This window comes from Sphingopyxis sp. Geo48, assembly GCF_949769155.1.
Taxonomy (GTDB): domain Bacteria; phylum Pseudomonadota; class Alphaproteobacteria; order Sphingomonadales; family Sphingomonadaceae; genus Sphingopyxis.
In genome coordinates this window covers 53,566-109,655 of the sequence record NZ_CATKPA010000003.1, presented here as the reverse complement: position 1 = coordinate 109,655, position 56,090 = coordinate 53,566, and the positions used below count along the sequence as shown (strand labels likewise).

52 protein-coding genes and 1 tRNA gene (2 of these 53 only partly in view) are annotated in these 56,090 nt (G+C 67.6%); 27 read left to right on the top strand and 26 right to left on the bottom strand.

The annotated features are described in order from the left end of the window. Both QOL79_RS12050 and QOL79_RS12045 read right to left on the bottom strand, forming a co-directional pair. A protein-coding gene (locus QOL79_RS12050) for a response regulator (protein ID WP_058454220.1) crosses the window boundary here: on the bottom strand, nt 1-567 show its 5' portion. The gene continues 51 nt to the left of window position 1, outside the view; the window shows 567 of its 618 coding nt (coding positions 1-567); the start codon lies at nt 565-567; the stop codon falls past the left edge of the window. Between the two features lie 183 nt (nt 568-750). Then, nucleotides 751-1,314 carry a TetR/AcrR family transcriptional regulator gene (locus QOL79_RS12045; RefSeq protein ID WP_374395301.1) on the bottom strand — a complete coding sequence of 188 codons (564 nt, stop codon included), beginning with the start codon at nt 1,312-1,314 and terminating at the stop codon, nt 751-753. 344 nt (nt 1,315-1,658) lie between these two features. Here QOL79_RS12045 and QOL79_RS12040 point away from each other — a divergent pair, with 344 nt between their 5' ends. From QOL79_RS12040 to QOL79_RS12020, 5 genes are all read left to right on the top strand, one after another. Then, entirely contained in the window at nt 1,659-3,086 is a 1,428-nt protein-coding gene (locus QOL79_RS12040) for an efflux transporter outer membrane subunit (protein ID WP_283419742.1), read from the top strand. A 40-nt stretch (nt 3,087-3,126) separates the two neighbouring features. Beyond that, nucleotides 3,127-3,267 (top strand): hypothetical protein, encoded by a 141-nt coding sequence (locus QOL79_RS12035; RefSeq protein ID WP_282950435.1) that lies wholly within the window; start codon nt 3,127-3,129, stop codon nt 3,265-3,267. Between the two features lie 35 nt (nt 3,268-3,302). Beyond that, on the top strand, nt 3,303-4,493 hold the full coding sequence (locus QOL79_RS12030) for an HlyD family secretion protein (RefSeq protein ID WP_283419741.1): 1,191 nt from the start codon (nt 3,303-3,305) through the stop codon (nt 4,491-4,493). Nucleotides 4,494-4,555: 62 nt separating this feature from the next. Then, on the top strand, nt 4,556-6,049 hold the full coding sequence (locus QOL79_RS12025) for a DHA2 family efflux MFS transporter permease subunit (protein ID WP_058454398.1): 1,494 nt from the start codon (nt 4,556-4,558) through the stop codon (nt 6,047-6,049). Between the two features lie 199 nt (nt 6,050-6,248). Next, a complete protein-coding gene (locus tag QOL79_RS12020; RefSeq protein ID WP_058454223.1) occupies nt 6,249-8,312 on the top strand; it encodes a hypothetical protein in 2,064 nt (687 codons plus the stop codon). A gap of 57 nt (nt 8,313-8,369) precedes the next feature. On the opposite strand, the gene QOL79_RS12015 is transcribed toward QOL79_RS12020, so the two are convergent. Next, nucleotides 8,370-9,032 carry a TetR/AcrR family transcriptional regulator gene (locus QOL79_RS12015; RefSeq protein ID WP_283419740.1) on the bottom strand — a complete coding sequence of 221 codons (663 nt, stop codon included), beginning with the start codon at nt 9,030-9,032 and terminating at the stop codon, nt 8,370-8,372. A gap of 70 nt (nt 9,033-9,102) precedes the next feature. On the opposite strand from QOL79_RS12015, the gene QOL79_RS12010 reads away from it, so the two are divergent. From QOL79_RS12010 to QOL79_RS11995, 4 genes are all read left to right on the top strand, one after another. After that, a complete protein-coding gene (locus QOL79_RS12010) occupies nt 9,103-10,122 on the top strand; it encodes a VOC family protein (protein WP_283419739.1) in 1,020 nt (339 codons plus the stop codon). Next, nucleotides 10,119-10,952 (top strand): fumarylacetoacetate hydrolase family protein, encoded by an 834-nt coding sequence (locus tag QOL79_RS12005; RefSeq protein ID WP_283419738.1) that lies wholly within the window; start codon nt 10,119-10,121, stop codon nt 10,950-10,952. Before QOL79_RS12010 ends, QOL79_RS12005 begins: the two co-directional genes overlap by 4 nt. Further along, the gene (locus tag QOL79_RS12000) at nt 10,949-12,463 is read left to right on the top strand and encodes a bifunctional 3-(3-hydroxy-phenyl)propionate/3-hydroxycinnamic acid hydroxylase (protein WP_283419737.1); all 1,515 of its coding nucleotides are present in this window, start codon (nt 10,949-10,951) and stop codon (nt 12,461-12,463) included. Before QOL79_RS12005 ends, QOL79_RS12000 begins: the two co-directional genes overlap by 4 nt. Before the next feature lie 224 nt (nt 12,464-12,687). Further along, nucleotides 12,688-13,050 (top strand): hypothetical protein, encoded by a 363-nt coding sequence (locus QOL79_RS11995; RefSeq protein WP_283419736.1) that lies wholly within the window; start codon nt 12,688-12,690, stop codon nt 13,048-13,050. A 5-nt stretch (nt 13,051-13,055) separates the two neighbouring features. Here QOL79_RS11995 and QOL79_RS11990 read toward each other — a convergent pair. Then, a tRNA-Arg gene (locus tag QOL79_RS11990) sits at nt 13,056-13,132 on the bottom strand. 101 nt (nt 13,133-13,233) lie between these two features. Between QOL79_RS11990 and QOL79_RS11985 the strand changes: the two genes are divergently transcribed. Next, nucleotides 13,234-14,295, top strand: a complete 1,062-nt coding sequence (locus QOL79_RS11985) for a YeiH family protein (protein WP_283419735.1) — start codon at nt 13,234-13,236, stop codon at nt 14,293-14,295. Between the two features lie 31 nt (nt 14,296-14,326). Here the strand turns inward: QOL79_RS11985 and QOL79_RS11980 are convergent, their stop codons facing one another. Beyond that, entirely contained in the window at nt 14,327-15,139 is an 813-nt protein-coding gene (locus QOL79_RS11980) for a zinc-ribbon domain-containing protein (RefSeq protein WP_283419734.1), read from the bottom strand. Between the two features lie 261 nt (nt 15,140-15,400). Here QOL79_RS11980 and ftsE point away from each other — a divergent pair, with 261 nt between their 5' ends. From ftsE to QOL79_RS11960, 4 genes are read left to right on the top strand one after another with little or no spacing between them, the layout of a single operon-like run. Further along, nucleotides 15,401-16,123 (top strand): cell division ATP-binding protein FtsE, encoded by a 723-nt coding sequence (gene ftsE, locus QOL79_RS11975; RefSeq protein ID WP_282950403.1) that lies wholly within the window; start codon nt 15,401-15,403, stop codon nt 16,121-16,123. A 7-nt stretch (nt 16,124-16,130) separates the two neighbouring features. Further along, nucleotides 16,131-17,036, top strand: coding sequence for a cell division protein FtsX (locus QOL79_RS11970; RefSeq protein WP_204993564.1), 906 nt, complete (start codon nt 16,131-16,133; stop codon nt 17,034-17,036). Continuing rightward, nucleotides 17,033-17,563, top strand: a complete 531-nt coding sequence (locus QOL79_RS11965; protein WP_282950404.1) for a YdcF family protein — start codon at nt 17,033-17,035, stop codon at nt 17,561-17,563. Before QOL79_RS11970 ends, QOL79_RS11965 begins: the two co-directional genes overlap by 4 nt. A gap of 11 nt (nt 17,564-17,574) precedes the next feature. Then, on the top strand, nt 17,575-18,297 hold the full coding sequence (locus tag QOL79_RS11960; protein WP_283419733.1) for a lysophospholipid acyltransferase family protein: 723 nt from the start codon (nt 17,575-17,577) through the stop codon (nt 18,295-18,297). A 39-nt stretch (nt 18,298-18,336) separates the two neighbouring features. Here QOL79_RS11960 and QOL79_RS11955 read toward each other — a convergent pair whose 3' ends face one another. Continuing rightward, nucleotides 18,337-19,242 (bottom strand): prephenate/arogenate dehydrogenase family protein, encoded by a 906-nt coding sequence (locus QOL79_RS11955; protein WP_058454405.1) that lies wholly within the window; start codon nt 19,240-19,242, stop codon nt 18,337-18,339. Further along, nucleotides 19,239-20,354 (bottom strand): histidinol-phosphate transaminase, encoded by a 1,116-nt coding sequence (gene hisC, locus QOL79_RS11950; protein WP_283419732.1) that lies wholly within the window; start codon nt 20,352-20,354, stop codon nt 19,239-19,241. The genes QOL79_RS11955 and hisC overlap by 4 nt, the downstream gene beginning before the upstream one ends. A gap of 79 nt (nt 20,355-20,433) precedes the next feature. On the opposite strand from hisC, the gene metX reads away from it, so the two are divergent. Together metX and metW are read left to right on the top strand one after the other, a co-directional pair. Continuing rightward, a complete protein-coding gene (metX, locus tag QOL79_RS11945) occupies nt 20,434-21,555 on the top strand; it encodes a homoserine O-acetyltransferase MetX (protein ID WP_283419731.1) in 1,122 nt (373 codons plus the stop codon). Beyond that, nucleotides 21,549-22,145, top strand: coding sequence for a methionine biosynthesis protein MetW (gene metW, locus QOL79_RS11940; protein WP_204993615.1), 597 nt, complete (start codon nt 21,549-21,551; stop codon nt 22,143-22,145). Before metX ends, metW begins: the two co-directional genes overlap by 7 nt. Nucleotides 22,146-22,275: 130 nt before the next feature. Here the strand turns inward: metW and QOL79_RS11935 are convergent, their stop codons facing one another. After that, on the bottom strand, nt 22,276-22,917 hold the full coding sequence (locus tag QOL79_RS11935) for a TetR/AcrR family transcriptional regulator (RefSeq protein ID WP_058454298.1): 642 nt from the start codon (nt 22,915-22,917) through the stop codon (nt 22,276-22,278). 214 nt (nt 22,918-23,131) lie between these two features. Here QOL79_RS11935 and QOL79_RS11930 point away from each other — a divergent pair, with 214 nt between their 5' ends. Continuing rightward, nucleotides 23,132-25,480: a TonB-dependent receptor gene (locus tag QOL79_RS11930; protein ID WP_283419730.1), complete on the top strand. Its 2,349-nt coding sequence runs from the start codon at nt 23,132-23,134 to the stop codon at nt 25,478-25,480. A 49-nt stretch (nt 25,481-25,529) separates the two neighbouring features. On the opposite strand, the gene QOL79_RS11925 is transcribed toward QOL79_RS11930, so the two are convergent. From QOL79_RS11925 to hemC, 5 genes are read right to left on the bottom strand one after another with little or no spacing between them, the layout of a single operon-like run. Then, nucleotides 25,530-26,648, bottom strand: coding sequence for a CaiB/BaiF CoA transferase family protein (locus QOL79_RS11925; protein ID WP_283419729.1), 1,119 nt, complete (start codon nt 26,646-26,648; stop codon nt 25,530-25,532). Beyond that, nucleotides 26,648-27,850 (bottom strand): acyl-CoA dehydrogenase, encoded by a 1,203-nt coding sequence (locus tag QOL79_RS11920; RefSeq protein ID WP_283419728.1) that lies wholly within the window; start codon nt 27,848-27,850, stop codon nt 26,648-26,650. The genes QOL79_RS11925 and QOL79_RS11920 overlap by 1 nt, the downstream gene beginning before the upstream one ends. Nucleotides 27,851-27,888: 38 nt before the next feature. Continuing rightward, complete coding sequence (locus QOL79_RS11915) at nt 27,889-28,788, bottom strand: mitofilin family membrane protein (protein ID WP_283419727.1); 900 nt, start codon at nt 28,786-28,788, stop codon at nt 27,889-27,891. Nucleotides 28,789-28,807: 19 nt separating this feature from the next. Beyond that, a complete protein-coding gene (locus tag QOL79_RS11910; RefSeq protein WP_283419726.1) occupies nt 28,808-29,494 on the bottom strand; it encodes a uroporphyrinogen-III synthase in 687 nt (228 codons plus the stop codon). Continuing rightward, nucleotides 29,491-30,444 (bottom strand): hydroxymethylbilane synthase, encoded by a 954-nt coding sequence (hemC, locus tag QOL79_RS11905; protein ID WP_283419725.1) that lies wholly within the window; start codon nt 30,442-30,444, stop codon nt 29,491-29,493. Before hemC ends, QOL79_RS11910 begins: the two co-directional genes overlap by 4 nt. Before the next feature lie 131 nt (nt 30,445-30,575). Between hemC and tsaD the strand changes: the two genes are divergently transcribed. The 3 genes from tsaD to QOL79_RS11890 all read left to right on the top strand — a co-directional run bounded on the left by tsaD (nt 30,576) and on the right by QOL79_RS11890 (nt 34,223). Continuing rightward, nucleotides 30,576-31,610 (top strand): tRNA (adenosine(37)-N6)-threonylcarbamoyltransferase complex transferase subunit TsaD, encoded by a 1,035-nt coding sequence (gene tsaD / locus QOL79_RS11900; protein ID WP_283419724.1) that lies wholly within the window; start codon nt 30,576-30,578, stop codon nt 31,608-31,610. Further along, entirely contained in the window at nt 31,607-32,614 is a 1,008-nt protein-coding gene (locus tag QOL79_RS11895; protein ID WP_283419723.1) for an NAD(P)H-dependent glycerol-3-phosphate dehydrogenase, read from the top strand. Before tsaD ends, QOL79_RS11895 begins: the two co-directional genes overlap by 4 nt. A 73-nt stretch (nt 32,615-32,687) precedes the next feature. Further along, on the top strand, nt 32,688-34,223 hold the full coding sequence (locus tag QOL79_RS11890; RefSeq protein WP_283419722.1) for a lipopolysaccharide biosynthesis protein: 1,536 nt from the start codon (nt 32,688-32,690) through the stop codon (nt 34,221-34,223). Between the two features lies 1 nt (nt 34,224). On the opposite strand, the gene QOL79_RS11885 is transcribed toward QOL79_RS11890, so the two are convergent. Continuing rightward, nucleotides 34,225-34,482 (bottom strand): hypothetical protein, encoded by a 258-nt coding sequence (locus QOL79_RS11885; protein ID WP_058454306.1) that lies wholly within the window; start codon nt 34,480-34,482, stop codon nt 34,225-34,227. A 72-nt stretch (nt 34,483-34,554) separates the two neighbouring features. Further along, nucleotides 34,555-35,553 (bottom strand): adenosine kinase, encoded by a 999-nt coding sequence (locus QOL79_RS11880; protein WP_058454307.1) that lies wholly within the window; start codon nt 35,551-35,553, stop codon nt 34,555-34,557. 107 nt (nt 35,554-35,660) lie between these two features. On the opposite strand from QOL79_RS11880, the gene QOL79_RS11875 reads away from it, so the two are divergent. Next, nucleotides 35,661-36,344, top strand: a complete 684-nt coding sequence (locus QOL79_RS11875) for an EI24 domain-containing protein (protein WP_331458799.1) — start codon at nt 35,661-35,663, stop codon at nt 36,342-36,344. Then, entirely contained in the window at nt 36,341-36,709 is a 369-nt protein-coding gene (locus QOL79_RS11870) for a hypothetical protein (RefSeq protein ID WP_058454308.1), read from the top strand. Before QOL79_RS11875 ends, QOL79_RS11870 begins: the two co-directional genes overlap by 4 nt. Nucleotides 36,710-36,711: 2 nt before the next feature. On the opposite strand, the gene queG is transcribed toward QOL79_RS11870, so the two are convergent. Next, entirely contained in the window at nt 36,712-37,773 is a 1,062-nt protein-coding gene (queG, locus tag QOL79_RS11865) for a tRNA epoxyqueuosine(34) reductase QueG (protein WP_283419721.1), read from the bottom strand. Between the two features lie 67 nt (nt 37,774-37,840). Here queG and QOL79_RS11860 point away from each other — a divergent pair, with 67 nt between their 5' ends. The 5 genes from QOL79_RS11860 to msrB all read left to right on the top strand — a co-directional run bounded on the left by QOL79_RS11860 (nt 37,841) and on the right by msrB (nt 43,427). Beyond that, nucleotides 37,841-38,791: an ABC transporter ATP-binding protein gene (locus tag QOL79_RS11860; protein ID WP_283419720.1), complete on the top strand. Its 951-nt coding sequence runs from the start codon at nt 37,841-37,843 to the stop codon at nt 38,789-38,791. Next, the gene (locus QOL79_RS11855) at nt 38,788-40,032 is read left to right on the top strand and encodes an ABC transporter permease (protein ID WP_283419719.1); all 1,245 of its coding nucleotides are present in this window, start codon (nt 38,788-38,790) and stop codon (nt 40,030-40,032) included. Before QOL79_RS11860 ends, QOL79_RS11855 begins: the two co-directional genes overlap by 4 nt. A gap of 82 nt (nt 40,033-40,114) precedes the next feature. Then, entirely contained in the window at nt 40,115-41,482 is a 1,368-nt protein-coding gene (locus QOL79_RS11850; RefSeq protein WP_349306419.1) for a DUF6438 domain-containing protein, read from the top strand. Between the two features lie 141 nt (nt 41,483-41,623). Further along, entirely contained in the window at nt 41,624-42,880 is a 1,257-nt protein-coding gene (locus tag QOL79_RS11845) for a cytochrome P450 (RefSeq protein WP_058454313.1), read from the top strand. Nucleotides 42,881-42,938: 58 nt separating this feature from the next. After that, complete coding sequence (msrB, locus tag QOL79_RS11840) at nt 42,939-43,427, top strand: peptide-methionine (R)-S-oxide reductase MsrB (protein WP_283419718.1); 489 nt, start codon at nt 42,939-42,941, stop codon at nt 43,425-43,427. Nucleotides 43,428-43,431: 4 nt separating this feature from the next. On the opposite strand, the gene QOL79_RS11835 is transcribed toward msrB, so the two are convergent. From QOL79_RS11835 to mnmG, 10 genes are all read right to left on the bottom strand, one after another. Further along, nucleotides 43,432-45,294, bottom strand: coding sequence for a hypothetical protein (locus QOL79_RS11835; RefSeq protein ID WP_283419717.1), 1,863 nt, complete (start codon nt 45,292-45,294; stop codon nt 43,432-43,434). Next, a complete protein-coding gene (locus QOL79_RS11830; protein ID WP_349252337.1) occupies nt 45,291-45,725 on the bottom strand; it encodes a GtrA family protein in 435 nt (144 codons plus the stop codon). Before QOL79_RS11830 ends, QOL79_RS11835 begins: the two co-directional genes overlap by 4 nt. Nucleotides 45,726-45,748: 23 nt before the next feature. Next, nucleotides 45,749-47,284, bottom strand: coding sequence for an NAD(P)/FAD-dependent oxidoreductase (locus tag QOL79_RS11825; protein ID WP_283419716.1), 1,536 nt, complete (start codon nt 47,282-47,284; stop codon nt 45,749-45,751). A gap of 639 nt (nt 47,285-47,923) precedes the next feature. Next, entirely contained in the window at nt 47,924-50,704 is a 2,781-nt protein-coding gene (locus QOL79_RS11820; RefSeq protein ID WP_283419715.1) for an MSCRAMM family protein, read from the bottom strand. 33 nt (nt 50,705-50,737) lie between these two features. Beyond that, nucleotides 50,738-51,574: a fimbrial biogenesis chaperone gene (locus QOL79_RS11815; protein ID WP_215351736.1), complete on the bottom strand. Its 837-nt coding sequence runs from the start codon at nt 51,572-51,574 to the stop codon at nt 50,738-50,740. A 235-nt stretch (nt 51,575-51,809) separates the two neighbouring features. Then, a complete protein-coding gene (locus QOL79_RS11810; protein ID WP_058454318.1) occupies nt 51,810-52,304 on the bottom strand; it encodes a DUF4402 domain-containing protein in 495 nt (164 codons plus the stop codon). A gap of 295 nt (nt 52,305-52,599) precedes the next feature. Further along, nucleotides 52,600-53,553 carry a ParB/RepB/Spo0J family partition protein gene (locus QOL79_RS11805; protein WP_283419714.1) on the bottom strand — a complete coding sequence of 318 codons (954 nt, stop codon included), beginning with the start codon at nt 53,551-53,553 and terminating at the stop codon, nt 52,600-52,602. Continuing rightward, nucleotides 53,554-54,336: a ParA family protein gene (locus QOL79_RS11800; RefSeq protein ID WP_058454320.1), complete on the bottom strand. Its 783-nt coding sequence runs from the start codon at nt 54,334-54,336 to the stop codon at nt 53,554-53,556. After that, nucleotides 54,333-54,992, bottom strand: a complete 660-nt coding sequence (rsmG, locus tag QOL79_RS11795; RefSeq protein WP_283419713.1) for a 16S rRNA (guanine(527)-N(7))-methyltransferase RsmG — start codon at nt 54,990-54,992, stop codon at nt 54,333-54,335. The genes QOL79_RS11800 and rsmG overlap by 4 nt, the downstream gene beginning before the upstream one ends. A gap of 786 nt (nt 54,993-55,778) precedes the next feature. Beyond that, nucleotides 55,779-56,090, bottom strand: the 3' portion of a protein-coding gene (mnmG, locus tag QOL79_RS11790; RefSeq protein WP_283419712.1) for a tRNA uridine-5-carboxymethylaminomethyl(34) synthesis enzyme MnmG. It continues 1,560 nt past the right edge of the window; 312 of the gene's 1,872 nt are visible here — the last part of the coding sequence; its start codon lies beyond the right edge, outside the window; the stop codon is at nt 55,779-55,781.

The window sequence follows — 56,090 nt, the reverse complement described above, 5'->3', positions numbered from 1 at the left end:
CACATCGAGCTTGCGGCGCAGTTCGGCGATGTGGAACGACACCGTCGGCTGCGCGATCGACAGGCGGTACGAAATTTCCTTGTTGCTCTCGCCCTGCGCCAGATAGTGGAGGATGGCCATCTGGCGCGACGACAGGGTGACGGGCGAGCCGCTGTACTTGCCGAGCGCCTCCTCCATATGCGGCGACAGATAGACGTCGCCCGCCAGCGCGGCGTCGCAGGCGGCGATGATTTCCTCGGCCGGGTCGGCCTTGCTCACCGCGGCGCGCGCGCCGAGTTTCAGGGCATAATCGACCTCGCCATAGCCCGATTCGCCGGTCAGGATGATCACCGTCATGTCGCGCGACCCGACGATTTCGGCGAGAATGTTGATCCCGCGCACGTCGGGCATGTTGAGGTCGAGGATGACGAGGTCGACCGGCTGCGACTGGACGAAGGCGGCGACCGTCGCCCCGCGATCGAGCGCACCGACAACCGAAAAGCGCGGATGCGCGGAAAAAAGCAGCCGGAGCCCGCTCTGCGTGAGCGGGTGATCGTCGACGATCAAGATCCTGTGCGTGTCGCTCATCGCCCTCCCGCCCCGATAGGACCGCACAGCGATGCCCCAGACGGACAAGCGCCCGCAACCCCAATAAATTTGAGGCAGGGCGCGCGGCAATATTGGGAAAAATCGCGCACCCGAAGGGACCCGAAGCCCTGACCTTCGCCTTCAGGCGGGTACCAACAGGCTACGCCATCCACGCAGCCCCGGTCATACCGTTTCCTTGGCGCCATCCACTTTATCGATCGGCGCCCACAGCTCGGGGTGGCGGCCATAGGCGCGGAGGAACAGAATCGCGGCACGCCGCGCGCGAGCGTCCTTCTGTTTCGGCGTCGGCGGATTGCTGAGGCCCCAAAGGCTCTCGAAATGGAAATTCGATGCGGCCAGTGCGACGAGATCATCGCCCGCCTGCCAATAATCGTCGGTCCAGAGGAGGTCGCCGAAATTCGCGCGCAGATATTCGGCGATACTCTTCTGCGTCCGGCGCGGGCCGCGTTCGAAGAAGATGCGCACCAGTTCGGGATTGCGTTCGGACATCGGACTGATCAGCCGGAACATCTGCACCGCGATCGGGGCGGTCATGCGTTCGATGATCGTCCGCGACAGATGCGTCAGCTGATCGAGCGGCGAATCGCCGACCGCCGAAAAATCGATGCCGCCGCGAATCCCGGCCGCCGTATCCTCGACGACCGCCGCGAATAACTCCTCCTTCGACGGGAAATAGGACCAGAGGGTGCGCTTGGACCCGCCGAGCTGCGCCGCGATCGCCGACATTGACGCGCCCTCGAAGCCTTTCTCGAAAAAATGTTCGCGCGCGATTGCAATGATCTGGGCGCGTTTCAGGAGCCGTTGGCTCTCTCTCTTACCAATCTTCATCCCGCCAATATGATACCACTCCCCACCTTTTGCAAGATACGAAGATTCGAAGAAGGGCAATATCCGGCCGCGTATTTTTTGCAGAACGGTACCATTTTGTGGCCAGAAATCCCTTCATATTGCATTTATGATGTTGATCTATATGAAATTAAATTCAGGTACCACGCAGTACCATTTTTGGATTGACATTTGCGGCGCGAATCGCGATTTAAACGGTACTGCATAGTACCTCAAAGGAATCGATGATGATCGCAACCCGCTTCGGCGGGCTGGCCATGCTCATGGCCAGCGCCGCCACTTTGACCGCCTGCGCCTCGGTCCCCGACCTTGGCGCGCGCCCCGAAATCCGTGCGCCGGAAACCATCGCCAGCGCCGCAAGCCTGGGCGGCGACGCCGGTGTCTGGCCCGCCGACGGCTGGTGGAAAGGCTATGGCGATGCCCAGCTCGACGCGCTGATGCAGGAAGCGATCGCCGGATCGCCCGACCTTCGCATGGCTTCGGCGCGACTCCGCAGGGCGCAGGCCTATGCCCGTCAGGCGGGCGCAGCGCTGCTGCCGCAGATCGACGCGACAAACAGCGCGGGCTTCGTCCAGCAGAGCGAGAATAACGGCGTCCCCGCGCAATTCGTCCCCGACGGCTGGGAAGACACCGCAAAGACCGGGCTCTCCTTCTCGCTCGACCTCGATCTGTGGGGCAAGAACCGCGCGACGCTCGCTGCCGCGAAAGCCGACGCGCTGGCGGCGGCCTATGAGGTGCAGGAAGCGCGGAGCGCGCTGACCGCCGCGCTTGCCACCAGCTATGCCGAACTCGCACGGCTTTGTGCGCAGCGCGAGGTGCTCGACCGCACGGTGCAGAACCGGCTCGAGACGCTGAAGCTCGTCGGCGACCGCGTCTATGCCGGGCTCGACAATCAGGCCGCGCTCAAGCAGGCGCGCTCGCGTGTTCCGGCCGCCAAGGCCGAGCTCGCGGCAACCGACGAAGCGATCGCGCTGACGAAGAACAGCATCGCCGAACTCACCGGTGCCGGTCCCGACCGCGCGCTGACGATCGGCCGCCCCGCGGTCGCGCTTGCCGCCGTCCGCGGCGTCCCCGCCAATGCGTCAATCGACCTGATCGGCCGCCGGCCCGACATCGCAGCGGCGCTCGCCGGGGTCGATGCGCAGACGAGCCGGATCAAGGCGGCGCGCGCCGCCTTCTATCCGAACATCAGCCTCACCGGGCTGATCGGCTTGCAGGCGCTCGGCATCGGCAATCTCGCCGACAGCGGTTCGCTCTATGGCAATGCCGGCCCGGCGGTGAGCCTGCCGATCTTCCACGGCGGTGCGATCAGCGCGCAATATCGCGGCACGCGGGCGCAATATGACGAAGCCGTCGCGCGCTACGACGCTACCGTGATCGGCGCGCTCCACGATGTCGCCGACACGCTGGTCAGCCGCCGCGCTCTGGCTGAACGGCTCAGCCTGGCGCTGGCCTCGCTGAAGGATGCCGAGGCCGCGCACGAGCTTTCGCGCCAGCGCTACGAGCGCGGGCTCGCCTCCTATCTCGATGTCCTCAGCAACGAGGAAAATGTCCTGCAGGCGCGGCGGTCGGTCGCCGACCTTCAGGCGCGCGTCTTCACGCTCGACGTCCAGATGGTCCGCTCGCTCGGCGGCGGATTCACCAAAGCCTGATCCTCTCCCCTCCGAACCACCAAAGGAAAGACCCATCCCCATGAATACCGATGTCAAAAATCCGAAGCGCCAGCGCGCGCTGCGCTGGCTGGGCTACGGCCTGCTGTTCAAGCTCGCGCTCATTGGCGGCGCCTGGCTGTTCGCAGTTGCCGCCCAGCAGATCATGACCACCCCCCTCTGATCGTTTCCGCACGATGATTTCCAAAGGACAGACCGATGACTCAAATAGCTCTTCTCGACCATACCGATGATTTCCGCGACGACGGCGCGCGGGCCACCGAACCGACGATCGACTCCAACGAGGCCGCGACATCGGCCAAGCGCAGGAAGCTGTTTGCCGCGCTCGGCGGCGCGGTGCTGCTCGCCGGCGCCGGTTACTGGCTGCTCGCCGACGGCGATCTGGTCGCGACCGACAACGCCTATGTCGCCGCGGACTCGGCGCAGGTAACCCCGCTCGTCTCGGGCGCGGTGACCAAGGTTTTCGTCGCCAATACGCAGAATGTGAAGCGCGGCGATATCCTGATCCAGCTCGACGACACCGACGCCAAACTTGCGCTGGCGCGCGCCGAGGCCGATTATGCCCGTGCCCGCCGCCAGTTCGGACAGGCGGTCGCGACCAGCAGCTCGCTTGCCGGGCAGGTCAACGCCGGTGCGGCGTCGATCGGTCAGGCAGAGGCGCAGGTCCAGGTCGCGAATGCGGCGCTCGCCAAGGCGCGCATCGACCTCGACCGCCGTGCCGGCATCGCTGACGGCGGCGCCGTGTCGGGCGAGGAACTGACCGTCGTCCGCAACGCCTATGCGACCGCGCAAGCCAATCTGGCGCAAGCGAAGGCCGGGCTCGCGCAGGCCGTCGCCTCGCGCAATTCGGCGTCGGGCTCGCTCGCCGCGAACAATGCGATGATCGCGGGCGTCTCGGTCGACAACCACCCCGATGTGCTCGCCGCCAAGGCGAAGCTCGATCAGGCGCGCGTCGACCTGGAACGCACGGTGATCCGCGCGCCCGTCGATGGTGTCGTCACCAATCGTCAGGTGCAGGTCGGCCAGCGCGTTTCGGCGGGCAGCGTGGCGATGACGATCGTTCCGATCGGCGCCGTCTATGTCGACGCCAACTTCAAGGAAGGCCAGCTCGAACGCGTTCGCGTCGGCCAGCCGGTCGAGCTCGTCTCCGACCTCTATGGGTCGGACGTCGTCTTCCATGGCCGCGTCGAAGGCTTCTCGGGTGGTACCGGTTCGGCGTTCGCGCTGATCCCGGCGCAGAATGCCACGGGCAACTGGATCAAGGTGGTCCAGCGTCTGCCGGTGCGCGTCTCGCTCGACCCGAAGGAACTCAAGAAGCATCCATTGCGCGTCGGCCTGTCGATGGAAGCCGAGATCGACGTGGCGCCCCGCCGGAAGGACGTCCGGTGAGCGCGGCGGGGGCCCAGCACTCCGGCGCCGAGGGCCACAGCTCGACGATCCTGACGGGCAGCATGTTGCTGCTCGCCGGGGCGGTGCTCGCGGTCAGCAACTTCATGGTCGTGCTCGACACCACGATCGCGAACGTGTCGGTCGCGCATATCGCCGGCGGCCTCGGCATCTCCTCCTCGGAGGGAACATGGGTGATCACATCCTATGCCGTGGCCGAGGCGATCTGCGTGCCGCTCACCGGATGGCTCTCGCGGCGCCTCGGCACCGTGCGGCTGTTCGCGGGCGGGATGCTCGGCTTCGGCATCTTCTCCTTCCTCTGCGGCACCGCGACGAGCCTCACCATGCTCGTTGCCTTCCGGATCGGGCAGGGGATTTGCGGCGGGCCGCTGATGGCTTTGAGCCAGACCTTGCTGCTGCGGGTGTTCCCGAAGGACAAGCATGCGATGACGATGGGGATCTGGGCGATGACGACGCTGACCGCGCCGATCTTCGGCCCGATCCTCGGCGGTACCATCTCCGACAGCTGGGGCTGGCACTGGATCTTCTTCATCAACGTGCCCGTTGCGGCCATCTGTGCCTTCACGGCGTGGACGGTGCTGCGCAAGGCGGAGACCGAGAAGGTGAACGAGCCCGTCGACGGTTTCGGCCTCGTGTTGCTCGTCCTCTGGGTCGGTGCGTTGCAGCTCATGCTCGATCTCGGGCGCGAACATGACTGGTTCAGCGCGGACATCATCGTCCAGCTCGCCATCATCGCGATCGTCGGTTTCGCGAGCTTCCTCATCTGGGAGCTGACGCACGACAGACCCGTCGTCGACCTTCGCCCTTTCCGCCACCGCGGTTTCACCGTCGCGGTCATCGCGCTGGTGTTCGCTTACGGCACCTTCTTCGCGAGCCTGGTGGTGATCCCGCAGTGGCTGCAGGGCGCGATGGGCTACACCGCGACCTGGGCCGGCTATGCCACCGCGTTCAACGGCGTGGCGGCGGTGCTGATGGCGCCGATCGTCGCGAAGCGGATGACCGAAGTCGACCCGCGCCGGCTCGTCTTCATCGGCGTGCTCTGGCTCGGCGGTACCTCGCTGCTTCGTGTCTTCTGGTGGAACAGCGGCGCCGACTTCTGGACGCTGGCGCTCCCCCAGCTGATCCAGGGTGCGGGCATGCCCTTCTTCTTCGTGCCTTTGACGACCATCGCCCTCGGCGCGGTCGACGAAGAGGAAACGGCCTCGGCGGCAGGGGTGATGAACTTCCTGCGGACGATGGCCGGGGCGGTCGCCGTCGCGATCTCGACGACGCTCTGGTACGACGGCGCGCAGGAAAAGCGCGACGGCCTCTCGGGCGTCCTCCACGGCACGCAGGCGGCGATCGATGGGCTGATGGCCAAGGGCTACAGCCTCGAGCAGGCCCGCCAGATCATCAGCCAGATGGTGGACAAGGAAAGCGTCGCGCTGGCGACCGGACAGACCTTCGTCTGGGCCGCGTTCGTCTTCGCCGCCGCCGCCTCGATCATCTGGCTCGCCCCGCGGCCGACGCGCGCCGTGGATACCAGTTCGGTGCACTGACCTGCATCGTGCGGAAGTTCCGGGCGGGCACCTCCCCCTGCCCCCCGCCCGCCCGGAACGTCCATCGTCGGCGCGAGCCGGTCGAGCCCTCCCTGGTGTCGGCCGGCTCGCGTTCGATCCTTCGCCCCAGAATGAAGCCGAAACGCGATTCTGCGTCACAAGATTTTTGTACCCGAAATCAAGCAACAAGGATTATATCATGACCAATATTCCCAACCGAAATCGCCGCGCCGGTTACGGCAAAGCCGCCGCGCTGTGGCTGCTTTTTGCCGGCGCATCGCTCGTCGCCATGGAATATCCCGCCGACGCCGCGACCACCGCGACGACCGCTACGATTGCGGTCGACAACACGCCGCCCGCGATCGTCTTCGCCTTCGAGCCGACGGTCATGGTGCATATCGACGGCAAGCCCGTGCTTCGCGACATGAAGTCGGCAGGCGTCCGGCGCGTCGTCAACACGCGCGCGCTGCTGGTCCGGGCAGGCAATCTTTACTATCTGCGCATCGGCGGCCGCTGGCTGACCGCAACGGCGCTGAACGCCCGCTGGACGCTGGCCCGCGACGTGCCCGCCAATGTGACCTGGGCGCTGAACGAAGCCACATCGTACAAGCTCGCCGACCCGATGGACAAGACGGCGGACGATGTCGCCGCGCTGCTGCGCGCTGGCCGAGCGCCGGTAATCGTCGTGCGCAGCGACGCTGCCGAGCTGATCGCCATATCGGGCGAGCCGCAATTCGCCCCGATCGCGGGCACGACGCTCGCCTATGTCGCAAACACGCGCGCCGACGTCTTTGTCACGGCGAACACCAACTGGTATGTGCTGTTGTCGGGGCGCTGGTTCGTCGCGCCGTCGGCGACGGGTCCATGGACTTATGTTGCGCCCGACAAGCTGCCCGCCGACTTCGCACGCATCCCTGCCGACAGCCCCAAGGGCGTGGTCCTCGCATCGGTTGCCGGGACGCCGCAGGCGAAGGCAGCGATCGCCAGCAACAGCATCCCGCAGACCGCGACGGTCAATCGCAGGCAGGCAAGCTTTACCGCAACTTATGACGGCACTCCCGAATTCCGTGTCGTGACCGGGACCAGCCTCAGCTACGCGCGCAATGCTGCGGTGCCGGTGATCCGCGTCGATGCCAGCCATTATTACGCCGTTTCAAATGGCGTCTGGTTCGCGGCTTCGTCGCCGCACGGTCCGTGGGTGGTCGCGACCAGCGTCGCACCCGCAATCTATACGATCCCGGTTAGCTCGCCGCTCCATTATGTGACCTATGTCCGCGTCTATGGGGTCAGCGGCGATAGCGTTCAGGTCGGCTATACGCCCGGCTATTACGGGATCGTGTCGACCGGAACCGTCTTGGTCTATGGCACCGGCTATCGCTGCACCGCGTGGGTCGGTTCGGTCTGGTATGGCTGTCCCGCCGCTTATGCGCCTGCCGCTTATTGGTATGGCGGCGCCTATCCCGTCGCGGGGGCGTGGAACGTCTATGGCCAATGGAGCAACGCCGTCGTCTCGGGCACCGCAGCGGCCTGGGCCAATCCGTGGACCGGCAACTACGGCCGTGCGGTGGAAGGCGGCTATTACAACCAGGCGACCGGGGGACGCGGGGTCGGACAGGCGGCGGTCAACACCAACGCCTATACCGGCACGACCACCGCGGCGGCGCGCGGTGTGCGCTACAATCCCGAAACCGGCCGCGTCGTCGCGAACGAAGGCGTCGCCGCCTATAACCCCTATACGGGACAGGCAGGGGCCGCGAACCACCGCGAGGTCTATAATAGCAACACCGGCCGCCAGACGAGCATGGCAGGCGCGGCGGGCACCGGCCCGGAAGGCGCGGGGGCGGTCGGCGGATTCTCGACGACCGGCTCTGGCGGCAATGCCGCGGGCGTCGGCGGCGTCACTTACGACCGCGACAGCGGCACGGTGAACGCCGGCGGCGCGGTCAAGGTCGGCGATGATGTCTACGCCGGGAAAAATGGCGACGTCTATCAAAAGACCGACGGCGGCTGGGAACAGGTCGAGCGCAGCACTGCGCAGCGGCAGAATGGGCAGCGGCCGTCCGGCACGACGACCGGCCCGGTCGACCGCGAACAGGTCGCGCACGACCGCGGCACCGGCAGCAACGCCGCCTCGACCAGCCGCCAGCGACGCGAGCGCGGCAGCATCGGAAACGGCGGCTTCACCGGCGCCAAGAGCGGTAGCCGCCCAGCGATCGGCAGCGGCGGGCACCCCGCGAAGGGCGGCCGTCCCCGCAAGCGGTGACGGTTCGGGCGAGGGCGCACCCCTGCGCGCCCTCGCCTGCTGCGGCCTTTCGCCGCCCTATCGATTTCCGTTCAAAAGCCCGATCGCGCGGTCGAGCTCTTGCCCGACACGCACCGCGTCGCTCAGCCGCGCGCGGTTCGCCGCATCGACGCCGAGCCCGCCGAGCCCCAGCGCGATCATGTCCGACAGCATTGCGGTGACCTCGGCGCGGGCAGCCTCCTTCTCGATCAGCCCGCCCATCAGTGCCTGGCAGCAGCCGAGCCAGAAGAGCACGCCCGTGCGCCCGGCCGCGGGCACCAACCGATGCGCCGCGCCGACGGCGCCGAGATCGGCGATCACGCCGCGGTTGAGCACATGCTGTTCGAGCGTCATGCCGCGCGCGCTGCGTATCAGCACCGCCGCGCGCTTGCGCTCGCTGAGGGCGAACGCCGCTGCACCGATCATTCCGCCGCACAGCCGGGCCAGCGGATCATCCTCATCGGCGTTGAGCGCCCCGATCAGCGCCTCGATATCGCTGCGGATCGCCTCGCCGATCGCATTCGCAAAGCCATATTTGTCGCCGAAATGATTGAAGAAGGATCCCTTGGCGACCCCGGCGGCGGCGACCAGTTCATCAATCGCGATGGCATCGATCGGCCGGTCGGCGAGCAGGTCGAGCCCCGCCTCGAGCAGGGCGGTCCGGGTGCGTGCGGCGCGGGGGGAGAGGGCTTCGCTCGTCATCGTCTCTCACAGTTGACTAAATGGTCATATCGGCTAAGTTGACCAAATAGTCAACAGCGAGTCTCGAACGATGAGCATTACACGGGCAGAGGATATCGCGCATGTGCGCTTCGCCGCGCCGGACCTCGGCGCGATGCGGAAATTTCTCGAGGATTTCGGGCTCGCCTGTTTAGAGGAGCAGGGCGTGCTCTACGGCCGCGGGTCCGACGGTGCGCCCTTTGCCCACGCGACGGTCGCGGGTAATGCAGGCTTCGCCGGGCTCGCCTTTCGCGTCGGCAGCCTCGCCGACCTTGAGGCATTGGCGGCCGCCGATGGCGTCGCGGTCGAGGCATCGACCGCGCCGGGCGGCGGCCATGTCGTCCGCCTCACCGACCCCGATGGCAACCGCGTCGAAGCCGTCGCCGGACAGGCATGGCGAGAGCCGGTCGCACCTGACCGCGAAACCCCCTTCAATTCGGTCGCGGCGCGCCGCCGCTTGCGCGCGCCTGTACGTATCGCCCAGCGACCCTCGCGCGTCCGGCGTCTCGGTCATGTGGTGCTGAACGTCGCCGACTTTCGCCGGTCGGAGGCGTGGTACAAGGCGCGTTTCGGCTTCATCACCTCCGACGAGATCGAGGCGGCGCCGGGGCTCGCGATCGGTGCCTTCATGCGCTGCGACCGCGGCGACACGCCGACCGATCACCACACACTGTTCCTCGCCCAGCTGCCGCCCGGCCCCGGCTTCAACCACGCCGCGTTCGAGGTCGAGGGTCTCGACGATTTGATGGCCGGCCACGAGCATCTGAAGCGCGCGGGGCGCACCGCCGCGTGGGGCGTCGGGCGCCATGTGCTCGGCAGCCAGATCTTCGACTATTGGAAGGATCCCTGGGGGCACGAACTCGAGCATTGGACCGACGGCGACCTGTTCGCCGCCGCCGACGGTTCGCGCCTGTCGACGATGCGCGAACTGCTCGACGTGCAATGGGGTGCGCCCTTCCCCGCGCTCGCCGGCAAGCGCGCGCCGAAACCCGAGACCATCGGCAGGCTGCTTGCCCTCCGGCTTCGTTTCAAGGCGCTTTTCCGCCGCAAACCCAAGGATATCGCAGCATGAAGATAGCAACCTACGAACAGAATGGCGTCGCGCACATCGGCATCGTTCGCGGCGAGACGATCGTCGACACCGGCTTCGCCGGCAGCATGATCGACCTGATCGCGCGCTGGGACGAGCTGCGCCCCGCCTTCGACGCCCTCGACGACCGCGGCGCGGCACCGCTTGCCGCGGTAACACTGACCGCCCCCATCGCGCGCCCCGGCAAGATATTCGCGATCGGCCTCAACTATGCCGACCATATCGCCGAATCGAAGATGGAGACGCCGCAGCGGCAGGTCTGGTTCACCAAGGCGCAGACCTCGATCAATGGCCCCTTCGCGCCGATCCTGATCGCGAAAAACACCTTCACCGCCGACTATGAGGTCGAACTGGTCGCGGTGATCGGCAAGCGCGGCAAGCATATTCCCGCGGCGCAGGCGCACGAGCATATCTTCGGCTATTGCGTCGGCAACGATGTGACCGAACGCATGTGGCAGCACGCGGGGCCACAATGGTCGCTCGGCAAGTCGTTCGACACGCACGCCCCGATCGGGCCCTGGATCACGACGGCAGACGAAGTCGACCCGCATTCCCTGGACCTTCGTTGCCTCGTGAACGGCGAGCTGCGCCAATCTTCGAACACCCGTCATCTGGTCTTCGACCTGTGGCAGCAGATCGAGCATCTTTCGGCGGCGATGACGCTCGAACCCGGCGATCTCATCTTCACCGGCACGCCGGGCGGCATCGGCGCCGCAATGGACCCGCGCCAATTCCTGAAGCCCGGCGACGTCGTGCGCTGCGAAATCGACGGCCTCGGCGCGATCGAGGGGGTGATGGAGGCGGAGGCGTGAGCGGCAGCCCCAAAGCCGAACATTGCGACGTCCTGATCGTCGGCGCTGGGCCAACCGGGCTCACGCTTGCGCTGCTGCTTGCGCGGCGCGGCGTGACGGTCATCGTCGCCGAGCGCGCCACCGAGCCTTACGCCCTGCCGCGCGCCGCGCATATCGATCACCAGATCCTCCGCGTCTTTCAGGAACTCGGCATCGCCGAAGCCATCGTCGCGACGTGCCGCCACAGCCCGCGCTATGATTTCTTGACCGCCGACGGGCAGGTGCTGCTTCGCCTCGACGGGGCGGACCGGATCGCAGCTGGCGGCTGGCATAGCGCGAACATGATCCATCAGCCTTCGATCGAGCGACTGTTGCGCGAGGCCGTTGCGGCACAGCCGAATATAGGGCTGCGCGCGGGATGGCGACTGACCGGCCTCGGCGGCAGTTGCGACGCTCCGGCGGCGGAGTTCGAGACGGAGCAAGGCGCGCAGCTCGTTCGGCCCCGCTTTCTTGTCGGTGCCGACGGTGCGCGCAGCACCGTGCGCGACCTTGCCGGCATCGGCATCGACGACCTCGATTTCGACGAAAGCTGGTTGATCGTCGACACGACCGTAAGCGACGTATCGCGGCTTCCCGAGGTCAATCTGCAGATTTGCGATCCCGCGCGGCCGACGACTTGCGTGCTGATGGGCGAAGGGCGTCACCGCTGGGAATTCATGGTGAAGCCGGGTGAAAGGCCCGACGACCTCCTCGACGACGCCATGATCGGGCGACTGCTGGACCCTTGGGATGTCGCGGGCGCGGTCGAAATCGAACGCAAGGCGGTCTATCGTTTTTCGGCGCGCATCGCCGAACAGTGGCAGCGGGGCGCCATCTTCCTCGCGGGTGATGCCGCGCACCAGATGCCGCCGTTTGCCGGTCAGGGCTTGTGTTCGGGCATTCGCGACGCCGCCAATCTCGCGTGGAAACTCGCCGCTGTCGTAAGGGGCGAGGCGGCAGTGCCCATCCTCGAAACCTACCAGCCCGAGCGCGAGCCCAACGTCCGCGCGATCATCGGTCTTGCGATGATGATGGGTCGGACGGTGTGCATCACCGATCCCGACGCGGCGGCCGCCCGCGACGCGCAGATGCTCGCGGCGCGCGCTGCCAATCCAGAGCCGGCCGGGGCAACGGCTTATCCCGATATTCTGACGGGCCTCATCGACGCGGGCACTCCGGGCGCAGGAAGCTATTTCCCGCAGCCCAAAGCGGGGCCGAGCCGGCTCGACGACCTGCTGGGCCCGGGGCCTTGGATCGTCGCGCGGGAAACCTCGCCGTCCAGCGGCGCGGTGCCCTGCTTTTCGCTCGACGACATCGAACCTTTTGGCGCCGAAGTCCGGCACTGGCTCGATAAGCATGGCGCCGACGCGGTACTCGTCCGAGCCGACCGTTATGTGTTCGGCAGCGGGCCGGTGGGCGAACTGACGGCTCGTTATCTTGCCGATCTCCGCGGGCATCCGGCGACACGCAACGGCCGGGGCGGGGTCCATTGATTTCAGATGATGGCCGTGCTTCAGGCTCGCGGTGACGAGCCTGAAGGAAGAGTCATTTCGTCCGGCCGCCCTCGCCGTGGATCGGAAAGGCTTCGAGCGCGCCGGTGCAGGCCTTGAAGCCGGTCGCCAGCACGATGATGTCGAATTCATATGCGTTCAGCGTCGTCCGCACTCGCGTCTCGGTTATCTCGACCGGCGGTTCGCGTTTTTTTGATGTCGACGGGATGCACGTTATCGCGGTTGAAGGCTTCGAAATAGCCATGATCGAGCGGCGGCGGCTTGGCGAACAAGGGATAATCGTCAAAGCCGGGGTCCGCAGATCGGCCAGCGCGGGGTCGTTGACCGCCGCGCGATACCGACACGATCTGGAAGACCCCGACCGGATTATATATGTCAACGCCACCATCGCTGCACACGACGGCCTGCGTATGGAAGCGGGCGGCTATCGACCGGATCAGCTGCGCGCCTTCGCTCAGCGCGTCGAGGTCGCAGACGACGAAGTTCGCATCATGGGATCGAGATCGGAACTGCGTCCGAGCTTGGTAACCGCCTCCAGGGTGGATATGGCGGCGTCCGCAGTTCTGTAGTGAAGTGGCGCACCCGACAGGATTCGAACCTGTGACCTCTGCCTTCGGAGGGCAGCGCTCTATCCAGCTGAGCTACGGGTGCCGGTAGAGCGCGGCCTCTAGCAAGCAAGGACGCCGCCAGCAATGGCCTATCGACCGCCGCGCGCAGATGTGCGAAGCGGGCGGCGATTTGGGGGAAAGCGTATGCGCGCATCCGAGCAGAGCTGGCCGATGGCGGCCGACCTGTATGGCGAAATGCAGCTCGAGGCGGCGCCCCCGGCCAAGCGACGGCTGCGCGACTATCTACCCGGCGCCTTCGTCACTGCCATCGCCGCGCTCGCCGCTGCGTGGCTCGCCGACCATTATGCCGCACCGCTGGTGCTGATGGGGCTGCTGATCGGGCTCGCGATGAGCTTCCTGTCGCAGGACAAGCGGACGCACGCGGGGCTCGACCTGATGTCGCAGACCGCGCTGCGGATCGGGATCGTCCTCGTCGGCGCGCGGATCACCGCCACACAACTCGTCGAGCTGGGGCCGCTGCCCTTTGCGCTGCTCGTGCTCATCATGCTCACGGTGATCGTCGCGACCGTCGCAAGCGCGCGTCTGTTCCGGCAGGACAGGCATTCGGCGCTGCTCGCGGGCGGGGCGACCGCGATCTGCGGCGCGTCGGCGGCGCTCGCGCTTTATTCGCTGATCGGCGACAAGCGCGTCGACCAGGCGCGCTTCACGCTGACGCTCGTCGGCATCACGGTCGCGAGCGCACTCGCGATGACGCTTTACCCGATACTCGCGACCGAACTCGGCCTGTCGGACCAGCAGGCAGGCTTTTTGATCGGCGCATCGATTCATGACGTCGCGCAGGCGATCGGCGGCGGCTTCTCCTTTTCCGCTCGAGCGGGCGAGGTCGCGACGATCGTCAAGCTGGCGAGGGTCGCGCTGCTCGCGCCGATGCTGATGCTCGTCGGGCTGTGGCTGGCGCGGAGCGGCGAGGCCAATACCAACACGCGCATTCCGCTGCGTCTGCCGTGGTTCATCCTCGGCTTTCTTGCCGTCGCCGCGGTCAATTCGCTGGTCGCGATCCCGAAGCCCGTGCAGGGCGCCGCGAATACCGCCGCGCAGGCGCTGTTGCTGCTCGCGATCGTCGCGACCGCGATGAAGGCGCGGCTGCACCTGCTGCTCGATCAGGGGTGGCGCAGCTTCGCCCCGATCGTCGTCGCGACGCTGACCAGCTTCCTGTTTTCGCTGGCCGCCGCGATCAGCCTGTGACGCCGTGACGTCACCGTAACACTCTGGGATATCAGCTCTTCGGTAGCGCCCAGCTCACCGTCAGCTGCGTGGCGCGGCGCGGAATATCGAGCTTGGCCTCGCTGAAATTGACCTTCTCGTTCGGCGGCAGCATCCGCACCGGCGGCTTGATCGTCCAGCTATAGACGATCGTCCCCTGCGCATCGCGCAGTTCGGCGAGGATCGGCGGCACGCGCTGTTCGCGATCGGTCGGGTTGATGATCACCCCCGACGCGGCGAAATAGATGGTGCCGTCGGCCAGTTCGCGATGGTCCTGGTTCGGCGGCAGCTCGATCACCAGATCGGGCTCGTCGGTCATCCCGGGAATCCCGAGGCCCTGCGCCCAGCCGGGCAGCCCGAACCAGTAGAGCGCGCCGGTCGCGGCGAGCATCAACAGCGCTGCGCTCGCCGCGATCAGCGTCCAGCGCCGCGCCGGGTTGCGGCGCGGGCGGCGGAAGGGCAGCGGAGCGTCTTCCGCCGGCGGCTGGATCACCGGCGTTTCGGGCGCGGCAAAGGCTTCGGGCGGCGGCGGCGGGGCAGCCGCGACGGGCTCTTCGACGAAAACCGGTCGTTCGGGCACCGCTTCGGGCGGCGGCGCGGCAGGCGACGGATCGGGCTCGCGCACGACCGGCGCGGGCCCGGCCGCGGCCGGTTCGGCCACCGGCGGCGGGGTCGGCGGGGTCGGTGGAGCCGCGGCGGCGGGCGCCGCGGGCTCCTGGAACCAGCTGTGCCGGCAATTGGCGCAGCGCACTGTCCGTCCGGTGGGTCCGATCGCCGTGTCGGGGACGACATAGCGCGTATGGCAGGACGGGCAGGCGAGGATCATGGCTCCCCTCTAAACATGCCGATTCGCGCGTGGCAAGCTCTGCGTTACGCGCAGCTTGTCACGGCGCCGGCCCACTCCCCCGCCCAGCCTCCCAGAGCAGATCGTATCGCGAGGTTGGGCGGGGGAACGGGCCGGCGCCGCCTCCTGCGAAACAGAGCACTTTACCTCTGTGGACAGGCATGTAACAGCCGGGCGCATGAGCGTCGGGGCTGCCATCATCCACGGTTCGTCGCGCGCGCCCGCGCGCGTCATGGGGGCGTCATGACGTCGACGCCCCGGTCTGGCGGCGCGATGGTCGAATTCAGCGGCGTCGGGCTCCGCTACGGCCCCGATGCCGAAATCCTGTCCGACATCAGCTTCAACCTCCAGCCGGGCAGCTTCTATTTCCTCACCGGCGCATCGGGCGCGGGCAAGACCTCGCTGCTCAAGCTGCTCTATCTCGCGCAGCGGCCGAGCCGCGGGATCGTCCGGCTGTTCGGCGAGGACCTGGTGTCGATGCCGCGCCACCGCCTGCCGGGCTTCCGCCGCCGGATCGGCGTCGTCTTCCAGGATTTCCGGCTGATCCCGCACCTCAGTGCGCGCGACAACATCGCCTTGCCGCTACGCATCGCGGGGGTGAGCGAGGAGGATCTGTCGGGCCCGGTCGGCGAGATGCTGAGCTGGATCGGTCTCGCCGAGCGCGCCGAAGCCTATCCCCCGACGCTTTCGGGCGGCGAGCAACAGCGCGTCGCGATCGCCCGCGCGGTGATCGCGCGGCCGCAGCTTCTCGTCGCCGACGAACCGACGGGCAACGTCGATCCCGAGATGGCGACGCGCCTTCTGGGGCTGTTCGAGGCGCTCAATCGCCTCGGCACCACTGTCGTGGTTGCGACGCACGATATCCACCTGATCAGCCGCATCGAGAATGCGCAGATGATGCGCCTTGAAAAAGGGCGCCTGTCCGACCCGACCGGCGCGCTGCGCTATCCGCCGAACCGATCGTGACGCGCCGATGATCATCCCCCGCGTTCCCGTCCAGCACCGCCGCCTGCTCCCCGACCGCCGCCTGTCGGGGCCGACGCCGTGGGTCATCGCGATCCTGATGCTGCTCACCCTGCTCGCAGCGGCAGCGGGTGTCGGTCTCGCGCGCTCGGCGAATGCGATCGGCGACGCGATCGCGGGGCGCGTGACGGTGCAGATCGTTACCGCCAACCCCGTCACCCGCGCCGAACAGGCCGTCGCCTTGCGCCGCGCGGCCGCCGCGCAGCCCTTCGTCCGCTCGGCGCGCGCGGTCGAACAGGAGGAATTGAAGGCGACGCTCGGCCAATGGTTCGGCGGTGCGGAAGGCGACGACCCGGTGCTGCAGTCGCTGCCGCTCCCCGCGCTGATCGACATCGATTTCGTCGGCGAGGACCGTGCGCGCCACATGGGCCAGCTCCGCGCGCTGGTGGCGCGCGAGGCACCCGGCGCGCGGATCATCCCGCACGCCGAATGGCTCGGCCCCGTCGCGCGGCTGATCCGTTCGCTCGCCTGGGTCGCGGGGGGCCTCGTCGTCCTGATGACGCTCGCGAGCGCCGCGGTCGTGATCATGACGGCGCGCGCCGCGCTTGGCACCCATTATGCGACAATCGAGATGCTCCACATGATCGGCGCGACCGACCAGCAGATCACGCGGCTGTTCCAGCGGCGGATCGCGATCGACACGGCTTATGGCATCGCGCTCGGCACGGTCGTCGCGGCGCTGATCCTGCTGCTGATCGGCTGGCAATGGTCGGGGGTCACCTCGGGGCTCGCCGCGACCGCGTCGCTCGGCCCCGCCGGCTGGACGCTCTTGCTGGCGCTGCCGCTATTGGCTATCGCGCTCGCAGCTTTGACCGCGCGGCTGACCCTGCTTGCCGCCCTCCAGAAGATACTATGATCAAGCGCCTGATTTCGCTCATCTTCCTGGCCTGGGTGCTCGGCTTCGCCTGGTTTGCGCTGCTGTTGCCGCAGCCCGCACCCGCCGAAAAGACCGACGCGATCGTCGTCCTGACCGGCGGACCCGGCCGGATCGACCGCGCGCTCGAACGGCTCGAGGCAGGCGATGCCAAGCGATTGCTGATCAGCGGCGTCGCGCGCGAGGTGAAGCCCGGGGAACTCGCCGCCGAATACAAGCGCTCCAAAAAGCTTTTCGACTGCTGCATTGCGCTGGGGTTCGAGGCCGAGGATACGCGCTCGAACGCGACCGAGGTCGCGAGTTGGGTCCAGCGGCGCAACTACAAGAGCATCCGCCTGATCACCACCGACTGGCACATGCGCCGCGCCGAATATGAGATCGGCCGCGCGGTCGGCGACACGGTTCGGATCGTCCCCGACGCGGTGCGCAGCCAGCCGAACTTCGCGACCCTGTTCCGCGAATATCATAAATATCTCGCCGGGCTGGCGGGCGGGCTCCTCGGCCTCTAGAAACCGCGCCGATGCGCTACACCATCGCCCTTCTCCGCTCGATCCTCTTCTGGCTGCTGTTCGTGATCATGAGCAGCATCTCGTCGATCGGCGCCGTCATTTCGCTGCCGGTCTCGCACCATGCGACGATCTGGTTCGTGCGCATCTGGGCGCAATTCCACCGGCTGATCTGCCGCTTCGTGCTCGGGCAGAGGATCGTCGTCGATGGCGACATGCCCGATATCCCCGTCCTCTACGTCTTCAAGCATGAGGGCGCGTTCGAGACGATCGAACAGCCGATGCTGTTCAGGCATCCGGCGGTATTCGCGAAGGAAGAGCTGTTCTCGATCCCCGTCTGGGGGCAGGCGGCGCGCTTCTATGGCCTGATCCCGGTCGACCGCGACGGCGGCGGCAAGGCGATGCGCGCGATGCTGAACGCCGCCAAGGCCGCGCTGGCGAAGGGTCGTCCGCTGGTCCTGTTCGCCGAGGGAACGCGCGTGCCGCACGGGTCGGCGCCGCCGCTCCGCTCGGGCTTCGCGGGCGTTTACCGGATGCTCGGCGTTCCCGTGATCCCGGTCGCGGTGAACAGCGGCCTCGTCTATCCGCCGCGCCGCTGGGTCAAATGGCCGGGCACGATCACCTACCGGATCGGCGAGACGATTCCTGCCGGCCTGCCGCGCGAAGAGGCCGAGGAGCGGGTCTGGCGCGCCATCAATGCGCTGAACCCGCCCGAGGCGCTGCTTTCGGCCAGATAGCGGCACCAGCCCGCTGCCGCTTTCCGTGTCAGCGGAAAATCAATGCCGCCGCCCGAAATCGGGCGCGGCATCATCCTGCCCCTGTTCGATGATCGAACGCCGGATCGCGCGGGTGCGCGTGAACCAGTCCTCGAGCTTTGCTCCGTCGCCGCGGCGGATCGCCTGCTGGAGCGCGGTGAGATCCTCGTTGAAGCGCTGCAGCGTTTCGAGCACGGCATCCTTGTTCGCCAGGAACACGTCGCGCCACATCACCGGGTCGCTCGCCGCGATGCGTGTGAAGTCGCGAAAGCCGCCCGCCGAATATTTGATGACCTCGCTCTCGGTCACTTCCTCCAGCTCGCTCGCGGTGCCGACGATCGTATAGGCGATGAGGTGCGGCAGGTGGCTGGTCACCGCGAGCACCATATCGTGATGCGCCGCATCCATCGTGTCGACCTTGGCGCCGAGCGCTTCCCAGAAGCCCGACAGTGCCGCCACGGCGTCGGCGGGCGCGCTCGCGCCCGGCGTCACGATGCACCAGCGTCCCTCGAACAGGGTCGCGAAACCCGCGGCGGGTCCGCTGTTCTCTGTCCCCGCGACCGGATGCGCGGGAATGACGACATGGTCGGGCAGCGCCTTCGCCAGCGCATCGGCGACCCCCGCCTTCGACGAGCCGACGTCGGAAATGATCGCATCGGGTTTCAGTCCCGAGGCGATCGCGGCGGCCGCATCGGCCATCCGCCCCACCGGCACCGCGAGAATGACGAGGTCGGAGCCCAGGACGGACGCGGCGGGATCGTCGGCGATCGTATCGCACAGCCCGAGCGCCCGCGCCTCTTCGCGCACATCGGCGCTGGCGTCATGGCCGGTCACCGTCACCTGCGGCAGCCGCGCCTTCGCGGCGCGCGCGATCGACGAGCCGATCAGCCCCAGCCCGACGACCGTGACCCGCTCGATCGCCATCAGCCGGCGAGCGCCGCGCGGATCGCCGCCGCCAGCCCGCGCGTTTCCGCCTCGGTACCGATCGTCATGCGTAGCGCCTGCGGAATCCCCTGCCCCGGTAGCCAGCGGACGATATAGCCCGCGTCCATCAGCCGGTTATAGACCGTCTCGGCGCTGACCTCGCCCTCGAACAGCACGAGCAGGAAGTTGGTCGCCGACGGCACGACGCGGACGCCATGGTTGCCGAGGCTTTCGAGCTCCTGCGCCAGCCACGCGCGCCACCTGGCATTATGGTCGCGGCTGTTTGCGACGAAATCCTCGTCGCCGAGCGCGGCAATCGCCGCCGCCTGCCCCGCGCGCGTGACGTTGAACGGCAGGCGGATACGGTGCAGCGCCGAAATCACCTCGGCGGCGGCATAGCCCCAGCCGATCCGTTCGGCGGCAAGGCCGTGGATCTTCGAGAAGGTGCGCGTGACGAAGACATTCGGCTGCGTCTTCGCCAGTTCGAGTCCGCCATCGTCCTCGGCCGCCGAAAGATATTCGCTATAGGCCTGGTCGATCACGAACAGCACGTCCTTGGGCAGCCCCGCATAGAGCCGCTGCACATCCTCGCGCGTCGCGAGCGTGCCCGTGGGATTGTTCGGGTTGGCGAGATAGACGACGCGGGTCTTGTCGGTCACCGCCGCAAGCAGCGCATCGACGTCGGTCGCATAGTCGCGATCGTCGGCCTCGACCGGCGTAGCGCCGACGCGGCGCGCCGCGATCTCATAGACCGCGAAGCCATAGCGCACATAGAGAATCTCGTCGCCCGGCCCCGCATAAGTGCCCGCCGCCAGGTGCAGCAGCTCGTCGGAGCCGTTCCCGCAGATGACCCGCGCCGGGTCGAGCCCGAACTTCGCCGCAATCGTCGCGCGCAGCTCGTTCGCACCCGGGTCGGGGTAACGCGACAGCGCGTCGGCCGCCGCCTGCGACGCCGCGAACGCCGCGCGCGCCTTGTCCCCGGTACCGAGCGGATTTTCGTTCGCGCTGAGCTTGATCAGCGGGCGCCCGTCGGCACCGGCCGACTTGCCGGGCACATAGGGTGCGATGCCGCTGATCCACGGCTTCGGAGTGAGGGTCGGGGTCGCGTCGGTCATGCCGCGCCGTTTAGCGGCTGTGCGCCCCAAGTCCAGCACGTTGACAGCCTGTCCGCGCCCGCTTAGCCCCGCGCGCACGATGGCAAGCCTGCTTCACCAGATCCAGCACCAGAGCGTGACGATTCCCGCGGCCCTGCCGCTCGACAGCGGCCAGTCGCTGCCGTCGGTGACGATCGCCTGGCAAAGCTATGGCGCGCTCGACGCCGACAGGTCGAATGCCGTGCTGATCTGCCACGCGCTCACCGGCGACCAATATGTCGCGAGCGACCATCCCGCGACGGGCAAGCCCGGCTGGTGGGCGCGGATGGTCGGACCCGGCAAGCCCATCGACACCGATCGCTTCCACGTCATCTGCGCCAACGTCCTCGGCAGTTGCATGGGGTCGAGCGGCCCCGCGACCCCCGACGCCGCGACCGGTGCGCCGCTGGGCATGGCCTTCCCCGTCATCACCATCACCGACATGGTGCGCGCGCAGGCGATGCTGCTCGATCATCTGGGGATCGAGCGGCTTCATGCCGTCATCGGCGGATCGATGGGCGGTATGCAGACGCTGGCGTGGGCTGCCTCTTATCCCGAACGGCTGCGCTCGGCGATCGTGATCGCCAGTGCAGCGCGCCATTCGGCGCAGAATATTGCGTTCCACGAGGTCGGGCGGCAGGCGATCATGGCCGATCCCGACTGGCAGGGCGGCCAATATTACGGCAGCGCGCGCGCACCCACAAAAGGCCTCGCGGTCGCGCGCATGGCGGCGCACATCACCTATCTGTCCGAGGAAGGGTTGACCGAGAAGTTCGGCCGCCGGCTGCAGGCGCGCGACATCAAGAGTTTCGGCTTCGACGCCGATTTCCAGATCGAATCCTATTTGCGGCACCAGGGGCTGGCGTTCACCGACCGCTTCGACGCCAACGCCTATCTCTATATCACCCGCGCGATGGACTATTTCGACCTCGCCGAACCGCACGACGGGCGCCTTGCAGGTGCCTTCGCGAACGCCAAGGATGTGCGCTTCACGCTGGTGAGCTTCGACACCGACTGGCTCTATCCGACCGCCGAATCGCGGCGCATCGTCCAGGCGCTCCATTCGGTTGGCGCCGCAGCGAGCTTCGTCGAACTGTCGGCGCCCTTCGGCCACGACAGCTTCCTGCTCGAAGTTCCCGCGCTCGACCGGATCATGGCGGGCGCGCTCGGAGCCGGCTGGTGAGCGCACTTCGCCCCGATCTGCGCATCATCGCCGATGCGATTCCGGCGGGCGTGCGCGCGCTCGACATCGGCTGCGGCGACGGCGCGTTGATGGCCGAGCTGCGCGCCGAAAAGCAGATCGACGCGCGCGGGCTCGAAATCGACGCTGCGGCGATCGAGGCAGCGATGGCGCAGGGGCTGTCGGTGGTGCAGGGCGACGCAAACCGCGACCTCGCCGATTATCCCGACGACGCGTTCGACTATGCCATCCTGTCGCAGACGCTGCAAACGACCGAACGCCCCGACCGCGTCGTCGGCGAACTGCTCCGCATCGCGCCGCGCGCCTTCGTCAGCTTCCCCAATTTCGCGCACTGGCGCGTGCGCCTGTCGCTGCTGTGGACGGGGCGGATGCCGGTGACGCGGCTGCTGCCCGTCGCCTGGTACGAGACGCCGAACATCCACCATGTGACCGTCCGCGACTTTCGCGAGTTGCTGCGCGAAAAGGGCATCCGGGTCGAGGGCGCCTGGTATCTGTCGGGCGACAAGCCGACGAGCGACGCCGCCGCGAGCTGGCGCGCCGAGCACGCGATCTTCCTGATCGCGCGCGGTTAAAAATCCTCCCTGCGGCGAAGCCGTGGGGAGGGGGACCGTCCGCAGGACGGTGGAGGGGCGAGAGGCACCGGCCCCTCCGTCAGCGCTTCGCGCTGCCACCTCCCCATGCTTGCGGCACAGGGAGGAGAACTCAATCCCGCTTCTTCAGTCCGTTCGCGAGCATGTCGTTGGCGATCCGCGCCACATCGGCGATGTCGGCGTCGGCATCCCACAATCCGTAGCGCATCCCCAGGAACACGTTCATCCCCGCGATAGCCCAGGCATGGACCTCGCTCGCATCCGCGCGAATCTCGCCGCGCGCCGCGCCGGCTTCCAACCGCTGGCGCATACGTTCGACCGTCGTTTCATAGTGGCGGCGATAGCTTGCGTAATCGACGAACTCGGCCTCGTCGATGATGCGATAGATTTCCTTGTGCTCGCGCACGAAGCCGAGGAAGGATTCAAGGCCGATCCGCTCGGCGCTGATCTCGTCGGGCGCCGCCTGCACGCGCGGGGTGACATGGTCGCGCAACTGCTCGCTCATGTAGCGGACGAGCGCCTGGAAGATTTCGTCCTTCGAATCGAAATAGGTGTAGAAACTGCCGAGCGCGGTGCCGGCGCGGCGCGTGATGCCGCTGATCGACGCATCGTGAAACCCGCGCTCGCCAAACTCGGTCGCCGCGGCGTCGAGCAGCTTGCGCAAGGTCCGCCGCCCGCGCTCGGTGCGCGGTGTCTTGTCGGGATTCCCCGTTTCTTCCGCCCGTAGCGGCGCCGATGAGCGCGGCTGATCCATTGCCTTGCCTTCCCGTCCCCTGTCCGCCTGCCCCTCCTAGGGCTGCCGCCAGCGTGACCTTTTCGCATCACCGGCAGGCAAAACATAGCGGTTTCACATTCCAAGTTGAAACTTGGTTCATGTTTCATTATTGGGTGGCGCGCGGCTTGGCAAGACCGGGCCCAAGAAAAGAGGAGGGACGGCGAGGGGTCGTCCGCCACATGGGAGAGTTTTCATGCGTCCTTTCGCCCGCCAGCTGCGCCGTGCCGTCTATGCAACGAGCGCGCTTTCGATCCTCGCCTTCACGCCCGCCGCCTTCGCCCAGGAAGAAGGCGCAAGTGCCGATGCCGGCGATGAAGAGATCATCGTCACCGCCCGCCGCCGCGACGAACGGCTGATCGACGTTCCGGTCGCGATCACCGCCTATTCGGGCGAAGCGCTCGAAAAGGCCGGCGCGATCGACATCACCGAAATCGGCCAGACCACTCCGAACACGACGCTCGAGGTCTCGCGCGGCTCGAACTCGACGCTGACCGCCTTCATCCGCGGCGTCGGCCAGCAGGATCCGGTGTCGGGTTTCGAACAGGGCGTCGGCCTCTACCTCGACGACGTCTATCTCAACCGTCCGCAGGCGGCAGTGCTCGACATCTATGACGTCGAGCGCATCGAAATTTTGCGTGGGCCGCAGGGCACGCTCTATGGCCGCAACACCATCGGCGGCGCGGTCAAATATGTTACCGCCCCGTTGCCGCAGGATTTCTCGCTCAAGATCAAGGGCACGCTCGGAACCTACAAGCAGGCCGATCTGATCGTTACCGCGAGCACCCCGATCGGTGATCTGCTTCGCATCGGCGGCTCGGTCGCGCGACTCTCGCGCGGCGGCTTCGGCGACAATCTCACCACCGGCCTCGAAAATTACAACAAGGATGTCTGGGCCGGTCGCGGAACCGTCGAGTTCGGCGGCTATGGCGAGCCGGTGCTGATCCGCATCTCGGGCGACTATAGCAAGGACAAGAGCGATCCGCGCGGCGGCCACCGCCTGATTCCCAGCCTCGCGACGAACGCGCCGGTCCTCGACGACGTCTATGACAGCCGCGGCGGTCTCGTCGATCCCAAGCAGAGCATCGAGGCTTACGGGCTTGCGATGAACGTCACCGCCGAACTCAGCGACACGGTCACGCTCCGCTCGATCAGCGCCTGGCGCAAGGACAAGTCGGCGACCCCGATCGATTTCGACGCTTTGCCCGCGGTCGACGTCGACGTTCCCGGCTTTTATTTCAACGAACAGGTCAGCCAGGAATTCCAGCTCCTGTACGAAGGCGACAAGCTGAAAGGCCTGCTTGGCTTCTATTATCTCGACGCGACCGCCGACACGCTGTTCGACGTCCGCATCTTCAACACCTTTGCCGGGCTGACCGCCTTCACCGAGGCCGATGTCGATACCAAGACCGCGGCGGTGTTCGGCGATTTCACCTATGATTTCACCGACCAGTTCAGCCTGTCGCTCGGCGGCCGCTATACGTGGGACAAGCGCGAGGCCTCGATCCTGCGCCAGAATTATCTCGGCGGCGGCTCGCCGGTGTTCGGCGGCGCGGGCGTTCCCTTCGGCGCGCCGGGCACCGATTTCGAAGGCAGCCGCAAGTTCAACAAATTCACCCCGCGCGCCTCGCTGACCTTCAAGCCCACGCCCGATCACACGCTCTACGCAAGCTATTCGCAGGGCTTCAAGGGCGGCGGCTTCGATCCGCGCGGCGTCGGGGCCAACGCGCCCGACCTCGACGGCAACGGCACGCGCAGCGACGCTGAAATCGCCGCCTTCCTGAGCTTCCGCCCCGAAAAGGTCGAAAGCTACGAGCTCGGCTACAAGGGCAGCCTGTTCGACGGTGGGCTGAACGTCGCGATTGCGGGCTTCTATGCCGACTATACCGACGTCCAGATCCCCGGCTCGGTCGCTTGCACCGTCGGCGGTCTGCCCAGCTTCTGCGGCATCGTGTCGAACGCCGGCAAGGCGACCTTCAAGGGCCTCGAGTTCGAGGGCCGCGCGCGGCTGGGCGAGGATCTGGCGGCGGCTGGCGACCGGCTGACGCTGTCCACCGCGCTCGGCTATATCGATGCCCAGTACAAGCGCTTCGTCACCAATATCGCCGGCGTGCCGACCGACGTCGCCGATTTCCGCCGCGTCCAGAACACGCCCAAATGGACCGCCAGCGGCACGCTCGCCTATTCGGCCCCGATCGGCGAGGGCGACATCAGCTTCGGCACGACGCTGTCGTACCGCAGCAAGACCAACCAGTTCGAAATCCCGAACCCCTATATCGACCAGAAGGGCTTCGCGCTGTGGGACGCCAGCCTCGTCTACACCGCGCCCGAAGGCCGCTGGAGCCTTGGCGTGTTCGGCAAGAATCTGACCGACAAGCACTACAAGACGTCGGGCTATACCTTCATCGGCGTGAACCCGGTTACCGGCGTGCCGATCCTCGGCGCAAACGGCCTGCCGACCTCGGCGCTGGGGACCGAGGGTACGCTGACCGCCTTCTACGGCAACCCGCGCCAGGTGTTCGTGACCGGCACGGTCAAATTCTGATCGCAAGGCAATAAGGGGGAAAGGGGCGTCCGTTCGGGCGCCCCCTTTTTTATGAGGCGAGTGGCGGCGCCCCGGTCGGGGCGACCATCCGCTCGCCGTCGATGACGATCGGGCTCGCGACGCCGTCGATCGACGCGCCTTCGGGCCGGAAGCGCATTCCGCGCGCGACGACCTGCGGATCGGCGAAGACGCCGGCGAGGTCGTTGATCGGCCCAGCCGGCACACCTTCGGCCTCGAGCGCGAGCGACAGCGGCTGCGCGTCCCAGGTGGCGATCTTCGCCGCAAGCAGCGGGATCAGCGCCGCCCGGTTCGCGAGCCGCGCGGCATTGTTCGCGAAGCGCGCATCGTCGGCCCACTGCGGCTCGCCGAGAATCGCGCAGAGCTTGCGATACTGGCTGTCGTTGCCGACCGCGACGACAAGCTGGCCGTCGGCGGTCGCAAACGCCTGATAGGGCACGACATTCGCGTGACCATTGCCCATGCGCTTGGGCGATACCCCGCTGGCCAGATAGTTCGCGGCCTGATTGGCGAGCACCGCGACCTGCGAATCGAGCAGCGCCATGTCGATATGCACGCCCGCTCCAGTGACGTCACGACGTCGCAGCGCGGCGAGGATCGCGACCGCCGAATACATGCCGGTGAAAATGTCGGCATAGGCGATTCCCGCCTTTTGCGGCGCGCCGTCGGGCTCGCCGGTCAGCGACATGAAGCCGCTCATCGCCTGGACGATGAAATCATAGCCCGCGCGGTGCGCATAGGGCCCGGTCTGGCCGAAGCCGGTGATCGAACAGACGATCAGCCGCGGGAAATCCGCCCGAAGCCGCGCCGGATCGAGCCCATATTTGGCGAGCCCGCCGACCTTGTAATTCTCGATCACGACATCGGCATCGGCGAGCAGCGCGCGTACCTCGGCCTGCCCGGCGGCGCTCGCGATGTCGATCGCGACGCTCCGCTTGCCGCGGTTGGTGCTGTGATAATAGGCCGCGCCCAGATTCGCGCCGTCCGCGCCGGTGACGAAGGGCGGACCCCATTCGCGCGTGTCGTCGCCGGCGCCCGGCCGCTCGACCTTGACCACCTCGGCACCGAGATCGGCAAGCAATTGCCCGCACCACGGCCCCGCAAGCACGCGCGCCAGTTCGACGACGCGCAGGCCCTCGAGCGGCCGCATCAGAAAAAGGCGGGGATGCCGGTGATCGCGCGGCCCAAAATCAGCGCGTGGACGTCGTGCGTGCCCTCATAGGTGTTCACCGTCTCGAGGTTCACCGCGTGACGGATCACATGATAGTCGGCCGAAATCCCGTTACCGCCGTGCATGTCGCGCGCAACCCGCGCGATATCGAGCGCCTTGCCGCAATTGTTGCGCTTCAAGAGGCTGATCGCGTCGGGAACCAGCCGCCCCTCGTCGATCAGCCGCCCCACGCGCAGCGCGGTCTGCAGCCCCATCGAAATTTCCGTGAGCATGTTGGCGAGCTTCAGTTGCACGATCTGGTTCGCCGCGAGCGGGCGCCCGAACTGCTTGCGCTCGAGCGTGTAGTTGCGCGCCGCTTCGTAGCAGAATTCGGCCGCGCCCATCGCGCCCCAGCCGATGCCGTAGCGCGCGCGGTTGAGACAGCCGAACGGGCCTTTGAGGCCCGAGACGTGCGGCAGCAGCGCATCCTCGCCGACTTCCACCCCGTCCATCACGATCTCGCCGGTGATCGAGGCGCGCAAGCTGACCTTGCCCTCGATCTTCGGCGCCGACAGGCCCTTCATCCCCTTTTCGAGGATGAAGCCGCGGATCGCGCCGTCGTGCGCGTCCGATTTCGCCCAGACGACGAAGACATCGGCGATCGGCGCGTTGGTGATCCACATCTTCGCGCCCTTCAGGCGATAGCCGCCCGCGATCTTCTCGGCGCGCGTGCGCATGCTGCCGGGGTCGCTGCCCGCGTCGGGCTCGGTCAGGCCGAAGCAGCCGACGAGTTCGCCCGAGGTGAGGCCGGGCAGATATTTCCGCTTCTGCTCCTCGCTGCCATAGGCGTTGATCGGATGGATCACGAGGCTGCTCTGCACCGAACAGGCCGAGCGATAGCCCGAATCGATGCGTTCGACCTCGCGCGCGATCAGCCCGTAGGAGACGTAGTTGAGCCCCGCGCCGCCATATTCGGGATCGATCGTCGCGCCGAGCAGGCCGAGCTGGCCCATCTCCGACATGATCTCACGGTCGAAACGCTCTTCGAGGAACGCCGACGTCACGCGCGGAAGCAGCTCGCCCTCGGCATAGGCGCGCGCCGCGCTCTGGATCATCCGCTCTTCTTCGCTGAGCTGGTCGGCGAGCTGGAGCGGATCGAACGGGTCGAGCGCCTCGATGCGCTGCGGATCGGCGAGGGCCATGGGTCGGGCTTTCTCTTGGGGCGTGCCCGCGGGCGCGCTCAGGGGGTCGTTTCGGCCGGATCGCGGGCCATCGCGACGGCGGCCCCGTCGCGCGGCTCCAATATCGCGGCGGTCTCGATCAGGTCAAGCGCACGCCGCGCCTCGTGATAGCGGCGCGCGTCGATCAGCCAGTCGCCCGCCTCCGCCGCGCCGGGCATCGCCTCGACCTCGGTAATCGCCTGGTCGACCATGCCGCCGGCCAGATAGCGGCGCGCGCGTTCGAGCCGCTCGGTCGCGCGCGGCGACTGCGTGCCCGCCGGGCGCACGACGAACAATTCGCCGAGTTCGCGGCGCAGGCCGGTCCACAGGCTTCCCTTGTCGCCGCTGCGCCCGACAAGTTCGGGCGCGATCGCGTCGAGTTCGGCGCGCAGCTGCTCCAGCGTCACCGGCTCGCGCGAGGTTTCGATGATCGTCTTGACCGCATTGGGCTGGTCGTCGCCGAAACGCAGGCGAAGCTGCGCTTCGAGATAACCGAGCGACAACCCGCGATCGAGCGCGCGCCGCACCGCGAAAGCGACGAGCAGCCCCTCGGCGCGCGAGGCGTTGCCCGACGCCGATTCGGCCTGCAGGTTGATGCGCGACAGCCGCTGTTCGAGTTCGGCGACCCGCGCCGCGAGACCGCCTGCGCCGTCGACTGCGGGCGCCGCGGCCACCTGCCCGCCAGCCGCCACCTCGGCCTGGCCGATCGCGGCGAGCGCACCGCCCACCGCCGGTTCGTCGCTGACGACGGTCACCGGGGGCTTCTCGCTCGCCAGCCAGCGACTCATCGCCCAGCCGCCGCCGACCACGCCCAGGATCAGGAGAAGCACCGCACCGATGAACAGCGCGCGGAGCGAAAGTCTTTTCACCGGGGCCACGTCGTCCGAGGACGCCGGCCTGTCGATGCTTTCGATTGTCATGTGTCTCTTTCGAACGACCCTATTGGCGACCCTTGTGGCACAAACGGACCGCCTCTGCCAACATCGCGGCATCATCGGGGCGCGGCGAAACCGCCTTTTCCGCCCAGCCATCACCCGCCGCATCGGCGGCCGCGGCGCTGATCGCCAGCAAGGTCAAATGCTTAACCGCCGCTCCGGCGAGGTCGGCGGCCCGCGCCGCGATCCGCGCCGAGTGGGCAAGGACCACCGCCGGCGCCGCGACCGAATCGCGCCAACCGGCGGCCGGATCGACCGGATCGACCGCATAGACGGGCAGCGCCGTCACCGTCAGCGCGGTCGCGAACGCCGTACGGTCGCGCCCGCAAAGCCACAGGATTCGCCGCTTTCCCGATGACGCCATGCCGTCGAGCAGCGCCTGGGCGTCGCGCTCGCCGACGGCAGCGACGCCGAACCCCGCATCGCGCGCCGCAGCGGCGGTCGCCTCGCCCACCGCATAAACCGGAAGCGCCCCGAGCGCGGCGAGCCCGGACCCGCCCAGCCGTGCCGCCTGCGAACTCGTCAGCAGCAGCGCGTCATGGTCGCGCGTATCGGGCGCTACCCATTCGAGCGCCCGCGCCGCAAACAGTGGCAGCGGCCGCGCATCGAGCCCCAGCGTCCGCGCCCGCGCCACCGTCGCGGCGCATCCCGGCTCGGGGCGCGTCACGAGCAGCGGCAGGCCGCCAATCATACGGCGAACAGGCGCCGCACGCTGCCCGGAGCTTCGTCCAGTAGGCGATGCGCCAGCGCCTCGGCATCGCCGCGACCGGTGACCAGCGCATGGCCCGCCACATGCTCCGCGCCGTCGTCCGAGAAGATTTCGGCGTCGAGGCGAAGCGCGCCATCGTCCAGCCAGTGTGCGTATGCCGCGACCGGCGAACGGCAATCGCCGCCGAGCGTAGCGAGCAACGCGCGCTCGGCCGCCACAGCGCGATGCGTCGGCGCATGGTCGATCGTCTTGAGCAGTGCGAAGGTCGCGGCGTCATCCGCACGGCACTCGATACCGATCGCCCCCTGCGAGGCGGCAGGCAGCAGCAGGTCGATCGCCTGCGCCTGCCCGATGTCGTGCATGCCGAGCCGGTCGAGCCCCGCCGCCGCGAGCAAGGTCGCATCGACCTCGCCCGCTGCGAGCTTCGCGAGCCGCGTCTGGACATTCCCGCGCAGCAGCATCGTCACCAGGTCGGGGCGCAGCCGCCTGACCTGCGCCGCGCGCCGCGGGCTGCTCGTCCCCAGCCGCGCGCCGTGCGGCAGGTCCGCAATCGTCGTCGCCGTGACGCCGCCGCGCACCACCAGCCGGTCGCGCGGATCGGCACGCTCGAGCATCGCGCCTAACGCAAAACGCGCGTCGCGGATCGTTTCCACATCCTTCAACGAATGAACCGCGATATCGATCGCGCCCGCATCGAGCGCGGCGTCGAGTTCGCGCGTCCACAGCGCCTTGCCGCCAACCTCGGCGAGCGCGCGGTCCTGGATCTTGTCGCCGGTCGCGGTCATCGCCACGATTTCAAGCGCTTCGGGCGCCAACGCATGGGCCTTGGCCAGTGCGGCGGCGGCCATATGCGCCTGCGCGAGCGCCAGCGGCGAGGCCCGCGTGCCGATACGCAGCGGGCGGGCAGTTGTCGGAAGCGGAATCGAAGCCATATTCACGCGCTAGAGCATTTCCCGAAAAAGTGGGAACCGGTTTTTCCAATCCGGTTTTCGGCGGGGAAAGGCTCGCATCTCTCTCTCCCTTGCCCTGCCCGCAATGGGGCGGGTAAAGGGCGCGCGATCATATGACTCTCATCCTCGGCCTCGAATCGAGCTGCGACGAAACCGCGGCGGCGCTCGTCGACAGCAACCGGCGCGTGCTTGCGCACCGCGTCGCGGGGCAGGAGGCCGAGCATCAGCCCTATGGCGGGGTCGTCCCCGAAATCGCCGCGCGCGCGCATGTCGACCGGCTCGCGCCGCTCGTCGAGGGCGTCCTCGCCGACGCGGGCGTCACGCTCGCTGACGTCGACGCGATCGCCGCAACCGCGGGCCCGGGCCTGATCGGCGGGGTGATGGTCGGCCTCGTCACCGGCAAGGCGCTGGCGCACGCCGCGAACAAGCCGCTCGTCGCGGTCAACCATCTCGAAGGCCATGCGCTGAGCCCGCGGCTCACCGACGCCGCGCTCGAATTTCCCTATCTGCTGCTGCTCGTATCGGGCGGCCATTGCCAGTTGCTGCTCGTCGAGGGCGTCGGCGCCTATCGCCGCCTTGCCACCACGATCGACGACGCCGCCGGCGAAGCGTTCGACAAGACCGCGAAACTGCTCGGGCTCGGCTATCCCGGAGGCCCCGCCGTCGAGCGCGCGGCGCAGAGCGGCGATCCGACCGCGGTGCCGCTGCCGCGCCCGCTCGTCGGCAGCGCCGAGCCGCATTTCTCCTTCGCCGGGCTCAAGAGCGCGGTCGCGCGCGCCGCGGCGTCGGGCGCGCATGGCGTCGCCGACCTCGCCGCCTCCTTTCAGCAGGCCGTCGTCGACTGCCTCGTCGACCGCAGCCGCATCGCGCTCGCGGCCTGCCCCGAAGCGACCGCCTTCGTCGTCGCGGGCGGCGTTGCTGCGAACGGCGCGATCCGCACCGCGCTCACCGATCTCGCAAGCCGCTTCGACAAGCCTTTCGTCGCGCCGCCGCTCTGGCTCTGCACCGACAATGGCGCGATGATCGCCTGGGCGGGCGCCGAGCGCTTCGCCGCGGGGCTCACCGATCCGCTCGATACCGCCGCGCGCCCGCGCTGGCCGCTCGACCCGGAAGCCGGAGCCGTGCGCGGCGCCGGAGTGAAAGCATGACGCGTGAAGGCATGACATCATATTCGAACTTCGGCTTGATCGGCGGCGGCGCGTGGGGCACCGCGCTCGCGCAGATGCTCGCCGCCGGGGGTGCGCCGGTGCGCCTCTGGGCGCGCGAGGACGAGGTTGTCGCCGCGATCAACGCCGAACATCGCAACCCGCTCTTCTTGCCGGGCGCCACGCTCTCTCCCTCGCTGACCGCGACGGGCACGCTCGCCGATCTAGCCGCCTGCGATGCGCTGCTCGTCGTCGTCCCCGTGCCCTTTCTGCGCGCGGTTCTGACCGATCTGCCCGCAGGCGATGCGCCGCTGATCTTCTGCAGCAAGGGCATGGAGGCCGAGAGCTTCGCCTTCCCGATCGACATCGCCAAACAGCTTTGCCCCGCGAGGCCGCTCGCGGTGCTCTCGGGCCCGACCTTTGCGCACGAAGTCGCCGCCGGCCTGCCAACCGCAATCACGCTCGCCGCCGCCGACACAGCGACCGCCGAGGCCATCGCCGGGTCGCTCGCGCGTCCGCATTTCCGTCCCTATGTGTCGACCGACATGATCGGCGCCGAGATCGGCGGGGCGGTCAAGAATATCCTCGCGATCGCGTGCGGGATCGTCGACGGCGCCGGGCTCGGCCTCAACGCACGCGCTGCGCTGATCAGCCGGGGTTTTGCCGAAATGACGCGGTTCGGCCTGTCGCGCGGCGCGCAGGCGGAAACGCTCGCCGGGCTCGCGGGGCTCGGCGATCTCGTCCTCACCTGCACCTCGTCCAATTCGCGCAACTTCGCGCTCGGCCAGGGTCTCGGGCGCGGCGAGGAGGCTGCCCGACTGATGGCCGACCGCCGCACGGTGGCCGAAGGCGCGTTCAGCGCGCCCGTCGTCGCGGCTGCGGCGCGCGCCGACGGCATCGACATGCCGATCACCGACGCCGTCGCGCGGCTCGTCGCGGGCGAGATTCGCGCGGGCGAGGCGATTCAGGCCCTGCTCAGCCGGCCGCTCCGACCAGAGGGCCGATGAGTCTTTTGCACCGATTGCCTGCCCCGCACCCCCGCGCTAGACTGCGCGGGGACATGCAGAAGGGGCGCCAGGCTTGAGCCAGACGGACAGCGCGACCGCGCGCACCCCCGATTCGTCCGCTACTGCGCCACAGGCCGAGGCGGATACCGCGGCGCTTGCCAAGGGCGGACGCACCAATTTTTTCGGCTTCGTTCTGCGCCTCGTCGCGCGCCTGCCCTTCCTCTATTTCGCCGGGCGCTGGTACGGGCCCGAGGCGGTCGGGCGCTTCGCCTTCGCCGTCCTCGTGATCGAACTCGTCGCGCAGCTCGCGACGCTCGGCCTCAAGCGCGGACTCGCCGAGCAATTGAGCGCGCCGGGCGCCGACCAGCGCACCGTCGTCTGGGACGGCATGTTCGTCGCCTTCCTTGCCTCCGCGGCGGGCTCGGCGATCCTGCTCCTCTTTCCGGGGCTGATGTTTCCGGCAGGCAGCATCGACGGCACCGACCGCTGGATGGCGCTGCTGATCTTCGCGATCGCGGGCACCGACGTCGCGCTCGCCGCCTGCGCCTATCGCTTCGACGTCGGCGCGACGGTGCGCGCGCGCGCCGTCGTCGAACCGTGGGTGATCAGCATCGCCGCCGCCGGTTTCTGGTTCGTCTCGCCGCGCGACGGGCTGATGCTCTCCTATGGCAGCGCGATGATCGGCGCTTTCCTGACCGCGCTCGTTCCGATGATCCGCCACTATGGCGGGCCCGGCGGCTGGCAACCGCACCCCGCGCACCTCTTCAAAGTTGCGCGGCGCAACGCCCCGCTCGCCGCTGCCGATGCGATCGAATGGGGCACACGCCGCCTCGACCTCTTCATCCTCGGCCAGTTCACCTCGCCGACGATCTACGGCATCTATTATATGGCACAGCAGGTCGCCTCGCTGCCGCAGAAGCTCAAGACCAGCTTCGAACCGATCCTCGGCCCCGTGATCACGCGCAACCTCGCCGAAAAGCGGCTTGCCGCCGTGGCGGCACAGGTCAGCCAGGTCGGCTTCTGGATCATCGCCGCGCAGGCGGGCATCGCGCTCGCGCTCGGCATCCCGGGCGAGGCCGTCATGGGCCTCGTCGGGCCGCAGTTCGTCGGCGGCGCGGGCGCGCTCGCCTTCCTCCTCGCCGCCGAGGTCGTCGCCGCCACCGCGGTCGTCAGCGAGGCCGCGCTCGTCTATGTCGCGCGCCACCGCAACCTGCTGATCAGCCTTGCGACACTCGCGCTGCAGGCGGTGCTCAGCGTCGCGCTGATCCTCGTCGCGCGCTCGATGGGGCTCGACCCGATCTACTATGCCGCCGCGGTCGCACTCGCGCTGATGCTTGCGCTCGGCTTTGCATCGGTGGTCAAGGCGCGGCTGCTCGCGCACATCCTCGGCGCGCCGGTGAACAGCCTGCGCTGGGCGCTCGTCTGGGCAACCGCGGGCGCGACGGTGCTCGGCTGGGGCGCGACCAAGCTCCCCGAATGGGCGGAGCTGCTGATCGGCGTCCCCTTCATCCTCGGCATCTACGCCTGGCTGATCTGGACCCGCGGCTTCGGCCCCGCCGACCGCGCGCTGTTCCGCAAGCACCCCGAGGCCGCGGCGCCGGCCGCCTGACCTAATCGACCGCCTTCTGCGCCGCGTCGCCGACATCCTGTGCGGCGTCGCCGACCTTCTGCGCTGCCTCGGTGATCGCGCCCGTTTCGGTCTTGTCGTTCGCAAGGAACTGAAAGGCGGAAAAGGCCGCGATCACGATCGCGACGAGGACAATCAGGCCAACGCCGATCCCGCCGCCGCGGCGCGGTTCGCGGTCGATGACCGTGGTGGTGTGCGTCGTCCCGTCGGGATCGCGCGTCGTGTGGATTTCGTCGGCCATGGCGAAGCCTCCTTTTTGCACTATGGCGCTAAGGACGCTTCGGCGAACGCAAAAGTTCCCGGGATCCTGACCCTAGCCGAGGCGCGCGGCGACCTTCGCCTTCAGGTCGGTCTGCGCGCGCGGGCCGACTTGCGCGATGATCTCGCGCGCGCACACCGCGCCCATCGTCAGGCAATCCTTGATCGGCCGCCCTTCGGCGAGGCCGGAGAGGAATCCCGCCGCGAACAGGTCGCCCGCGCCCGTCGTGTCGACGACGGTCTCGATCGGCTCGGCGCCGACTTCGGTTCGTGTCCCATCGCGGAGCGCGATCGCGCCGCGCGCACCGCGCGTGACGACAAGCAGCGGCACCTGCGGCGCGATCTTGGCGACCGCCGCCTCGAAATCCTCGGTTTCGGCGAGCGCGCAGATCTCGACCTCGTTCGCGAACAATATGTCGAACAGCCCCGCGCCGATCAGCTTGCGGAAATCGGCGCCGTGGCGGTCGATGATGAAGGCGTCGGACAGCGTGAAGGCGACCTTGCGCCCCGCCGCGCGCGACACGTCGATCGCGCGGCGCATTGCCGCGCGCGACAGTTCGGGATCCCACAGATAGCCTTCGAGATAGAGGATCTCGGCGTCGGCGATCCACGCCTCGTCGATCATCCGCTGCTCGAGCAGGTGGCTCGCACCGAGGAAGGTGTTCATCGTGCGCTGGCCATCGGGGGTCACGAGGATCAGGCAGCGCGCGGTCGGCGCGCCTTCCTTGAGCGCCGGCGTCTCATACGCGACGCCCAGCGCGCGCAAATCGTGGGTAAAGACATGGCCGAGCTGGTCGTCGGCGACCTGCCCGATGAAGGCGCAGCGTTCGCCGAGCGCCGCCATGCCCGCGAGCGTGTTCGCGGCCGAGCCGCCCGAAACCTCGACCGCGGGCCCCATCGCCGCATAGAGACGTTCGGCCTCGTCGCCGTCGATCAGCCGCATCGACCCCTTGGTCAGGCCCTCGGCCTCGATCAGCGCATCGTCGGCGCGGGCAAGAACATCGACGATGGCGTTGCCAATGGCGACGACGTCGAAACGGGCGGTGGAGGCCATGAAAAATCCTGTGCTGGTCGGGGAAAACTGCCGCGCGCTTTAAGGGCGACAGCGCGTCTAGGCAAGCGCATCGCTTGACGAAGCGGCCCGCCGCGCCCCATCCCCCTATGATGACCCGCACCGTCCACGCCTTCCTGCTTGCCCTCAGGGACTTGCCGAGCCCGCGCGTGATCCGCATCCTCGCGCAAAGTCTTGCGCTCACCCTGCTGATCTTCGCCGCCGCGGGTGCCGCGATCTTCTTCGGCGTGCGCTGGGCGCTCGCGCACTGGCGCTGGCTGGACGGTGCGAGCCTCGACATGGCGGGCGTGCTGATCGCCCTCGCGCTCGTCGTCGGAAGCTGGCTGCTCTTCCGCGCCGTCGCGATCGTCGTCGTCGGGCTGTTCGCCGACGCGATCGTTGCCGATGTCGAGGGGCGCCACTATGCCGCCGCCGCAAGCCGCGCGGTCGATGTCGGCTGGCGGCAGAATATCGCGCTCGCGCTCGCCTCGCTCGGCCGCCTCATCGTCGGCAACCTCCTCGCGCTGCCGCTCTATATCGTCCTGCTCGTCACCGGTATCGGCACCCCGATCCTCGCCCTCGCCGTCAATGCACTGCTGCTCGGCCGCGATCTCGAGGCGATGGTGCTTGCGCGCCACCCCGACCGGCCGCGCTTCGACCGGCCGACACGCTGGTCGCTCGGCCTGCTGTCCGCCGCAAGCTTCCTGGTGCCCGTCGCCAATCTGTTGGCCCCGATCCTGAGCGCCGCTATGGCCGTCCATCTTTTGCACCTGAGCGACGGGAAACCGCGATGAAACTGGTCCGGCTGCTGCCGACGATCCTGCTTGCAGCCGCCCTGGCGGGCTGCGGAACCACCGCCGTACCGCGCCCGGCGCGGCCGGTCGCCGCGCCGCCACCCGTCACCCCGCGTATCGTCCAGCACAACAGCCTCGTCGGCCAGCGTGCCGGCGCGGCGCTGTCGCAATTCGGCAAGCCGCGCCTCGACGTCGCCGAGGGTGCCGGCCGCAAGCTGCAGTTCGCGGGCACCGCCTGTATCCTCGACATCTATTATTACGCCCCGAAACAGGGTGCCGAGCCGGTTGCAACGCACGTCGACGCCCGCACGCCCGAGGGGCGCGATGCCAATGTCGACAGCTGCGTGAACGCACTCAGGCGCTGACGTCAGGACGCCAGTTCGGCAAGCGCCCACGCCGCCGCATCGGCGACCATCGGCGATTCGTCCTGCGTCAGCGCTTCCAGCCGCGCCCGGAATCGCGCATCGCCGCTGTTTCCCGCCGCAATCGCGGCGTTGCGCACCATCCGCCCGCGCCCGATACGCTTGATCGGCGATCCCGCGAACACCTGCCGGAACCCCGCATCGTCGAGCGCGAGAAGGTCGGCGATCGCCGGGGCGACCAGTTCGCCGCGCGGCAGGAAGGCCTTGTGCCGCGCCGCCGTGTCGGCGAACTTGTTCCACGGGCACACCGCAAGGCAATCGTCGCAGCCATAGACGCGATTGCCGATGCCGCGCCGCAGCTCGACCGGGATCGGCCCGTCATGCTCGATCGTGAGGTAGGAGATGCAGCGCCGCGCATCGAGGCGGTAGGGCGCGGGAAAGGCATCGGTCGGGCACGCCTGCTGGCACGCGGCGCAACTGCCGCAACGATCGCGGCCTGCAACCGAGGGTGCAAGGTCGAGCGTCGTATAGATCGCGCCAAGGAACAGCCAGCTGCCATGCTCGCGGCTGACCAGATTGGTATGCTTGCCCTGCCAGCCGAGCCCGGCCGCCGCCGACAGCGGCTTTTCCATCACCGGCGCGGTGTCGACGAACACCTTGACCTCTGCCTCCTTCGCCTCGGCGACGAGCCAGCGCGCGACGGCTTTCAGCGCTTTCTTGACGACGTCATGATAGTCGGCGCCCTGCGCGTAAACCGAGATGCGGCCGCGTGTCGGAACCTCGGCCAGCGCCAGCGGATCGACCTCGGGCGCATAGCTCATGCCGAGCGCGATCACCGACCGCACCTCGGGCCACAGCCCTTGCGGCGACCCGCGCTGGCTGCTGCGGCTTTCCATCCAGATCATGTCGCCGTGGCATCCCTCGGCCAGCCAGCGGTCGAGCCGCGCCGCGGTTTCGGGCGCCGCGTCGGCGCGCGCGATCCCGAAGGCGGCGAATCCCTGCGCGCGCGCGACCGCTTCGAGCCGCTGTTCGAGCGTTTCGGGGTGAGGCAAGGCTTCGGCAACCATTGGCGCTCTATACGGCAACCGCCTGTCCGTGCCATAGACGGCGTGACCGAAGATCGGGGACCAGCGTTTGACCGACTACAGCGTCGAGGCCGATGGCCTCACCAAATATTTCGACAGCTTCAAGGCGGTCGACCATGTGTCGCTTCGGGTTCCTGCGGGCAGCATCTATGGCGTGCTCGGACCCAATGGCGCGGGCAAGACGACCAGCCTGCGCATGACGTTGGGGATCATCGACCCCGACGAGGGCACGAGCCGGTTGCTGGGCGGCCACAAGCCGCAATCGGTGCGCCATCGCATCGGCTATCTCCCTGAGGAACGCGGGCTTTATCCGGGCATGAAAGCGCGCGAGGCGATCGCCTTCATGGGCGCGCTGCGCGGGCTCGACTGGTCGGAGGGACGCCGCCGCGCCGCGACCTTCATGACCGAACTCGGCCTCGAACGCGTGATCGACGAAAAGATCCGCAAGATGTCGAAGGGCATGGCGCAAATGGTCCAGCTGATCGGCTCGATCGTCCACGCCCCCGACCTGATCGTCCTCGACGAACCCTTCTCGGGGCTCGACCCGGTCAACCAGGAACGGCTCGAAATGCTCGTCCGGCGCGAACGCGACCGCGGCGCGACGATCCTGTTCTCGACGCATGTCATGGCGCACGCCGAACGGCTCTGCGATCGCCTCGCGATCATCGCGCGCTCGCAGCGGCGCTTCGAGGGGACCGTCGACGAAGCGCGCGCGCTGCTGCCGATGCAGGTGCGCTATACGCCGCGCGACGGTAGCGACGCCGTCGCGGCGCTGATTCCCTCGGCGGCGATGCGCAAGGGCGACGCGTGGCATTTCGCCATCGAGGATGGCGAGGTCGAACCGCTGTTGGCGCGAATCACCGCGAGCGGTCACGGCGTCGCGGGCCTGTCGATCGCGCGCCCGGCGCTTCACGACGCCTTCGTCCATATCGTGCGGCAGGTCGACGCGGGTTTCGACGCCTCGCCCGAAAACGACGCGATCGAGGAGGCCGCGGCATGAACGCCTTCCTCAGGAATATGCGCGTCGTCGCGCGCCGCGATTTCCTCGCCATCGTCGCGACGCCGACCTTCCTGCTCTTCCTGCTCGCGCCGCTGTTCATGCTGGCAATGGGGCTCGCCGGCGGCACCGGCGCCGCGCAGCTCGCCGACAGCGCGCGCGGCGCGGGGCGGATCGTCGCGATCGCCGATGCCGCCGATATCGAAGCGCTGCGCACTGCCGATGCCCGGCTGCGCGCCGCGATGCCGCGCGAACCAGCGGTTCTTGTGCTCCGCGTCGTGTCCCCGGCCGCCGATCCGGTCGCCATCGCGCGCGAAAAGGGCAGCGACACCTATGCGGTGATGAGCGGACCGCTCGCCGCGCCGCGCATCGTCGAGCGCGAACCGGGCACCAGTCCGGGACGCTATCTCGTCCTCCTCGCCACCGAGGTGCAACGCGCGCGCGCCGCCGGGCCGCTGCCACCCGTGGCGCCGCGCTTCGAAAGCCTGTCGAACGGCGGCAACAGCATTGCGGCGCAGCAGACCCTGGCCTTTGTCGCGGTGTTCACCATCTTCCTCCTGACCTTGCTGCTCGCGGGCCAGACGGTGAGCTCGCTCGCCGAGGAAAAGGGCAACAAGGTCATCGAGATTCTCGCCGCTGCAGTGCCGCTCGAAAGCGTCTTCCTCGGCAAGCTGCTCGGGATGCTCGGCGTCGCGATACTCTTCATCGCCTTCTGGTTCGCGCTCGCGATGGGCGGCGGATTTCTCTACGCGCTTCAGGCCGACCCCGCCGCCATCGCGGCGGCCGGCGCCGCCGCGGGCGCCGCCAAGCCCGCGCTGATGGCCGCGCCCGCGACGGGCTGGCTCTTCTTCCTCGGCATCTCGCTCGCCTATTTCATCATGGCCTTCCTGCTTTTGGGCGCGGCGTTTCTCGGCGTCGGCGCGCAGGCGGCGACGGTGCGCGAGATCCAGATGCTCAGCCTGCCGATCACCATCTTCCAGGTCGGCATGTTCAGCCTCTCGGCCGCGGCGGCGAGCGCCCCCGGCACCGGCCTCGCCCGCTTCGCGCAGATCTTCCCCTTCTCCTCGCCCTTCGCGATGGCAGCGCGCGCCGCTACCGACGATGCGGTCGGCGTCCACCTGCTCGCGCTCGGCTGGCAGGCGATCTGGGTCGCGCTCACCGTCTATCTCTCGGTCCGCCTGTTCCGCGCCGGCGTGCTCAGCAGCGGCAGCGGCTGGAAATTCTGGAAGAAGAAGCGGACCTAGGCTGGCCGCTTTCGAACGATTGCGGACATTCGTCCTTTGTTTGATAAGCAAGCGCGTGTGAACGGAGTGCAGGAGTGCAAATTTGCGAGCCATCTTGATTGGAATTTGCAGTTTGTTGCTAAGCGCTTGCCATTTCTTGAGTGCGCCCTTTCCTGATGTAAACAAGGATAAGCTTGTAATCAGCCTTCAAAGGACTGCCTGCTTCGGATCGTGTCCAGATTACAAAGTTACAATCACAGGACGCGGTCGCGTGGTTTTTGAAACCACGCCAAATCTCGATCCCGATGATGTCGCCAATATTCATCGCGCGTACTCGACAGAAAGCGGCGTCCGAGTCCCCGGCACTCACGAGACAACCATAGAGACGCAGGCGATCGAACAACTTGTGGCGCAATTCGAAGAGGCACGATTTTTCACCCTTCGCGACGAGTATCGCGCCGAGGTTACCGACAATCCAACCTATGTGGTGACGATTGATACTGGAAACGGCAAGAAATCGATCGTCGACTATGTCGGCGAGAAAGCAGGGATGCCCGCGTCGGTAACAGCGCTTCAAGATGCAATTGATGCAGCAGCAGGAACTAATCGCTGGATCGAGGGAACACCCCAGGTCATCCCGATGCTTCAAGAAGAGGGCGCTGACTTCGCAGGTACTTTGGGGCTCGAACTCATGGATGCTGCGGCAGAGCGCAACGACGTGGGGACGATGCAGCGTTTGAAGGGTTTGGGAGCCCCGATTTTTCTTGCCGAAGGGCCAAGCCCACTGAGAACAGCAATCTACGAAGGCCATGGCGATGCGATCAAATGGCTGATTGCTAACGGAGGCATTGCAGACAAAGCGCAGTGGAAGAGCGCACTGCAGGCGGCAGTGGATTCCGATAATCACGCCGCGTACGACGCTCTGTATCAGCCGCAGAGTTCCAGTGGGATTGACCGCGCCTTCGCAACAAGGCTTCTAACGAGTGCTGCAGCGAACGCAGACCCCCAGATTGTTAGCGACATGCTCCGACTGGGGGCGAACCCGAACGGAGATAACGGTAGTCGCTTTCCAAGCGACCCTCCACTTTTTGAAGCTGCCAACGGTGTGATGAGCAATGACGAAAAGCATCCTGCCACCACCGATCGCAGAGCAGTCATACGGCTGCTATTGGATGCGGGAGCAAGCATAAAGCATTGCCAAAACGGCTACTGCGAGAGCATCTTGTGGCAGGTGAGTGATGTTGGCGTCGCGAGACTGTTGTTGGATGCTGGCGCCGATCCGGACTTCAAGGACAATGAAGGAGAACACATCCTTTTCAACATTTCAGATGAAGATGTTGCGCTGTTGCTCATTTCTCGCGGCGCCGACATGGGCGCGGTTAGGCCCTCAGACGGAAAAACCCTGAGAGAGTGGAGCGAGTACGAGAAATGGCCGAAAGTGCTGGCGCTTCTCAATAAATCTGGGCTTTGATGAAAGGCACTTCCAAGAACAGAGGCTGTGTCCGCTTCCCACCCCAAGACTGACTCCCTCGGCTCCATTGACAAAGTTGTAAATAGTGGCATTCTGCAACTGAATCGGCCGCGGAGACGGCCCAGAGAGGAGCGACCCCCCATGGCCACCCAGATCCGCCCCGCATCCGAAACCGTCAATCCGCTCGACCTCAGCCGCGCCGAGCTGTGGCGCAACGATGTCTGGCAGGAACCGATGCGCCAGCTGCGCGCCGAATCGCCGATCTATTATTGCGAGGATTCGAAGTTCGGTCCCTATTGGTCGGTGACGACCTACAAGCCGATCCAGCATATCGAGGCGCTGCCCAAGATCTTCTCCTCGTCGTGGGAATATGGCGGGATCACCGTCGCCGGCGACGGGATCGATCATCTGCAGGAAGGCGATGTGCCGATGCCGATGTTCATCGCGATGGACCCGCCGCAGCACACCGCGCAGCGCCGCACCGTCGCCCCCGCCTTCGGCCCGTCGGAGATCGAGCGGATGCGCGCCGACACCCAGGCGCGCACCGCGGCGCTGATCGACACGCTGCCGGTCGGCAAGCCTTTCGACTGGGTCGAGAAAGTCTCGATCGAACTCACCACCGACATGCTCGCGATCCTGTTCGACTTCCCGTGGGAGGACCGCCACAACCTCACCCGCTGGTCCGATGCGCTCGGCGACATCGAAAGCTTCAGCACCGTCGAGGAACGCCACGCGCGGCTCGCGGTCGCGTTCGAGATGGGCGGCGCGTTCAAGCAATTGTGGGACCGCAAGGCGCAGAATCCCGGGAAGCACGACCTTATCTCGATCATGCTCCAGTCCGACGCGATGAAGCATATGAGCGAGAATGAGTTCATGGGGAACCTGATCCTGCTCATCGTCGGCGGCAACGACACGACGCGCAATTCGATGTCGGCCTATGCCTATGGCCTCCACTGTTTCCCGGAGGAACGCGCGAAGCTCGAGGCGAATCACGATCCCGACCTCGCGGTCAACGCGATGCACGAGATCATCCGCTGGCAGACCCCGCTCGCGCACATGCGCCGCACCGCGACCGAGGATACCGAGCTGTTCGGCCACCAGATCAAGAAGCGCGACAAGCTCGCGCTCTGGTACGCCTCGGCGAACCGCGACGAAGAGATATTCCCCGACGGCGACCGCATCATCGTCGACCGCGAGAATGCGCGCCGCCACCTCGCCTTCGGCTATGGCATCCACCGCTGCGTCGGCGCCCGCGTCGCCGAGTTGCAGCTCACGACCTTGATCTCCGAAATGCAGAAGCGCCGCCTGCGCGTGAACGTCATCGGCGAGCCCGAGCGCGTCAACGCCTGCTTCGTCCACGGCTATCGCCACCTGCAGGTCGAGCTCGAGCAATATTGACAGCCGGGCGTAACCGGGCGCAGCCTCGCCGCGTATCCCGGTCATGAGGAAGCCCGATATGATCGAACGCCGCTATATCCTGTCCGGCGTCGCACTCGGCGGCGCGCTCATCGCCGCGCCGATGCTGTTCGCCAAGCCCGGCAAGCGCCCGCTCGCCGAACCCGGCTGGCGGCTGACCGACGCAGAATGGGCGAAACGGCTGACCCCGATGCAGTTTCGCGTCCTGCGCGAGGCGGCGACCGAGCGTCCCTTCACCAGCGCGCTCAACAAGGAGCATCGCCGCGGCACCTTCGTCTGCGCGGGCTGCGCGCTGCCGCTCTATGCGAGCCAGACCAAATATGACAGCGGCACCGGCTGGCCGAGCTTCTATGCGCCGCTGAAGGGCGCCATCGCGACCTCGACCGACTATGAGCTCGGCTATCCGCGGACCGAGGTGCATTGCAGACGCTGCGGCGGCCATCTCGGCCACGTCTTCAACGACGGGCCGAAGCCGACCGGCAAGCGCTATTGCATGAACGGCGCGGCGCTGGGGTTCCGCCCCGCCTGACCCGTCAGGACGCCGGCTTCACCCGCCAGACCGCCAGGCTGCTGCCCGCGGGCATCGCGACGGGTTCGAGCCAGCCCGGCGCCTTCCCCGCATAGAGTTGCGCCGCGAGCCCCTGCTTCGCCTCGCGCCGGTAGCGCGTGAAATCATTCGCCCCGGCGCAATAGACGATCAGGCTCGCCTGCTGCTTGCGGACCAGCGCCTCGGCCTTCGCCGGATCGCCGGTGAAGACGCGCAGCGTGTCGGCCATCGCCTCCTTGTTGCGGTGATGCGGGGTCGCGACCATCGCGTGATGCGTCCAGAAGATCAGCGGCGCGCCGAGGTCGATCGGTGTGAGCAGCGTCGCCTTCGGAATATGGTTGAGCGCCGCGATCGTCGGCGGATCGACGCACGTCCGCTTCGCCACCGACGCGTCGACCTCGCGCGGATCGGCCTTGACCGCCGGGAAAACAAGCCCCGCGAGCCCGGCGACCGCAAGGCTGCCGAGCATCGGCAGCGTCAGCGCCGCGAGCGCCGACGCGATCACGCGCGGCAGCAGCGAGGCGATCTGCCGCGCGCGCAGCCAGCCGCGAAGGCCAAGCCACGCCGAACCCGGGATCGCGAACAGATGCGCGGTCCCGGCGCTGCGCAGCACGAGCAGCGACAGCGCCGACGCGCCGGCCAGCGCGACGATCACCGTCGTCCACGCGCGGCGGTCCTCGTCCGTCTTGCCGGCGCGCCAGGCAAGCAGCGATCCGATGAGCCCGACCGCCCAAGGCACGACGACGAAAAAGATCGTATGCGGCGGCGAAGCCCAGACCGGCTGGCCTTCGAGGACGTTGCGATACCAGTAATGGACGACGATCGGGTCGAGCGTCGCAAAGGGTCCGGCCGCGCACAGCGGTTCGATCGCCACCAGCGCCGCCGCCGCGAGCACCCCCGCCCCGCCGAGCGCCGCGAAGCGCACCCAGCGCCGCGCCGGATCGACCGCCGCAATCGCCAGCACCGCAACGGCTGCGACGGCGAAGGCGCCGAGATACGGCGCCGACAGCGAATCGCACCAGCGTCCGGCCAATCCCATCGGCCCGCGCGTCAGAAACTGGAAGAATAGCGCCCCGCCCGCGAGGCCTGCCATATAGCCGGTCAGGCGCACGCGATCGTCGGCGCGCGCGTGCAGCGCCCAGCGCAGCGCGCAAAGCCCCGCGAACAGCGCGACGACGGGCAGCCCCTCGATCGAGATCGCGAGCAGCGCCGCGCCGCACGCCCCGGCGATCAGCCCTGCCTGCCGGCTCGCCGGACGCAGCGCCTGCCACAGGATCAGCATCGCGAGGAAAATCTGCCAGCCATGATGGTCGACGCGCAGCGGGCGCAGCTGCACGACGATGAAACCCGCGGTGACAAGATAGAGCGGCGCGACATAGGCGATGCGCTTGTCGGGCAAATTCCGGTAGCCGAGCGCGCAGGCGACGCTGAGCGCAGCGCCGAGCAGCGGCGGCCAGACCGTCATCACCACCTGCTCCGACAGCGCCTGCCCGAGCAGCGGCTTCAGCAACCAGACGCCGAGCGCGATCGGCGCATCGACGATCCGCGACCAGTGCATCAACACCCCGCCGCCGGCCGGATTGACACGATATTGGGTGAGATCCCACCAACCCTGCCCCGCGAGCAGGTCGCGCACCTGCGCCATGCGCATCGCGTCGTCGGTGTCGCTGAGTTCGAGGATCTGGATCGCGTGCCACTGCGCGATCACCGCGACGATGCTCATCGCGGTCCACACGATCAGCGCGATGCGGAGCGGCGTGAACCAGGGCGAAAAGCCGCTCGAGCCCGGTTCGGGTACGGCGCCGGTCCCGGCGGCGCCCTCGGCGAGCGGCGGCGCCGCGGCGGTCATGCTGCGGCGGCCCGGAAAACGATATGACGGCGGAGCAGATAGGTCGTCTGAAAGCTGACAAGGATCGCCGCAAGCTTCGCAAGCCGCGGGTCGAGCCCCATCGCGGTGCCGACCCCGACGATCGCGGTAGTGATCGCCAGCCCGACCAGCGCCGACCCGACGAAGAGCAGCTTCTGACGGTGGCGCTCGCCCGTGCCGCGCTCGGCGGCACCGTCGGCGAAGACGAGGCGGCTCGAAATCAGCCAGTGAACGAGGATACCCGCGCAATAGCCGATCGCCGACGCCGCCATCGGCGGCAGCCCGGCGTCGAGCAGCAACAGGAACAGTCCCGCGTCGCTGCCGAGCGCGAAACCGCTCGCGAGCAGATAGTTCAGCCAGCGGATCTCGCCGCGGCGAACCGTCGCCATCAGGGTCCGGAGGGTGCGCATCATCGCCGTGACGCCCCGCGCGCTGCTCAGGCGGCCTTGTCGATGCGCGACGGAACCTCGCGAACCGACGCCAGCGCGGCCTGTTCGCCCTCGCTGCCGCTCTCGTGATATTCGGCGTCCTCGTTGACGCCCCAGATGTCATAGACGCGCGCGCCGGCGACGATGTTGCGCACCGACAGCATCGCGGTCATCATCGCATGATCCTGGTTGTTGTAACGGTGCATGCCGTTGCGGCCGACCATGTGCAGCGTCGGATAACGCGCCTCCAGCTCGTCGCGCATCGCCGCGACATGCGCGGCATAATCATCGTCATAGACCGGATAGGCCTTTTCCTGCCGGACCACGGCGCCGCCGACGACATCCTTCGGATCGCACAGGCCGAGGATCGCCATTTCGTCGGTCGCGAGCCTGACCAGATCCTCGTCGCTCGACGACCACAGCCCGTCGCCCTCGAAGCAGAAATATTCGAGACCGACGCATGCAAGGTCGGGATCTGGCACCATTTCGGGCGACCAGCTGCGGAAATTCTGGACGCGACCGACCTTCACCTTGCTGTCGTGGATATAGATCCAGTTGTCGGGGAACAGATCCTCCGACCGGATCTTGAGCGCCACGGTCAGGAAGTCGCGATATTTGAGCTTCGGCGCCGCGGTCAGCGCACACGCCGGCAGCGGATGGATGCGCGCCGCGAGTTCGCGCATCGGCGCCGAGCTGATCACATGCGCCGCGTCGATCACGACATCGCCGTCGGGGCCGGTCGCGGTCAGCCGCCAGCGGCCCGACACCTGATCCTGCGTCAACTGCTTGAAGCTGTGGCCCATCAGCACATGGTTGCCGCCCGCGCGCACCTTGCCCGCCGCCGCCTCCCACATCATGCCGGGCCCGAGGCGCGGATAGCGGAAGGTTTCGAGCAGGGTCTTGGTCGCCATGCCGTCATTCGGCTTTTTATTGAGCCCGAGGCTGCGCTTCAGCCCGTCGATCACCGCGCCGCCGAGCGAAAGCCCCTTGATCCGCTGTGCCGCCCAGTCCGCCGACATTTCGTCGCACGGCATCCCCCACACCTTCTCGGTATAGGTCTTGAAGAAGATCGAATAGAGCTTGTGGCCGAACTGGTTGACCGTCCAGTCCTCGAAGCTGCGCACCTTCTTGTTCGGCAGCAGCTTCGCCTTGGCATAGCTCGCCATGCACAAGGCCGACCGGAAAATCCCGAGGTTCCACAGCGCCTCGAACGCGCGCAGCGGATAGCTGTAGAATTTGCCCTCATAATAGATGCGGCTCATCCGCGGACGCTGGATGAAATCGTCGGGCAGAATCTCGTTCCACAGGTCGACGACTTCCTGCGCCTTCGAAAAGAAGCGGTGACCGCCGATGTCGAAGCGAAAGCCCTCATGCTCGACGGTGCGGCTGATGCCGCCGACGTAAACGGGATCCTTTTCGATCACCGTCACCTTGTAACCTTCCTTGGTCAGCAGATAGGCGGCCGTCAGCCCCGCGGGCCCGGCGCCGATAATGGCGACATCGGCACTCGTCGGGCGGTTGCTCGGCACTTGGGCGTCGGTCATCAAGAGTCCCCCACAGGCAAATACTTGCTGCGATCCGCTCTGCGCCGAACATGGATAAAAACTGGTTAACGCGCGCACATTCGGGTGCCGCAGCCCGCCCGATCACGCCCCCGCGTCGGAAAGTCCCCGCCGATCCGGGTTCGATGACCGCTAACGACCGTAAGCGGACCTATCCTGCATCGTCACCCTGAACTTGTTTCAGGGTCCATGGTCTGCCGTTTCCTTCGGCGCGGCGCCGGATGCAAGGCCCGGCCATGGATGCTGAAACAAGTTCAGCATGACGAGCCTGGGGCGACCGCCCCCCCCCAATTCAGACATTCCTTCTCCGTCATCCCGGACTTGATCCGGGATCCATGGCCACCCTCGCCCTCTGGACCCCGGATCAAGTCCGGGGTGACGAGGGGTGACGGGCTGTGACCGCTCGCCACCCATATCCCGTCATTTGTCGTCGATCGGAAGCTTATGACGGCTACCGACCGATTGCGGCCCTAACCGACCCCGTTCGCATCGAGCGAAGTCGAGGTGCCCCTCGATCCAGGCGCGGCTTCGATGGGTGTCTCGACTTCGCTCGATGCGAACGGAAATAGGGGACGGTCTGGAAACGACCCCTAACCCGCCCATTCCCATCCGCTCCGGGCTTCACGGTACGCCGCTCGCGCCCGGCGGCCCGCGCGCGCGGTTCGCCTCTTCTTCCGCGGCGACGGTTGCCGCAGCTTCGCGCCGCAATGGTTTCAGCGCCAGCGTCCCCAGCCGAACGCGCGGGCTCGCCTTGCCCGGCGCAGCGCCGATGACGAACGCGGGATCGAGCCGCAGCGCACTGGCCGAGGCCTTCGCGATGCGAACCGTGTAACGCCCGTAAGCGACGCTTTCGAACAGGAAATAGCCGTCGAATTCGGTCGCGGTCGTCGCGCGCACGCGCCCTTCGGCATCGACCAGCTCGAGCGTCAGGCCTTCGACGGGATTGCCGCCCTCGCGCACCAGCACGCCCTCGATTTCGCCCGCGGCGGTCATCGGCAGCGCGACGCGCGTCGCGACGCCCGGCCGCGGCGTCACGACGACGCCGGGGACGGCGGGTTGGACATAGGGGTCGGGCAGGCTCCCTGCATCGATCCCGATCATCACCGGGCGGAAGGGTTCGAGCCCGTCGACCATCGCGCGGCCCGCCTCGTCGGTCGACGCGGCGACAAAATGACCGCCCGCGGTCAGCGGAACGTCGCCGAGCGCGGCTTCGCCCGGCTGGCGAACGCCATCGCCATTATCGTCCATCCAGACGTCGGCCATCACCTGCCCGCGGCCGCCGAGCTTCTCGCTCGACACGCGCCATCCGCCACGGCCCCCATCGCCTCCACCCGGACGCGGCCCGAAGCTGAAGGCGAGCGACAGCGATGCCGCGACCGATCCGTCGCTCGCGATCTCGCCAAAGCCCGAAAGCTGCAACTGTTTGAAACGGCGCGAATAACCGGCACCAACGCGCACGCGGTCGAGCCCCTTGTCATAGCCGAGTTCGGCGCGCCATTCGGCGTCGCGCTTCCCCGTCCATTCGGCGATCGCCGTCATGCGCGTGTCGGCCTCCTGCCCGGACAGCGCGAAACGCGCCTCGCCGCGCAGGCGGACGCGTCCGATCCGGGCATTGGCGAGCAGCGTCGCGGTCAGATTGTCGGGCGGGTCGGGGCCACCAGGCGTCCGCGTGCGGCTCCAGTCGAGTTGGCCGGTGAAGGTCAACGCGCGGAAGCTCGCAGATGCGCGGCCCGACGCGGTGAGGCTCGAAACGCCCGACGCCCGGTCGATCTGGCCGAGTTCGAATTGCAGCGGCAGCACGGTGCGCCCCAGCTTCACCGCCTGTTCGACCGAGATCTGGTAGATGCCGGTGACGTTGTTCGCGAGCCGGTCCGACACGAAACCGCCCCAGCCGCGCATCGCGTCGGCGCGGATATTGGTGTCGCCGAAGGCGGCGAGCCAGCTCGCGCGCAGCGCACTCCCCCCGTCGTCGGCGTGCGCCCCCGCAATTTCGAGCAGCGACGGGCCGATCGCGCGGCGCAGCGCGAGTTCGCCGTAGGTGCGGCGGACATTCTCGATCATCAGGCTGTGGGCATAGGCGGCGATCGAGGTGCGCGTGTCGAGCCCCCGCTCGATCCCCATCGTGCCGCGCCACCCGCGCCGGAACGCGCCGCCGTGGCGCCGGAACTCGATCAGGTCGGTGTCCTCTTCCGCGATCCCGGCCCAGTACCAGCTCTGCTGCGGCGGAATCGAATCGATCCCGACCTGCAACTGCCTGATTTCGCGCCGGACCTGCCCCTGCGGCCCGTACAGGACGATCTCGAAGCGGTTCGATCCATATTGCAGCGGCACGTCGAGAAATTCGTAGCGGCCGTTGCCGTCGGGCGTCGTGAAGGCCAGCAATTGCCCGTTGCGATAGAGTTCGGCGTCCCAGCCCGCGGGCAGGTCGCCGCGAAAACTCGTCTTGTCGAAGCTGTCGGGGCGCTCGACGGGCCGGTTGGTCAGCACCGCGCCGCGCCCCGGTACATTTTGCGCGACGAGCCCGGTCGACAGCAGGCTGACATCGCCGACGCCATAATGCGTCGCCTTGAGCGGCCCGAGCAGCCGCCCTTCGGGATCGGTGCGATAGAGCCGCAGCCGCAGGCTGTCGGGCTCGCCCTTCTCGTCCGATGACAGCCGCGCGTCGAAGCTGTGCCTGGCGATCTCACCCGCCGCGAAAATCTCGTAACGCGCCTGCGTGTAGACACCGCCGCCCGCGCGCTTGTCCGACACCACCCCCGCCGAGGCGACGACATCGACCGAGGGCGTCGCCCACATCTGATACGGCCGCGTCGCTTGCGGCAGGCTCGCCAGGTCGAAACTCGCCTGCGGCCGCAGCCCCGCCGCGCGCGCACGGCGTTCGGCGGCGAGCTGGAAGGGCAGCTTTTCCTTCGTCTCGATCCGCAGCACCGCGTTCGACAGGTCGGCGGCGACCGGCACGCCCAGCCATTTCGACAGTGCATCGAGGTCGACGCACCACCCCGCCGCGGTGTCGCGGATCGTCGTCGCGGCCAGCGGATAGCGCGCGCTCCCGACGCGCACCTCGCCCGCCTCGCGGTCGATCGTCAGGCTCCGCCGCTCGTCGAACACCCAGCCGGTTGCGCGGCGCAACTTCCTGTCGACGCGCACCGGCAGGTCGAGCGCGAGCACCATGTCGGCCAGGTCGACGCAAATCCCCTGCGGCGTCTGATATCCGCGCACCCCGTCGCCGAGCCGGTATTGCCCCGACCGCAGGTCGAACAGCCAGCTGTCGTCCTCGTTCGGGCTCCACGCGGCGGAAACAGCCTCCTTATCGACGGCGTGTGCGCCGGAGGGGACGAGCCCCGCCAGCGCCAGCCCGGCGGCGAGCACCGGTATCCATCGCAGGATCGCCGCGCGGATCATCGTCCGCCCCGCGGGCTCCGCCCGGCCCTCGCGCTATTTCACCACCCGATCGACCTGGTCGATCGTCGCGCCGCCGACCTCGCGGTCCTCGCTATAGCGGATGCGCACCGGGCCTTTCAGCGCCGCCGCGACTTCGGGCGGCACGCGCAGCGAGACGGTCCGCGACCCGATCTCGGGATAGACCGCGATCCCGCGCGCGAGCAGCAGCGGTTCGCTCACCCCCGGCCGCGTCACCTCGATATCGCCATAGACCGAGCGGCTGCCCGTCCGCGCCAGATCGAACTCGAACGCCGGCCCGTCGCGCGTCTCGGCCACCCGCGCGTCGCCGATCTTCGCCGCGGCATCGAGGTCGCCGACGCGCACGATCACCGGAATGGTGATGCCATAGATCGGCGTGAGCGCGATCGACACCCCGCCGCTGCTCGCCCTGGCGGTCTCGGGCGCGGGTGCCGCCTCGGCCGCCGCATCGGGAACCGCGCGAAACAGCATATGCGCGCGATATTCGCCGGGCGGCAATCCCTCGGGAAGCCGCGCCCCGACGCGGATCACCTGCGGCTGGTTCGGCAGCAGCCGGACGCGCCGCGGATTGAAGCTGATGATGTCGAGCGCCGCGCGCTCGGCGGCATTGACGTCGGCCTCGGCGATCTCGTCGAGCCCGCCGGCGGCGGTCATCCGCTTGATCTCGAGACTGATGCGATAGGTCGCCGGTTCGCTGCCGATATTGTTGAGCACCACCTCGGTGCCGCGCGATCCGTCGAGGATCACGCGCGTCGGCGCGACGAGCAGGTCGCCCGCGGCAGATGCAGGCGACGCGGCCACGCCGAGCGCAGCCGCAGCGAACAGGCCGATGGCCCGGAACATACGCAACATAGACACGATCCCCACAATCGTTCGGGCGACGGCCGTCACCCCTTTGGTTGGTCGCGTCCCTGTTGCGCCATCATGGTTGATATTTCGCTAACCATGGCAGGTGGTTGAGGATTCGGGGAGCGGGCCGGTGCCGCCGCCGTACGGCGCATAAGAAAAGGCCGCCGGGGGCTGGTACCCCGGCGGCCGATCTCGGCCGGCGAGCCGAAGCCCGCCGTCCCCCCACCGTTCGGCTATCTTACTGATAGTTGGCGGTGACGGTGAACGTGCCCGTATAGCTGCCCGCCGCCTGGTTGGCGCCAACGCTCAGCGTGCCGCCGACCTGGAAGCTGCCGCCGCTCGCGCCGAGCGTCAGGCTGCTCGCCGACGAAGCGAGCGTCGCGGTCATGCTGTTCGCGCCCGAGGTCAGGTTCACCGAACCCGGCACGCTGATCGTCACATTGGCGCCGCTCGTGCCGCCGAGGTTGAAATTCGCCGCCGAGGTCGTGCCGAGGCAGGTCAGGCCGGTGCCGCAGCTGACCGCGCCCGCCGACGACACCGCGACGGTCGACGCGCCGGTGCCGCTGACGATCGTCCCGAAATCGAGGTCGCTGGTGTTGGCGATGGTGAGCGGCGCGAGGATACGCGCCTTCGCCGTCGCCGTGGTGGTCGCCGCCTGCGCCGCCGAAGCGTTGAAAGCGAGGGCAGCAATCGCGGCGCCGACGAGGGCGCGCTTCATTTCAGTGGTGCGCATATGATTTGGTCCCTTGAACTATGACGTGCAGTCGAAAACTCGAATGGAAATCCCACCCCATTCGAGGGTCCGTCTAACGCGCCACCCGTTCAGGCTTTGCCCAACAACCATGGTTAACAGCACATAGAGATTTGGCCCGCGTTGCAGGATGCAAGCGAGCAAAAACAAGGCCTTGGGCCACAGATCGGCAAGTCGTGGGGACCGCCTGTGCGCTATTAACGGCCCGCGCCGGGACAAATTAAGGGAAGCGGCGAACAAAAACCGGCCGAGTCCGGCTCGACCGTCTGCGCGCGAATCAGATCGATTCGCCGCTCAGCCGCTGGCAGATCATGTCGAGCTGGTCGAGCGACGCGAATTTCAGCGTCAGCGCGCCCTTCCCCCCGCCGGCATATTGGATCGCGACGCCGATCCCCAGCAGCTCGGACAGATGGCGTTCGACCGCCATGATATCGGGGTCGCGCCCCGACCCGGCCGCGGGCTCGACCGCCGCCTTGCGCCCGCCGCCCCTGTCGGCGCGGATCAGCGCCTCGACCGCGCGCACCGACAGGCCTTCCTTCACCACCTTGCGCGCGATCGCCTCGGCATCGTCGGCGCCGATCAGCGCGCGCGCATGCCCCATCGACAGCGATCCGTCGCTCACCAGCGCCTGCACGCCCTGCGGCAGGTCGAGCAGGCGCATCAGGTTCGCGACATGGCTCCGCGACTTGCCGACCAGTTTCGCGAGCGCTTCCTGGCTGTGCCCGAAATCGTCGATCAACCGGCGATAGGCGCCCGCCTCTTCGATCGCGTTCAGGTCCTGCCGCTGGATATTCTCGACCAGCGCGATCTCGTAGGTCGCGGCATCGTCGAGATCGCGGATGAGCGCCGGGATCTGGTGCAACCCCGCGCGCTGCGCCGCGCGCCAGCGCCGCTCGCCCGCAACGAGCTGATATCCCTGCCCATCGGGCGCCTGACGCACGATGATCGGCTGCAGCAGCCCGCGCGCGCTGATCGAATCGGCGAGTTCGACGATCGCCGCCTCGTCGAAATGGCGCCGCGGCTGGTTCGGCAGCGGACGAATCGAGCCGACCGATACATGCTGCACCGAATCGCCCGCGGCGACCGGCGCGGCCTTCGCGGCGGCGCCCGGGGTCGCCAGCACCGGCGCCTCGACCGCGGCATCGCCGAACAGCGCATTCAGCCCGCGCCCCAGCCCTGACGGGCGCTTGCGCGGCGCCGACGCGCCAGTTTCTTTTTCGTTTTCAGACATTTATGCTGCCTTGCGAACGTTGGGCAAGCGATCGATCAGCTCGCGGGCGAGCGCGATATAGGCCGCCGACCCCGCGCAGCGATGGTCATAGATCAGCGCGGGCAGGCCGTGGCTCGGCGCTTCGGACAGGCGGACATTGCGCGGGATGACGGTCTGGAACACCACCGGGCCGAGCACCTCGCGCACGTCGTCGGAGACCTGGTCGGTCAGCCGGTTGCGGCGGTCGAACATCGTCAGCGCGACGCCGAGGATCGACAATTTCTGGTTGAAACGCCCGCGCACGCGCTCGACCGTGGTGAGCAGCTGGCTGAGGCCCTCGAGCGCGAAGAATTCGCACTGCAGCGGCACGATCAGCGATTCGGCGGCGATCAGCGCATTGAGCGTCAACATGCCGAGCGACGGCGGGCAGTCGATCAGGCAGATATCCCACTGCCCCGCCTCGGCGCCGGTCAGCGCCTGTTCGAGCCGGTGGAGGCGATCGGCGAATTCGATCAGCTCGATCTCGGCGCCCGACAGGTCGACCGTCGCCGGCACGATGTCGAGCCGCGGTACCGCGGTATGCACCGCGCATTCGGCAACCGTCGCCTCGGCGCGGAGCAGGTCATAACTCGACAGCTCGCGCTGCGCCTGCGTGATTCCCAGCCCGGTCGACGCATTGCCCTGCGGATCGAGGTCGATGATCAGCGTGCGCCACCCCGTCGCCGCGAGCGCGGTCGCCAGATTGATCGCCGTCGTCGTCTTGCCGACCCCGCCCTTCTGGTTCGCCACAGCGATACGAATCATGCTTTTCCTCGCTTTTTCGGCGCGATGCGCCCCTGGCCCACCAGGATGCGGCTATCGGCGTCGGTGCGGCTATGTTCCACGTGAAACAGATTCTGCCATGTCTGCGGCAGCGACGCCAGTTCCTTTACTGCATTTCGTCCCTTTGGCAGCAGCCAACGCGTCGATTCGGTGGAAAAGCGCGCGGATAAGTCGATCAGCCTGTCGAGCGGCGCGAATGCCCGCGCGCTGATCGTGCCCGCACGGCGCGTCTCGACGCGCTCGAGCGGCGCCTCGGCAATCTCGACATGCGCCAGACCAAGCTCCGCCACCACCGCACGCAGAAAATCGCACCGCCGCTTGCGCGATTCGACGAGCAGCATCGGCCGTTCGCTCAGGATCGCGACGACCAGCCCCGGCAATCCGGGCCCGCTGCCCAGGTCGATCCAAAGTCCTTCGCCCCCCGCATCGAGCGCCAGCAATTGCGCGCTGTCGGCGATATGCCGGACCCACAGGATCGGGATCGTCGACGCCGCGATCAGATTCTGCTGCTCATTCTCGGCGACCAGCATCGCCGCAAAGCGCTCGAACCGCGCCCATTGCTCCGCACTCGGCACAAACGCCCGCGCCAGCCAGTCGCGCGCAGCGCCTTCGTCGTCCAGTATTTCGGCGTCCGCCACGTTGCTCTTTCACCATTCCCGCGAAGCGGGGCTATTCTTCTTCGCGCCTTTGCGCCTTTGCGTGCGATTTTGAAAGCCTTCCAAACAGACATAAAGGGGCAGCTTTGCCACCGCGACATCTTCGTGCCTCCGTGGAAGAAGAAAATAGTCCTCCCCCTCGACCCGTTCCATCGCAACGTCATCTAGCGACCGGGAAGCTGACCTATCCTGCATCGTCACCCTGAACTCGTTTCAGGGTCCATGGTCTGCAGTTTCCCTCAGCGCGCCGCCGGATGCGAGGCCCGGCCATGGATGCTGAAACAAGTTCAGCATGACGAGGTTGGAGCGTCCGCTCCCCACCCCCTTTCGGCCGTTCGCCGCCGGTCTGGATCGAATGACCGCTGACGACGGGTTGCGGCCTTGGTGACTCCCGGCGCAAGCCGGGATCCAGACAATGAGCGCTGCGCTTGCTACATGGGCCCCGGCTTTCGCCGGGGTGCACATTACGACTGCAACCGACCGATTGCGGGCATTCGTTCCTCCCTGTGGCGCAGCCATGGGGAGGTGGCAGCGCGGAGCGCTGACGGAGGGGCAAATGACGCGAGGTTGCCGCCCCTCCACCATCGCCTGCGGCGACGGTTCCCCTCCCCACGGCTGCGCCGCAGGGAGGATATTCCTTTCTTCGTCATCCCGGACTTGATCCGGGATCCATCGCGGCGTTGAAGTCGTGGACCCCGGATCAAGTCCGGGGTGACGAGTGTCTGGAATCCAACCCAAACCGACATGCCAATCTTGTGAACCGCCCGCTCAAGCCGCCCGCCGCCGGCTATGCACCAGGATCGCGGTCAGCGCCGCCGGCGTCACCCCGTCGATCCGTGCCGCCTGCCCCAGCGTTTCGGGCCGTGCCTTGCTCAGCCGTTCGACCATCTCGCGCGACAGCCCGCCGATCGCGCCATAGTCGAGCGCGGGGTCGAGGATGATCGCCTCATTCGCCGCGAGCGAGCGGAGCTCGGCCTCCTGCCGCGCGACATAGGGCGCATAATGCGCATCCTCGGCGAGTTCGGACAAGATCCCGTCGTCAATGCCTTCCAGCTCCGGCGCGAGCATCCTGAGCGTGGC

Excerpts from the sequence above, each read along its gene's own strand:
- QOL79_RS12020 (WP_058454223.1), top strand. The coding sequence starts at position 6,249 with ATGACCAATATTCCCAACCGAAATCGCCGCGCCGGTTACGGCAAAGCC.
- QOL79_RS11920 (WP_283419728.1), bottom strand. The coding sequence starts at position 27,850 with ATGGCCCTCGCCGATCCGCAGCGCATCGAGGCGCTCGACCCGTTCGAT.
- QOL79_RS12035 (WP_282950435.1), top strand. The coding sequence starts at position 3,127 with ATGAATACCGATGTCAAAAATCCGAAGCGCCAGCGCGCGCTGCGCTGG.
- QOL79_RS11925 (WP_283419729.1), bottom strand. The coding sequence starts at position 26,648 with ATGCGGCCGCTCGAGGGCCTGCGCGTCGTCGAACTGGCGCGCGTGCTT.
- QOL79_RS11995 (WP_283419736.1), top strand. The coding sequence starts at position 12,688 with ATGCACGTTATCGCGGTTGAAGGCTTCGAAATAGCCATGATCGAGCGG.
- QOL79_RS11915 (WP_283419727.1), bottom strand. The coding sequence starts at position 28,788 with ATGACAATCGAAAGCATCGACAGGCCGGCGTCCTCGGACGACGTGGCC.
- QOL79_RS11885 (WP_058454306.1), bottom strand. The coding sequence starts at position 34,482 with ATGGCCGACGAAATCCACACGACGCGCGATCCCGACGGGACGACGCAC.
- QOL79_RS11965 (WP_282950404.1), top strand. The coding sequence starts at position 17,033 with ATGATCAAGCGCCTGATTTCGCTCATCTTCCTGGCCTGGGTGCTCGGC.
- QOL79_RS11895 (WP_283419723.1), top strand. The coding sequence starts at position 31,607 with ATGACGCGTGAAGGCATGACATCATATTCGAACTTCGGCTTGATCGGC.
- QOL79_RS12025 (WP_058454398.1), top strand. The coding sequence starts at position 4,556 with ATGTTGCTGCTCGCCGGGGCGGTGCTCGCGGTCAGCAACTTCATGGTC.
- QOL79_RS11805 (WP_283419714.1), bottom strand. The coding sequence starts at position 53,553 with ATGTCTGAAAACGAAAAAGAAACTGGCGCGTCGGCGCCGCGCAAGCGC.
- msrB (WP_283419718.1), top strand. The coding sequence starts at position 42,939 with ATGATCGAACGCCGCTATATCCTGTCCGGCGTCGCACTCGGCGGCGCG.
- QOL79_RS11835 (WP_283419717.1), bottom strand. The coding sequence starts at position 45,294 with ATGACCGCCGCGGCGCCGCCGCTCGCCGAGGGCGCCGCCGGGACCGGC.
- QOL79_RS12015 (WP_283419740.1), bottom strand. The coding sequence starts at position 9,032 with ATGACGAGCGAAGCCCTCTCCCCCCGCGCCGCACGCACCCGGACCGCC.
- QOL79_RS11820 (WP_283419715.1), bottom strand. The coding sequence starts at position 50,704 with ATGATCCGCGCGGCGATCCTGCGATGGATACCGGTGCTCGCCGCCGGG.
- QOL79_RS12045 (WP_374395301.1), bottom strand. The coding sequence starts at position 1,314 with ATGTCGGCGATCGCGGCGCAGCTCGGCGGGTCCAAGCGCACCCTCTGG.
- QOL79_RS11970 (WP_204993564.1), top strand. The coding sequence starts at position 16,131 with ATGATCATCCCCCGCGTTCCCGTCCAGCACCGCCGCCTGCTCCCCGAC.
- QOL79_RS12030 (WP_283419741.1), top strand. The coding sequence starts at position 3,303 with ATGACTCAAATAGCTCTTCTCGACCATACCGATGATTTCCGCGACGAC.
- QOL79_RS12010 (WP_283419739.1), top strand. The coding sequence starts at position 9,103 with ATGAGCATTACACGGGCAGAGGATATCGCGCATGTGCGCTTCGCCGCG.
- QOL79_RS11910 (WP_283419726.1), bottom strand. The coding sequence starts at position 29,494 with ATGATTGGCGGCCTGCCGCTGCTCGTGACGCGCCCCGAGCCGGGATGC.
- QOL79_RS11875 (WP_331458799.1), top strand. The coding sequence starts at position 35,661 with ATGATGACCCGCACCGTCCACGCCTTCCTGCTTGCCCTCAGGGACTTG.
- QOL79_RS11830 (WP_349252337.1), bottom strand. The coding sequence starts at position 45,725 with ATGATGCGCACCCTCCGGACCCTGATGGCGACGGTTCGCCGCGGCGAG.
- QOL79_RS11815 (WP_215351736.1), bottom strand. The coding sequence starts at position 51,574 with ATGTTGCGTATGTTCCGGGCCATCGGCCTGTTCGCTGCGGCTGCGCTC.
- QOL79_RS11960 (WP_283419733.1), top strand. The coding sequence starts at position 17,575 with ATGCGCTACACCATCGCCCTTCTCCGCTCGATCCTCTTCTGGCTGCTG.
- QOL79_RS11825 (WP_283419716.1), bottom strand. The coding sequence starts at position 47,284 with ATGACCGACGCCCAAGTGCCGAGCAACCGCCCGACGAGTGCCGATGTC.
- QOL79_RS11880 (WP_058454307.1), bottom strand. The coding sequence starts at position 35,553 with ATGGCCTCCACCGCCCGTTTCGACGTCGTCGCCATTGGCAACGCCATC.
- QOL79_RS11935 (WP_058454298.1), bottom strand. The coding sequence starts at position 22,917 with ATGGATCAGCCGCGCTCATCGGCGCCGCTACGGGCGGAAGAAACGGGG.
- QOL79_RS11845 (WP_058454313.1), top strand. The coding sequence starts at position 41,624 with ATGGCCACCCAGATCCGCCCCGCATCCGAAACCGTCAATCCGCTCGAC.
- tsaD (WP_283419724.1), top strand. The coding sequence starts at position 30,576 with ATGACTCTCATCCTCGGCCTCGAATCGAGCTGCGACGAAACCGCGGCG.
- ftsE (WP_282950403.1), top strand. The coding sequence starts at position 15,401 with ATGACGTCGACGCCCCGGTCTGGCGGCGCGATGGTCGAATTCAGCGGC.
- QOL79_RS11870 (WP_058454308.1), top strand. The coding sequence starts at position 36,341 with ATGAAACTGGTCCGGCTGCTGCCGACGATCCTGCTTGCAGCCGCCCTG.
- QOL79_RS12040 (WP_283419742.1), top strand. The coding sequence starts at position 1,659 with ATGATGATCGCAACCCGCTTCGGCGGGCTGGCCATGCTCATGGCCAGC.
- hemC (WP_283419725.1), bottom strand. The coding sequence starts at position 30,444 with ATGGCTTCGATTCCGCTTCCGACAACTGCCCGCCCGCTGCGTATCGGC.
- QOL79_RS11810 (WP_058454318.1), bottom strand. The coding sequence starts at position 52,304 with ATGCGCACCACTGAAATGAAGCGCGCCCTCGTCGGCGCCGCGATTGCT.
- QOL79_RS11800 (WP_058454320.1), bottom strand. The coding sequence starts at position 54,336 with ATGATTCGTATCGCTGTGGCGAACCAGAAGGGCGGGGTCGGCAAGACG.
- QOL79_RS11985 (WP_283419735.1), top strand. The coding sequence starts at position 13,234 with ATGCGCGCATCCGAGCAGAGCTGGCCGATGGCGGCCGACCTGTATGGC.
- queG (WP_283419721.1), bottom strand. The coding sequence starts at position 37,773 with ATGGTTGCCGAAGCCTTGCCTCACCCCGAAACGCTCGAACAGCGGCTC.
- hisC (WP_283419732.1), bottom strand. The coding sequence starts at position 20,354 with ATGACCGACGCGACCCCGACCCTCACTCCGAAGCCGTGGATCAGCGGC.
- QOL79_RS12005 (WP_283419738.1), top strand. The coding sequence starts at position 10,119 with ATGAAGATAGCAACCTACGAACAGAATGGCGTCGCGCACATCGGCATC.
- QOL79_RS11980 (WP_283419734.1), bottom strand. The coding sequence starts at position 15,139 with ATGATCCTCGCCTGCCCGTCCTGCCATACGCGCTATGTCGTCCCCGAC.
- QOL79_RS11930 (WP_283419730.1), top strand. The coding sequence starts at position 23,132 with ATGCGTCCTTTCGCCCGCCAGCTGCGCCGTGCCGTCTATGCAACGAGC.
- metX (WP_283419731.1), top strand. The coding sequence starts at position 20,434 with ATGGCAAGCCTGCTTCACCAGATCCAGCACCAGAGCGTGACGATTCCC.
- QOL79_RS11855 (WP_283419719.1), top strand. The coding sequence starts at position 38,788 with ATGAACGCCTTCCTCAGGAATATGCGCGTCGTCGCGCGCCGCGATTTC.